The 54,583-nt window shown below is 72.3% G+C and carries 56 protein-coding genes, 4 tRNA genes and 1 pseudogene (2 of these 61 cut by a window edge); 25 read left to right on the top strand and 36 right to left on the bottom strand.

Translation table 11 applies throughout. From position 1 onward, the window contains the following. The 7 genes from AC1DWH_RS02030 to AC1DWH_RS02060 form a co-directional block, all read right to left on the bottom strand. On the bottom strand, positions 1-17 hold the start of the coding sequence (locus tag AC1DWH_RS02030; protein WP_456844987.1) for a hypothetical protein. The gene continues 640 nt to the left of window position 1, outside the view; only the first 17 of its 657 coding nucleotides appear in the window; it begins with the start codon at positions 15-17; its stop codon lies beyond the left edge, outside the window. Then, the gene (locus AC1DWH_RS02035) at positions 14-1,237 is read right to left on the bottom strand and encodes a glycosyltransferase family 4 protein (RefSeq protein WP_477092254.1); all 1,224 of its coding nucleotides are present in this window, start codon (positions 1,235-1,237) and stop codon (positions 14-16) included. Before AC1DWH_RS02035 ends, AC1DWH_RS02030 begins: the two co-directional genes overlap by 4 nt. After that, positions 1,234-2,196, bottom strand: a complete 963-nt coding sequence (locus AC1DWH_RS02040; protein WP_477092255.1) for a phosphatidylinositol mannoside acyltransferase — start codon at positions 2,194-2,196, stop codon at positions 1,234-1,236. Before AC1DWH_RS02040 ends, AC1DWH_RS02035 begins: the two co-directional genes overlap by 4 nt. Continuing rightward, the gene (gene pgsA, locus AC1DWH_RS02045; RefSeq protein WP_477092256.1) at positions 2,193-2,804 is read right to left on the bottom strand and encodes a phosphatidylinositol phosphate synthase; all 612 of its coding nucleotides are present in this window, start codon (positions 2,802-2,804) and stop codon (positions 2,193-2,195) included. The genes AC1DWH_RS02040 and pgsA overlap by 4 nt, the downstream gene beginning before the upstream one ends. A gap of 7 nt (positions 2,805-2,811) precedes the next feature. Further along, a complete protein-coding gene (locus tag AC1DWH_RS02050; RefSeq protein WP_456844991.1) occupies positions 2,812-3,363 on the bottom strand; it encodes an HIT family protein in 552 nt (183 codons plus the stop codon). Positions 3,364-3,366: 3 nt separating this feature from the next. Continuing rightward, positions 3,367-5,379, bottom strand: coding sequence for a threonine--tRNA ligase (gene thrS, locus AC1DWH_RS02055; RefSeq protein ID WP_477092257.1), 2,013 nt, complete (start codon positions 5,377-5,379; stop codon positions 3,367-3,369). Between the two features lie 132 nt (positions 5,380-5,511). After that, a tRNA-Val gene (locus AC1DWH_RS02060) sits at positions 5,512-5,584 on the bottom strand. A gap of 287 nt (positions 5,585-5,871) precedes the next feature. On the opposite strand from AC1DWH_RS02060, the gene AC1DWH_RS02065 reads away from it, so the two are divergent. Then, positions 5,872-6,300 carry an SsgA family sporulation/cell division regulator gene (locus tag AC1DWH_RS02065; RefSeq protein ID WP_456844993.1) on the top strand — a complete coding sequence of 143 codons (429 nt, stop codon included), beginning with the start codon at positions 5,872-5,874 and terminating at the stop codon, positions 6,298-6,300. 61 nt (positions 6,301-6,361) lie between these two features. On the opposite strand, the gene AC1DWH_RS02070 is transcribed toward AC1DWH_RS02065, so the two are convergent. Further along, on the bottom strand, positions 6,362-7,225 hold the full coding sequence (locus tag AC1DWH_RS02070) for an aminotransferase class IV (RefSeq protein ID WP_477092258.1): 864 nt from the start codon (positions 7,223-7,225) through the stop codon (positions 6,362-6,364). Between the two features lie 4 nt (positions 7,226-7,229). Beyond that, positions 7,230-8,294: a chorismate-binding protein gene (locus AC1DWH_RS02075; protein ID WP_477092259.1), complete on the bottom strand. Its 1,065-nt coding sequence runs from the start codon at positions 8,292-8,294 to the stop codon at positions 7,230-7,232. 146 nt (positions 8,295-8,440) lie between these two features. On the opposite strand from AC1DWH_RS02075, the gene AC1DWH_RS02080 reads away from it, so the two are divergent. The 5 genes from AC1DWH_RS02080 to ligD all read left to right on the top strand — a co-directional run bounded on the left by AC1DWH_RS02080 (position 8,441) and on the right by ligD (position 10,220). Beyond that, a tRNA-Gly gene (locus AC1DWH_RS02080) sits at positions 8,441-8,512 on the top strand. Between the two features lie 55 nt (positions 8,513-8,567). Further along, a tRNA-Cys gene (locus AC1DWH_RS02085) sits at positions 8,568-8,638 on the top strand. A 23-nt stretch (positions 8,639-8,661) separates the two neighbouring features. After that, positions 8,662-8,736, top strand: a tRNA-Val gene (locus AC1DWH_RS02090). A gap of 161 nt (positions 8,737-8,897) precedes the next feature. Further along, positions 8,898-9,110 carry a hypothetical protein gene (locus AC1DWH_RS02095; RefSeq protein WP_477092260.1) on the top strand — a complete coding sequence of 71 codons (213 nt, stop codon included), beginning with the start codon at positions 8,898-8,900 and terminating at the stop codon, positions 9,108-9,110. A 132-nt stretch (positions 9,111-9,242) separates the two neighbouring features. Beyond that, complete coding sequence (gene ligD, locus AC1DWH_RS02100; protein ID WP_477092261.1) at positions 9,243-10,220, top strand: non-homologous end-joining DNA ligase; 978 nt, start codon at positions 9,243-9,245, stop codon at positions 10,218-10,220. A gap of 38 nt (positions 10,221-10,258) precedes the next feature. Here ligD and AC1DWH_RS02105 read toward each other — a convergent pair whose 3' ends face one another. From AC1DWH_RS02105 to AC1DWH_RS02115, 3 genes are read right to left on the bottom strand one after another with little or no spacing between them, the layout of a single operon-like run. Continuing rightward, positions 10,259-11,974: a SulP family inorganic anion transporter gene (locus tag AC1DWH_RS02105; RefSeq protein WP_477092262.1), complete on the bottom strand. Its 1,716-nt coding sequence runs from the start codon at positions 11,972-11,974 to the stop codon at positions 10,259-10,261. Between the two features lie 9 nt (positions 11,975-11,983). Next, positions 11,984-12,976, bottom strand: a complete 993-nt coding sequence (locus AC1DWH_RS02110; protein WP_477092263.1) for a universal stress protein — start codon at positions 12,974-12,976, stop codon at positions 11,984-11,986. Continuing rightward, on the bottom strand, positions 12,963-13,247 hold the full coding sequence (locus AC1DWH_RS02115) for a DUF1918 domain-containing protein (protein ID WP_477092264.1): 285 nt from the start codon (positions 13,245-13,247) through the stop codon (positions 12,963-12,965). The genes AC1DWH_RS02110 and AC1DWH_RS02115 overlap by 14 nt, the downstream gene beginning before the upstream one ends. 351 nt (positions 13,248-13,598) lie before the next feature. Between AC1DWH_RS02115 and AC1DWH_RS02120 the strand changes: the two genes are divergently transcribed. The 3 genes from AC1DWH_RS02120 to AC1DWH_RS02130 all read left to right on the top strand — a co-directional run bounded on the left by AC1DWH_RS02120 (position 13,599) and on the right by AC1DWH_RS02130 (position 17,443). Next, positions 13,599-16,280: a winged helix-turn-helix domain-containing protein gene (locus AC1DWH_RS02120; protein WP_477092265.1), complete on the top strand. Its 2,682-nt coding sequence runs from the start codon at positions 13,599-13,601 to the stop codon at positions 16,278-16,280. 124 nt (positions 16,281-16,404) lie between these two features. Further along, entirely contained in the window at positions 16,405-17,097 is a 693-nt protein-coding gene (locus AC1DWH_RS02125; RefSeq protein ID WP_477092266.1) for a hypothetical protein, read from the top strand. Positions 17,098-17,176: 79 nt separating this feature from the next. Further along, positions 17,177-17,443, top strand: coding sequence for a hypothetical protein (locus AC1DWH_RS02130; RefSeq protein WP_477092267.1), 267 nt, complete (start codon positions 17,177-17,179; stop codon positions 17,441-17,443). Here AC1DWH_RS02130 and AC1DWH_RS02135 read toward each other — a convergent pair. From AC1DWH_RS02135 to AC1DWH_RS02155, 5 genes are read right to left on the bottom strand one after another with little or no spacing between them, the layout of a single operon-like run. Then, entirely contained in the window at positions 17,436-18,179 is a 744-nt protein-coding gene (locus AC1DWH_RS02135) for an SDR family NAD(P)-dependent oxidoreductase (RefSeq protein ID WP_477092268.1), read from the bottom strand. The two genes, AC1DWH_RS02130 and AC1DWH_RS02135, sit on opposite strands and share 8 nt — an antisense overlap. A gap of 11 nt (positions 18,180-18,190) precedes the next feature. Then, entirely contained in the window at positions 18,191-19,204 is a 1,014-nt protein-coding gene (locus AC1DWH_RS02140; protein WP_477092269.1) for a zinc-dependent alcohol dehydrogenase, read from the bottom strand. A gap of 2 nt (positions 19,205-19,206) precedes the next feature. After that, positions 19,207-20,067, bottom strand: a complete 861-nt coding sequence (locus tag AC1DWH_RS02145; RefSeq protein ID WP_477092270.1) for a fumarylacetoacetate hydrolase family protein — start codon at positions 20,065-20,067, stop codon at positions 19,207-19,209. A 30-nt stretch (positions 20,068-20,097) separates the two neighbouring features. Beyond that, the gene (locus AC1DWH_RS02150) at positions 20,098-21,000 is read right to left on the bottom strand and encodes an SMP-30/gluconolactonase/LRE family protein (RefSeq protein WP_477092271.1); all 903 of its coding nucleotides are present in this window, start codon (positions 20,998-21,000) and stop codon (positions 20,098-20,100) included. Next, positions 20,997-21,821, bottom strand: coding sequence for an IclR family transcriptional regulator (locus AC1DWH_RS02155; protein WP_477092272.1), 825 nt, complete (start codon positions 21,819-21,821; stop codon positions 20,997-20,999). The genes AC1DWH_RS02150 and AC1DWH_RS02155 overlap by 4 nt, the downstream gene beginning before the upstream one ends. Positions 21,822-21,849: 28 nt before the next feature. Here AC1DWH_RS02155 and AC1DWH_RS02160 point away from each other — a divergent pair, with 28 nt between their 5' ends. The 3 genes from AC1DWH_RS02160 to AC1DWH_RS02170 are packed head-to-tail and all read left to right on the top strand — an operon-like array spanning position 21,850 to position 27,078. After that, positions 21,850-23,565: a dihydroxy-acid dehydratase gene (locus AC1DWH_RS02160; protein WP_477092273.1), complete on the top strand. Its 1,716-nt coding sequence runs from the start codon at positions 21,850-21,852 to the stop codon at positions 23,563-23,565. Continuing rightward, a complete protein-coding gene (locus AC1DWH_RS02165; RefSeq protein ID WP_477092274.1) occupies positions 23,552-26,404 on the top strand; it encodes an FAD-binding and (Fe-S)-binding domain-containing protein in 2,853 nt (950 codons plus the stop codon). The genes AC1DWH_RS02160 and AC1DWH_RS02165 overlap by 14 nt, the downstream gene beginning before the upstream one ends. Continuing rightward, entirely contained in the window at positions 26,401-27,078 is a 678-nt protein-coding gene (locus AC1DWH_RS02170; protein ID WP_477092275.1) for an SDR family NAD(P)-dependent oxidoreductase, read from the top strand. The genes AC1DWH_RS02165 and AC1DWH_RS02170 overlap by 4 nt, the downstream gene beginning before the upstream one ends. Before the next feature lie 8 nt (positions 27,079-27,086). On the opposite strand, the gene AC1DWH_RS02175 is transcribed toward AC1DWH_RS02170, so the two are convergent. Further along, on the bottom strand, positions 27,087-27,998 hold the full coding sequence (locus AC1DWH_RS02175) for a patatin-like phospholipase family protein (RefSeq protein WP_477092276.1): 912 nt from the start codon (positions 27,996-27,998) through the stop codon (positions 27,087-27,089). A gap of 316 nt (positions 27,999-28,314) precedes the next feature. Between AC1DWH_RS02175 and AC1DWH_RS02180 the strand changes: the two genes are divergently transcribed. From AC1DWH_RS02180 to AC1DWH_RS02200, 5 genes are read left to right on the top strand one after another with little or no spacing between them, the layout of a single operon-like run. Then, positions 28,315-28,845: an RNA polymerase sigma factor gene (locus AC1DWH_RS02180; RefSeq protein ID WP_477092277.1), complete on the top strand. Its 531-nt coding sequence runs from the start codon at positions 28,315-28,317 to the stop codon at positions 28,843-28,845. After that, positions 28,842-29,690: a zf-HC2 domain-containing protein gene (locus AC1DWH_RS02185; RefSeq protein ID WP_477092278.1), complete on the top strand. Its 849-nt coding sequence runs from the start codon at positions 28,842-28,844 to the stop codon at positions 29,688-29,690. Before AC1DWH_RS02180 ends, AC1DWH_RS02185 begins: the two co-directional genes overlap by 4 nt. Then, entirely contained in the window at positions 29,687-30,574 is an 888-nt protein-coding gene (locus AC1DWH_RS02190) for an ATP-binding cassette domain-containing protein (protein WP_477092279.1), read from the top strand. The genes AC1DWH_RS02185 and AC1DWH_RS02190 overlap by 4 nt, the downstream gene beginning before the upstream one ends. Next, positions 30,565-31,527, top strand: a complete 963-nt coding sequence (locus AC1DWH_RS02195) for a hypothetical protein (protein WP_477092280.1) — start codon at positions 30,565-30,567, stop codon at positions 31,525-31,527. Before AC1DWH_RS02190 ends, AC1DWH_RS02195 begins: the two co-directional genes overlap by 10 nt. A 1-nt stretch (position 31,528) precedes the next feature. Further along, positions 31,529-32,161, top strand: a complete 633-nt coding sequence (locus AC1DWH_RS02200) for a hypothetical protein (protein WP_477092281.1) — start codon at positions 31,529-31,531, stop codon at positions 32,159-32,161. Positions 32,162-32,235: 74 nt separating this feature from the next. Here the strand turns inward: AC1DWH_RS02200 and AC1DWH_RS02205 are convergent, their stop codons facing one another. From AC1DWH_RS02205 to AC1DWH_RS02215, 3 genes are all read right to left on the bottom strand, one after another. Then, on the bottom strand, positions 32,236-33,771 hold the full coding sequence (locus AC1DWH_RS02205; RefSeq protein WP_477092282.1) for a GMC family oxidoreductase: 1,536 nt from the start codon (positions 33,769-33,771) through the stop codon (positions 32,236-32,238). A 17-nt stretch (positions 33,772-33,788) separates the two neighbouring features. Further along, on the bottom strand, positions 33,789-34,658 hold the full coding sequence (locus tag AC1DWH_RS02210; protein WP_477092283.1) for a Vgb family protein: 870 nt from the start codon (positions 34,656-34,658) through the stop codon (positions 33,789-33,791). Positions 34,659-35,044: 386 nt separating this feature from the next. Then, a complete protein-coding gene (locus AC1DWH_RS02215) occupies positions 35,045-35,629 on the bottom strand; it encodes a methyltransferase family protein (protein WP_477092284.1) in 585 nt (194 codons plus the stop codon). Positions 35,630-35,719: 90 nt separating this feature from the next. Here AC1DWH_RS02215 and AC1DWH_RS02220 point away from each other — a divergent pair, with 90 nt between their 5' ends. From AC1DWH_RS02220 to AC1DWH_RS02235, 4 genes are all read left to right on the top strand, one after another. Beyond that, positions 35,720-36,286 (top strand): TetR family transcriptional regulator, encoded by a 567-nt coding sequence (locus AC1DWH_RS02220; protein WP_477092285.1) that lies wholly within the window; start codon positions 35,720-35,722, stop codon positions 36,284-36,286. 61 nt (positions 36,287-36,347) lie between these two features. Continuing rightward, positions 36,348-38,309: a potassium transporter Kup gene (locus AC1DWH_RS02225; protein ID WP_477092286.1), complete on the top strand. Its 1,962-nt coding sequence runs from the start codon at positions 36,348-36,350 to the stop codon at positions 38,307-38,309. Positions 38,310-38,355: 46 nt separating this feature from the next. Beyond that, complete coding sequence (locus AC1DWH_RS02230; protein WP_456843757.1) at positions 38,356-38,976, top strand: TetR/AcrR family transcriptional regulator; 621 nt, start codon at positions 38,356-38,358, stop codon at positions 38,974-38,976. Next, entirely contained in the window at positions 38,973-40,643 is a 1,671-nt protein-coding gene (locus tag AC1DWH_RS02235; protein WP_477092287.1) for an MDR family MFS transporter, read from the top strand. The genes AC1DWH_RS02230 and AC1DWH_RS02235 overlap by 4 nt, the downstream gene beginning before the upstream one ends. A 75-nt stretch (positions 40,644-40,718) precedes the next feature. Here AC1DWH_RS02235 and AC1DWH_RS02240 read toward each other — a convergent pair whose 3' ends face one another. The 9 genes and pseudogenes from AC1DWH_RS02240 to AC1DWH_RS02280 all read right to left on the bottom strand — a co-directional run bounded on the left by AC1DWH_RS02240 (position 40,719) and on the right by AC1DWH_RS02280 (position 46,197). Further along, positions 40,719-41,687, bottom strand: coding sequence for an aldo/keto reductase (locus AC1DWH_RS02240; RefSeq protein ID WP_477092288.1), 969 nt, complete (start codon positions 41,685-41,687; stop codon positions 40,719-40,721). 24 nt (positions 41,688-41,711) lie between these two features. Further along, positions 41,712-42,122 carry a prolyl oligopeptidase family serine peptidase gene (locus AC1DWH_RS02245; RefSeq protein WP_477092289.1) on the bottom strand — a complete coding sequence of 137 codons (411 nt, stop codon included), beginning with the start codon at positions 42,120-42,122 and terminating at the stop codon, positions 41,712-41,714. An 88-nt stretch (positions 42,123-42,210) separates the two neighbouring features. Next, positions 42,211-42,693: pseudogene (locus AC1DWH_RS02250) on the bottom strand (alpha/beta hydrolase fold domain-containing protein); the annotation flags it as partial. Positions 42,694-42,801: 108 nt separating this feature from the next. Next, positions 42,802-43,107 carry a putative quinol monooxygenase gene (locus AC1DWH_RS02255; protein ID WP_477092290.1) on the bottom strand — a complete coding sequence of 102 codons (306 nt, stop codon included), beginning with the start codon at positions 43,105-43,107 and terminating at the stop codon, positions 42,802-42,804. A 63-nt stretch (positions 43,108-43,170) separates the two neighbouring features. Then, entirely contained in the window at positions 43,171-43,692 is a 522-nt protein-coding gene (locus tag AC1DWH_RS02260; protein WP_477092291.1) for a GNAT family N-acetyltransferase, read from the bottom strand. Next, positions 43,689-44,168: a nitroreductase/quinone reductase family protein gene (locus AC1DWH_RS02265; protein WP_477092292.1), complete on the bottom strand. Its 480-nt coding sequence runs from the start codon at positions 44,166-44,168 to the stop codon at positions 43,689-43,691. The genes AC1DWH_RS02260 and AC1DWH_RS02265 overlap by 4 nt, the downstream gene beginning before the upstream one ends. A 55-nt stretch (positions 44,169-44,223) precedes the next feature. Further along, complete coding sequence (locus AC1DWH_RS02270; RefSeq protein WP_477092293.1) at positions 44,224-44,850, bottom strand: cation efflux transmembrane domain-containing protein; 627 nt, start codon at positions 44,848-44,850, stop codon at positions 44,224-44,226. Positions 44,851-44,858: 8 nt separating this feature from the next. Further along, the gene (locus tag AC1DWH_RS02275; protein ID WP_477092294.1) at positions 44,859-45,392 is read right to left on the bottom strand and encodes a potassium channel family protein; all 534 of its coding nucleotides are present in this window, start codon (positions 45,390-45,392) and stop codon (positions 44,859-44,861) included. 187 nt (positions 45,393-45,579) lie between these two features. After that, positions 45,580-46,197, bottom strand: coding sequence for a TetR/AcrR family transcriptional regulator (locus tag AC1DWH_RS02280; RefSeq protein WP_477092295.1), 618 nt, complete (start codon positions 46,195-46,197; stop codon positions 45,580-45,582). A 125-nt stretch (positions 46,198-46,322) separates the two neighbouring features. Here AC1DWH_RS02280 and AC1DWH_RS02285 point away from each other — a divergent pair, with 125 nt between their 5' ends. From AC1DWH_RS02285 to AC1DWH_RS02295, 3 genes are all read left to right on the top strand, one after another. Continuing rightward, complete coding sequence (locus AC1DWH_RS02285; RefSeq protein ID WP_477092296.1) at positions 46,323-47,873, top strand: MFS transporter; 1,551 nt, start codon at positions 46,323-46,325, stop codon at positions 47,871-47,873. A gap of 77 nt (positions 47,874-47,950) precedes the next feature. Continuing rightward, the gene (locus tag AC1DWH_RS02290; protein ID WP_477092297.1) at positions 47,951-48,397 is read left to right on the top strand and encodes a DUF1579 family protein; all 447 of its coding nucleotides are present in this window, start codon (positions 47,951-47,953) and stop codon (positions 48,395-48,397) included. 23 nt (positions 48,398-48,420) lie between these two features. Then, a complete protein-coding gene (locus AC1DWH_RS02295) occupies positions 48,421-49,137 on the top strand; it encodes a flavodoxin family protein (RefSeq protein WP_477092298.1) in 717 nt (238 codons plus the stop codon). Between the two features lie 78 nt (positions 49,138-49,215). On the opposite strand, the gene phoA is transcribed toward AC1DWH_RS02295, so the two are convergent. Beyond that, positions 49,216-50,928: an alkaline phosphatase gene (gene phoA / locus AC1DWH_RS02300; protein ID WP_477092299.1), complete on the bottom strand. Its 1,713-nt coding sequence runs from the start codon at positions 50,926-50,928 to the stop codon at positions 49,216-49,218. 176 nt (positions 50,929-51,104) lie between these two features. Between phoA and AC1DWH_RS02305 the strand changes: the two genes are divergently transcribed. Further along, the gene (locus AC1DWH_RS02305) at positions 51,105-51,266 is read left to right on the top strand and encodes a zinc finger domain-containing protein (protein WP_456843743.1); all 162 of its coding nucleotides are present in this window, start codon (positions 51,105-51,107) and stop codon (positions 51,264-51,266) included. A gap of 14 nt (positions 51,267-51,280) precedes the next feature. Here AC1DWH_RS02305 and AC1DWH_RS02310 read toward each other — a convergent pair whose 3' ends face one another. The 5 genes from AC1DWH_RS02310 to AC1DWH_RS02330 form a co-directional block, all read right to left on the bottom strand. Next, on the bottom strand, positions 51,281-51,487 hold the full coding sequence (locus tag AC1DWH_RS02310) for a three-helix bundle dimerization domain-containing protein (RefSeq protein WP_456843742.1): 207 nt from the start codon (positions 51,485-51,487) through the stop codon (positions 51,281-51,283). Between the two features lie 143 nt (positions 51,488-51,630). Then, entirely contained in the window at positions 51,631-52,395 is a 765-nt protein-coding gene (locus AC1DWH_RS02315; protein WP_477092300.1) for an ABC transporter permease, read from the bottom strand. Further along, positions 52,392-53,180 carry an ABC transporter ATP-binding protein gene (locus AC1DWH_RS02320; protein ID WP_477092301.1) on the bottom strand — a complete coding sequence of 263 codons (789 nt, stop codon included), beginning with the start codon at positions 53,178-53,180 and terminating at the stop codon, positions 52,392-52,394. The genes AC1DWH_RS02315 and AC1DWH_RS02320 overlap by 4 nt, the downstream gene beginning before the upstream one ends. Positions 53,181-53,210: 30 nt before the next feature. Then, positions 53,211-54,062: a DUF4097 family beta strand repeat-containing protein gene (locus tag AC1DWH_RS02325; protein ID WP_477092302.1), complete on the bottom strand. Its 852-nt coding sequence runs from the start codon at positions 54,060-54,062 to the stop codon at positions 53,211-53,213. Positions 54,063-54,141: 79 nt separating this feature from the next. Next, positions 54,142-54,583 carry the 3' portion of a histidine kinase gene (locus AC1DWH_RS02330; RefSeq protein WP_477092303.1) on the bottom strand. Its footprint extends 47 nt past the window's final position, so only the last 442 of its 489 coding nucleotides appear in the window; the start codon falls outside the window, past its right edge — the gene reads right to left on this strand; the stop codon is at positions 54,142-54,144.

Here is a 54,583-nt window from a genome sequence, read left to right on the forward strand (position 1 = left end):
ATCTCGGACCACCTCATCGGCCGTCACCCCGCCCTCGGCGCAGCTCGAGCAGGCGTGCACCCCGGACCGACGACGGGTCCTCGCCCACGGGCGCGTGCCGGTCGGCGACGACCATCTCGTACACCGCCAGCACCTGGTCCGTGACGGTCGACCAGTCGTACTGGCGGACCACCTCGACGGCGTGCGCGGACACCCTCGCGCGCAGCTCAGGGTCGCGGAGCACCCGCACGAGGGTCTGCGCCAGGTCGGCGCTGTCGCCCGTCCGGAACAGCACGCCGGCGGCGCCGTCGTCGAGCACGCGCGAGAACGCCCCGAGGTCGCTCGCGACGACGGTCGCACCCGCGCTCATCGCCTCGACCAGCACGATCCCGAAGCTCTCGCCGCCGGTCTGCGGCCCGCAGTAGACGTCGACCGACGCCAGCAGGCTGGCCTTCTCGTCGTCGGTGATCCCGCCGAGGAACTCGACGGCCGCCGCCTGCTCGCCCAGCAGCTCGCGGACCTCGTCGGGACCGGTCTCGCCGCGACCGGCGACCAGGAACCGGGCGCCGGGGATCTCGGCCAGCACGCTCGGCACCGCCTCGAGCAGCACCGGCAGCCCCTTGCGCGCCTCGTCGAGGCGGCCGAGGAACGCGATGGTCGGGCGCTCGGGCGTGCCCGTCCACCGGGCGTCCGGCCGGGCCGCGATGAACGAGTCGACGTAGACCCCGTTGGGGATCACGACCGCGTCGCCCCCCATGTGCTCGACCAGCGTGCGGCGGGCGTCCTCCGACACGGCGATCCGGGCGGAGATCTTCTCCAGCGACTGACGCACCAGCGGGTAGGCCATCTGCAGCGGCCGGGACCGGATCAGCGCGGTGTGGAACGTCGCCACGATGGGTCCGTCGGCGATCCACAGGGCGAGCATGCCGAGGCTCGGCGTGACGGGCTCGTGCAGGTGCAGGACGTCGAACTCCCCCGCGGCGAGCCACTTGCGCACGCGGTTGGCGGTGACGGGCCCGAACGTCATGCGGGCGACCGCCCCGTTGTAGCGCACCGGGATCGCCCGGCCGGCCGACGTCATGTACGGCGGGATCGGGGTGTCGTCGTCGGCGGGGACGAGCACGGACACGTCGTGCCCCCGCGCGATGAGCGCCTCGGCGAGGTCCCGGACGTGGAACTGCACCCCGCCGGGCACGTCGTAGGAGTACGGGCAGACGATGCCGACCCGGAGCGCGCGCTCGGCGGCCTGCGAGCTCATCGCACGCTCTCCTCGGCCGCGACGGTCGCCGCGTACCTCGCCGGGTCGAGGTCCTCGACGAACACCTTCTGCAGCATGTGCCAGTCCTGCGGGCGCTGCCGGACGCCGGCGCCGAACTGGTCCACCCAGGCCTGCGTCATGACGCGCACCTGGTCGGCGCGCGGGACGCCCCCCGGGATCTCGATCGCCTTGTTGAACTGGATGACGATGCCCCAGGGCGAGCCGGCGGCTCGCCGCTGCGCGCCGTGCAGCCGCTCGTAGTAGATGACGGTGGTCACCAGCGGGGCACCCGTCGAGATCGCGAGGGCCGCCGGCCCGGCGGCGAACCGGGCGCGGTGGCCGAGGAGGTCCACCTCCAGGCCCTTCGCCGTCAGGTCGCGGTCCGCGAGCAGGGGCAGGAGCCCGGCGCCGGCGCGCGCGGCCCGCACGAGGCCGCGGAACACGTCGCCTGCCCCGGTGAGCGGGAAGATCGTCATGCCGATCCCCTCGCGGAACGCGACGAACTCCTGGAAGAGCTCCTCGGGCTCGAGCCTCTCGGCGACCGTGGTGACCGGCGCGACCGCCCGCGTGGCCCAGGCGCCCGCGAGGTCCCAGTTGCCCGTGTGGCCGAGCGCGAGCACCACGGCCTGGTCGCGGTCGGTGTGCACTCGCAGGTTCTCGACGCCCACGGCGCGGACCCGGGCGTCGACCTGGTCCTGCGACATCGTCGCCAGCGCGAACGCCTCGCCGAAGTACCGCATGTACGAGCGCATCCCGGCGCGGCTCAGCCTGCGCAGGCCCCGGGAGTCCAGCTCGGGCCGGACGCGCGCCAGGTTCTTCTCGAGCTGGCGCACTCCTCCCCCGTGCCGGACCCAGGCGATGTCGGCGGCGGCGGCGCAGAGCGTGCGCAGCACGGGTCCGGGCAACCGTCCTGCCACCCTCCATGCGACGGCGTACGCCCGGGCGACGTCCAGCTTCACTCGGACACCTGCATGGCCTGGCGGTGCACCTTGGTCATCCGCTGCACGATGGTCACGGCCGACGCCAGGGCGAGCAGGGCCAGCACCACCGTGAGCACGACGGTCGGCGCACCGACGCCCACCGCGAACGTGGCGACGAGCACCAGGGCGAGGCGGTCCGCGCGCTCCGCGATCCCCCCGGAGGCGGTCATGCCCAGCCCCTCGGCCCGCGCTCGGGCGTACGGCACGATCGAGCCGAGCACGAGGCACGCGAGGGCGAGCACCGCGGACAGCCGGTCGTCCCCGCCGGCGGTGAACCACAGCACCAGCCCGGCGAAGATCGCGCCGTCGCCGAACCGGTCCAGGGTCGAGTCGAGGAAGGCTCCCCACGGCCCGGACCGCCCGGCCTGCCGAGCCATCACGCCGTCGAGCGAGTCGGTGAGCACGAAGACCGCGATGATCAGCGTGCCCAGCAGCAGGTGACCGGTCGGGAACGCCCAGAGCGCGGTGACGACGACGACGAGCGTGCCGCCCATGGTGACGGCGTCCGGCGAGACGCCCGCGCGCAGGAGGGTCCGCGCGATGGGCGTGAAGAAGCGCGTCATGGCACCGCGCAGTCCGTTCAGCACGTGCCGATCATCCCTTCGACGAGGTCGGCCACGCGGCAGACAGCCGCGCCCGCGTGTCGCCCAGGAGCTCGGGCAGCGCGCGGCTGCGGGCCACGATCGGCAGGAAGTTCGAGTCCCCGCCCCACCGCGGCACCACGTGCTGGTGCAGGTGCGCCGCGATGCCGGCGCCGGCCACGTCGCCCTGGTTCATGCCGAGGTTGAAGCCCTGGGGCGCCGACACCTGGCGCACCACCCGCATGGCCGTGCGCGTCAGCTCGGCGACCTCGGCCACCTCGGGCCCGGTCAGCTCCGTGTAGTCGGCGACGTGCCGGTACGGGCAGACCAGCAGGTGCCCCGAGTTGTACGGGTAGAGGTTGAGCACCACGTACGCGACCTCGCCGCGCGCGACGATCAGACCGTCCTCGTCGGACAGCGTCGGGATGCGGCAGAACGGGCAGCCGTCGCCCGCCTCACGGTCGACCGGCTTGTCCTGCCCCCCGAGGTAGGCCATGCGGTGCGGCGTCCAGAGACGCTCGAATCCGTCCGGCACCCCGGCGAAGTGATCGGCAGGTTCGCTCACTGCTCAGACCTGCACGCGGTCGCGCACCGCCGAGACGATCCGCTCGATCGCCTCCGCGACGGGCACGCCGTTGTCCTGGCGACCGTCGCGGTAGCGGAACGACACGGCACCGGCCTCGGCGTCCTCACCACCGGCGATGAGCACGAACGGGATCTTCTGCGTGCTGGCGTTGCGGATCTTCTTGCCGAACCGGTCGTCGGACCGGTCCACCTCCGCACGGATCCCCTGCGCCCGCAGCTGCGCGACGACGTCGTCGAGGTACCCCTCGAACGGCTCGGCCACCGGCACCGCCAGCACCTGCACGGGCGCGAGCCACGCGGGGAACGCGCCGCCGTAGTGCTCGGTCAGCACGGCGAAGAACCGCTCGACCGAGCCGAACAGGGCACGGTGGATCATCACCGGGCGCTGCCGGCTGCCGTCGGACGCCGTGTACTCGAGCTCGAACCGCTCGGGCAGGTTGAAGTCGAGCTGGATGGTGGACATCTGCCAGGTGCGACCCAGCGCGTCCTTGACCTGCACGGAGATCTTCGGGCCGTAGAACGCGGCGCCGCCCGGGTCGGGGACGAGATCGAGCCCGGACGCCTCGGCGACCTGGCGCAGGGTCTCGGTGGCCTCGTCCCAGACCTCGTCGGAACCCACGAACTTCTCGGGGTTCTTGGTCGAGAGCTCCAGGTAGTAGTCGTCGAGCCCGTAGTCCTTGAGCAGGTCGAGGACGAACTTCAGCGTCGTGGTGAGCTCGTCGGCCATCTGCTCGCGGGTGCAGTAGATGTGCGCGTCGTCCTGGGTGAAGCCGCGGGCGCGGGTCATGCCGTGCACGACGCCCGATTTCTCGTACCGGTAGACGGTCCCGAACTCGAACAACCGCAGCGGCAGCTCCCGGTAGGAGCGACCGCGCGCCGCGAAGATCAGGTTGTGCATCGGGCAGTTCATCGGCTTGAGGTAGTACTGCTGCCCCGCCTTGCGCACGTGCCCCTCGGCGTCGCGCTCCTCGTCGAGGGTCATCGGGGGGTACATGCCCTCCGAGTACCAGTCGAGGTGCCCCGAGATCTCGTACAGCTTGCTCTTGGTGATGTGCGGGGTGTTGACGAACTCGTACCCGCCCTGGACGTGCCGCAGCCGGCTGTAGTGCTCCATCTCCATGCGGATGACGCCGCCCTTGGGGTGGAACACGGCCAGGCCGGAGCCGATCTCGTCCGGGAAGGAGAAGAGGTCGAGCTCGGTCCCGAGCCGCCGGTGGTCGCGGCGCTCGGCCTCGGCGATCCGCTCGAGGTAGGCGCGCAGCTCGTCCTTGGTGGCCCACGCGGTGCCGTAGACGCGCTGCAGCTGCGGGTTCTTCTCGGACCCGCGCCAGTAGGCGGCGGCCGAGCGGGTCAGCTGGAAGCCGTTGCCCAGCAGGCGGGTGCTCGGGATGTGCGGCCCGCGGCAGAGGTCCTGCCAGACGACCTGCTCGCTCTCGCGGCCCGCGCCGCGCACGTTCTGGTAGATGCTCAGCCCGCCGAGGCCGACCTCGACGGACGCGCCGTCGGCCGCGGTCGGGTCGCCCTTGAGGCCGATGAGCTCGAGCTTGTACGGCTCGTCGCGCATCTCCTTGCGGGCCTCGTCCTCGGTGACGTCCCACCGGCGGAAGGTCTGGCCCTCCTTGACGATCCGGCCCATGACCTTCTCGATCGCCTTGAGGTCCTCCGGGGTGAACGGGGTGTCCACGTCGAAGTCGTAGTAGAACCCGTCGGTGATCGGCGGGCCGATGCCCAGCCTCGCGGACGGGTTGACCTCCTGCACCGCCTGCGCCAGCACGTGCGCCGCCGAGTGCCGCAGCACGGCCAGGCCGTCGGGCTCCTCGATGGTCACGGCCTCGACGACCGCGCCGTCGGGCACCGGCAGGTGCAGGTCGCGCAGCTCGCCGTCCACGCGGGCGACGACGACGTCGCGCCGGGAGGAGTACAGGTCCGTACCCGTCGTCCCCGGCTCCACCGTGGTCGCGATCCCGTCGACGGTGAGGGTGATGAGCTCGGGCACCGGTACAGCCTCCTTCGTGGCCGCTCGCCCTGGCGGCGAGCCCCTCGATGCTACCGGCGGGCTCGACGCTCGCCGGACCTCATATACACGTCAGGAGGGGCCGGCCCGCTGGGCCGACCCCTCCTGGTCGAGTGGGCGATACCGGACTCGAACCGATGACCTCCTCGGTGTGAACGAGGCGCTCTACCAACTGAGCCAATCGCCCGTCTTCCGCGGTTTCGCCACTCGCGACACGCCGGGTGCCACGAATGCCTGTCGCCCGCGGGTGACTTCGAGGAGGATGCTACCCGGCCGGGCACGAGTTTCCGAAACGGGCTCCTGCAGGTCATCGCATCGAAGTCAAGGGCAGCGCCGTCACCAGGATGGGTGCTGTCACCTCTCGTCCCCGTTCGGGGGCGCGTCCCTCCGGGTGAACTCCCGGTTCCTACCGGGCCAATCGGGCACCTGGCCTGCCATGATGAGACCTCCAGCCCTTGCGAACAGGAGGACCCGATGACGAGCTCGACTTACGACGTCGTCGAGGTCGTCGCCATGCAGCTCATCGGTTCCGACGCCAGCGTCATCCCGGTGAGCGCCGAGTTCTCCTTCCGGACCACCGATCCCTACACGGTGCGCGCGGTCTTCACCGGCCCGCACACCATGTCGACATGGCTCATCGGCCGCGAGCTCCTCTCCTTGGGGATGCACGCGACAGCCGACGCCCCCGCCGGGACCGGCGACGTGCAGGTGTGGCGTGACGAAGACCCCGACTACACGCTCGTGTCGCTCAGTGGAGTCGAGGGCAGCGCGCTCCTCGCCGCCCCCACCGAGCCCATCGAGAGGTTCCTCGCCGGGACCGAGGCCCTCGTGCCTCTGGGAACCGAGAGCGACCGCATGGAAGGCGAGATCACGGCGCTCATCGCCGCTCTCCTGACCGCCTGACATCCACTTACCGCGACCGGTTCCGCCTGAGGCGGGGCCGGTCGTCGCATGTCCGGACCCGTCAGGGGTCCAGGTCGTCGGCGAGCCTGGCCTGGAACAGGCGCTGCGCCTCCAGCGAGATGGGACCGGCGGCGACGGGTGAGCCGTCGAGGCTGACCACCGGCGAGACGTTGCGGATCGAGCCGCTCATCATCAGGTGCGTCGTGCCGTCCCCGACCCGGTCGAGGACGTCGTAGCGCAGCTCCCCCGGCGCGCCCTCGCGCACGGGCAGGCCGGCCTCGGCCGCCCACTCGAGCAGCAGCTCACGCGTGATGCCGGCCAGGCACCCGCTCGACAGCGGCGGCGTCACCAGCTCACCGTCGAGCTCGACGAACACGTTGGACGCCGTCCCCTCGCACAGGTCCCCGACGGTGTTGGCGAGCACGGCCTCGTCGGCACCCAGCCGGTAGGCCTCGGACACGGCGACGACGTTCTCGGCGTACGACGTGGTCTTCAGCCCGGCCACCGACGAGCGCTCGTTGCGGACCCACGGCACGCGGATCACCCGCGAGACCTCCGACCGCGCGCCTGGTCCCGCGAGCACCAGGACGCTCTGGCGCTGCTCCTCGGGCGCGAACCGGTGGGAGCCCAGCGGGCCGGGACCCCCGGTCAGCGTGATCCGGAGTCGCCCCGTGTCCGGCCCCGCCGCGTCGAGCACCGCGGCGACCCCGGCCCGGACGGCGTCCTCGTCGGGCTCGGCAAGGCCGATGCCCAGGGCCGAGCGCGTCAGCCGGCGCAGGTGACGGGTCAGCGCGAACGCCGTCCCGTCGTAGACCGCGCACGTCTCGAAGACCCCGTCACCGACGGTCAGCCCGTGGTCGATCCCCGACAGGAGCAGGTCCTCGGGACCGTGCAGACGACCGTTCGACCAGATCACGACACCCATCGGGTCAGTCTGTCACCGGGTGCGACGCCAGCCCCACGAGACGCGCGGCCTTGAGCTCGGTCTCCGCCCACTCCGCCTGCGGGTCGCTCCCCCACGTGATCCCGGCGCCGGTGCCGAAGTGCAGCACGTCGTCGGCCCACCAGAAGGTCCGGATGCCGACGGCCAGCTCCGCGCGCACGGACCCGTCGTCGCCGACCTCGATCCACCCGACGGCACCGCAGTAGGGGCCGCGCGGGACCGCCTCGAGCGCCGCGATGATGTCGAGAGCCGACGACTTGGGCGCGCCCGACACCGACCCCGGCGGGTAGGTCGCGTCGAGCAGCCGGGCCCACAGGTCCGGCGCGCGCGCCACGTCGTCGTCGAGACGCCCCTGCACCGTGCTCACCAGGTGAACGAGGCCGGGGTGATGTTCCTCACCCAGCAGCGTCGTGACCTCGACCGTGCCGGGCGCGCAGACCTTCTGCAGGTCGTTGCGGACCAGGTCGGTGATCATCACGTTCTCGGCGCGGTCCTTGTCGGTCAGCCCGTCCGCTGTCGCGGCCGTCCCCTTGATCGGGCCGGACGACACCACGCCGTCCTCGACCCGCAGGAACAGCTCCGGCGACGCTGTGACCACCCACACCTCGCCGGGCACGTGCACTCCGCCCGAGAAGGGCGCGGGATTGCCGGCGTCGAGGACGGCGCCGAGCGCGCGGGCATCGGGCTCTCCCCCGGCCGCGGACAACGACGCGCTCAGCACCCGGCAGAGATTTGCCTGGTAGACGTCACCTTCCTGGATGTGCGCGCGCACCCGGTGCACGGCCGTGACGTACTCGGAACGGTCCAGCGACGACGACCAGGCGTCGGCTCGGGGCCCGGACCACGGCGTCGTCGTCGCCGGGGGGCTCGCCGTCGTGCGCCCGAACCGCCAGGCGCGCACGCGACCCTCGAAGTCCCCGACGACCGCCCACCACCCCGGCTCCGTCAGCCGCTCGGGCCGCGCGCGCACGTCCACGACCTCGACGACGCCGGTCGCCTCGACACCCGCGAACCACGCGACGCCGCGGGAACTCACGATGGGCTCGGGCACCCGCACACGCTACCGATCGGCGCTCGGACACCCGTCGATCCGCACGATCACCCGCCTGCCCGGAGCCAGTTGGACTCTCGCGGAGATCGTCAGTTAGAGTTCGGGACGCACACGGAACACCGGTGAAAACCGGGGGGACGTGCTGTGCGGACGTGGCTCAGTGGTAGAGCATCACCTTGCCAAGGTGAGGGTCGCGGGTTCGAATCCCGTCGTCCGCTCGGAGGCAGACACTCCACATCGGCTGCATGCAGCCGCTGAGGACTGCGGTCTCAGGGTGGAGTGGCCGAGAGGCGAGGCAGCGGCCTGCAAAGCCGTATACGTGGGTTCGAATCCCATCTCCACCTCAAGCAGTACCCGGCTTCACACCGGGCGATTGGCGCAGCGGTAGCGCGCTTCCCTGACACGGAAGAGGTCACTGGTTCGATCCCAGTATCGCCCACCAGCATCACCGCAGGTCAGGCCACCTTTCCGGGTGGCCTTTCTTGTTCCGTAGCCACGAACGTGGCCCCAATCGCTGTCGTCGTGCCGCCGTGCGGTCGGGTCGCCACTCGCAGACGAGCGAAATCCCCCGCAACGATGAGCGCACGATGCGACGATCAGCCCATGGCCGATCCCCAGCGCAACGCCAAGGCGACCGCGCTGCCGCTATGGACCCCGTCGCTCCCGGCACTCTGGGTACTCACCGCAGTTGCGGTAGCCGTCGTCATCGGCGCGATCCTGATGCGGACGGTGGGGGTGTGGCTCACCGCCACGTCGTACGTCATCACGACCACCACCATCTGGATCCGCCGACGCGGTGCGACTCGCGAGTCCTGACAGCTCGACGGCGCGCTGCCACGTGCCAGCCGCCTCGACGACGTGACCGAGCGCGGCGTCGGCAGCGGATCGAGCAGCGCCGCGCCAGGCCGTGTCGACTGACCAGCGGCGCGGGGCACGCTTGAATGAGCCATGGCCCCCGACAGCTCACCCGCCGTCGAGCTCGAGGTCGGGTCGCGCACCGTGCGGCTCTCGAACCCCGAGCGCGTCTACTTCCCCGCCAGCGGCGCGACCAAGCTCGATCTCGCGCAGTACTACCTCGCCGTGGGCGACGGCATCGTGCGCGCGCTGCGGGAGCGCCCGTGCATGCTGCACCGCTACCCCACGGGCGTCGCGGGCGAGAAGGTGCACCAGAAGCGCCTGCCGCGCGGGGCGCCCCCGTGGATGGAGACCGTGGAGCTCTACTTCCCGCGCTACGGCCGCACGGCCGACGAGCTGTGCGTGACCGAGCTGGCCCACGTGATCTGGGCGGTCCAGATGTCGACCGTCGAGTTCCACCCGTGGAACAGCCGCCGGGCCGACACCGAGCGCCCGGACGAGTGGCGCATCGACCTGGACCCGATGCCGGACTGCCCCTTCGACCGCGTGCGGCGGGTGGCACACGTCGCACGAGAGGTCCTGGACGAGCTCGGCGCGGTCGGCTGGCCGAAGACCTCCGGCGGATCAGGGCTCCACGTGTACGTGCGGATCAAGCCCGAGCACGGGTTCGCGGACGTCCGCCGAGCGGCACTGGCGTTCGCGCGCGAGGTGGAGCGCCGAGCGCCCGACGACGTCACCACCACGTGGTGGCGCCGCGACCGTGATCCGTCGCTGGTGTTCGTCGACTACAACCAGAACGCGCGCGACCACACCATCGCCTCGGCCTACTCGGTGCGCGGGACCCCCGACGCCACCGTGTCGACGCCGCTGCGCTGGGACGAGATCGACGACGTCGACCCGCACGACTGCACCCTGCGCACGGTCCCGGCCCGCTTCGCCGAGCTCGGCGACCTGCATGCCGGCATCGACGACGCGGTGTTCGACCTCGCGCCGCTGCTGCAGTGGGCGGAGCGCGACGAGCGGGACGGCGCATCGGTGCCCCCGGACGACGAGACCGTCGAGCCGACCTAGGACCGAGTCCGCCGGCACGTCCGACGACCAAGGCGACGTCAGCCAGCGTCGGGCACGTCGGTGGGTCCTGCCTGCTCGACCCGGTAGGCGCGCACCGCGCTGTGCACGGTGGGATAGAAGTGGTCGGGCCCGAACCGGCTGCCCACCCCGAAGCGCACCAGTCGGTCCTTCACCGGGCCCTTCATCTCCGCGAACACCAGGTCGACGCCGAGCGCCGCGAGGTGGTCGTCCAGCTCGACGAGCTCGTCGAGCGCGGTCGTGTCGAGGCCGGTGATCGGCTCGGCGGCGATGATCACGCGGTGCACGGGGGGCGGGGCATCCGCCACGAGCCCGCGCACCCAGGTGTCGAACACGTCGCCGTTGGCGAAGAACAGGGGCGCGTCGAACCGCGCGATCACGAGTCCCGGGATGCGCTCGCCCTCGGGGTGGCGGCTCAGGTCGTGGAACCCCGGCACGCCCTCGACGCTCACCAGCTCGGCGCGGTACGGCTCCCACGCCCGGCGGACGAACACCGCGAGGGACAGGGCGACGGCGACGAGGATGCCCTGCAGCACGCCGACGAACGCCACGCCGAGGAACGCGGCGACCAGCAGCGCCGCGTCGCTCCGGCTCATCCGCACCAGGCGGACGAACGTGCGGACGTCGACGAACGAGGACGCGGCCGAGATGACGACCGCGGCCAGCGTGGCCGACGGCAGATACGCGGACAGGCCGGGCGCGACCAGCATGAACACGACGATCAGCAGCGCGGCGACGACACCGGTCAGCTGCGTGCGGGCGCCCGCCTGGACCGCGACGGGCGTGCGTGACGCGCTGCCCGAGACGGGGAAGCCGCCGAGCAGCCCGGTCGCGAGGTTCGACGCCCCGAGCGCACCCATCTCCTGGCTGCCGTCGACCGTCTCCCCCCGGCTGCCGCCGAGCGCACGCGACAGCACGGTCGTGTCGGCGAACGTGATGAGCGCGATGCCGGCCGCGGGACCGATCAGCGCCAGAGCGTCTCCGGGTTCGAGGCCGGCCAGGGCCGGAGAGGGCAGACCGGACGGCAGGGCACCGACGACGGGGATCTGGTCGGCGAGCCCGAGCACAGCGGTCAGGACGGTCGCCCCGACGACCGCCAGCACGATGCCCTGGGCGGTGGCGCCGAGGAGGCGCGCACCGACGATGACCGCGAGGGACCCGACCCCGATCGCCGCCGCCGCGCCGTTGACCTGGCCGTCGGCGACCGCCGTGAACGTCTGACCGAGGTGCTCCCACACCGAGCCGGGGGGCACCGAGATGCCGAGCAGCTTGGGCAGCTGGCCGGCGATGACCACCAGCGCGATCCCGTTCATGTACCCGACACGGATCGGCATCGAGAGCAGCCCGGTGAGGAACCCGAGCCGCAGCACGCGGCCGCCGATGAGCATGAGGCCCATCAGGACCGCCAGCATGCCGGCCAGGGCGACGGTCCGGTCGGTGTCGCCGAGCGCGAGCGGCAGCACCGCCGCGCCGATCATCGGCGCCAGCGACGAGTCCGGCCCGAGCACGAGCACCCGCGACGGCCCGACGAGCGCGTAGACGAGCAGCGGGACGATGGTCGCGTACAGGCCCGTGACCGGCGGCAGCCCGGCGGCGGCGGCGTACGCCATGCCCGCGGGGATGGCGACCGCGACGAGCGCGGTCCCTGCGATCAGGTCGGACCGGAGCCATGCCCGCTCGTAGCGCCGGGCGACACCGACGCCAGGGAGCAGCCCTGCGACCCGCCCGCGGTCCATCACTCGAGCCTAGGACCCGGCCCCCGACGGCCGGCCGGGCCGGACGTCCCCGACACCACTGCCGGCGCGGTCGTGGGCCGCCGCTGCGTCGGGGTCGGACGGCCCACGGACGTGGGCACCTGCCGGCCGGTCGAGGCGCAGTCGCAGTCCTTCTGCGCGGTGCGGGACGACGGCCACCGGGCAGGACGAGTGGTGCAGCGTCGCCTGGCTCACGGAACCGAGGAGCAGACCGGCGAAGCCGCCGCGGCCACGAGACCCCACGACGACGAGTCGAGCACGCGAGCTCTCGTCGATCAGCACCCTGCGGGCGTCGCCGTGCAGCACGACCTTCTCGACGGGCACCGTCGCGTAGGCACGTCGTCGGGCGTCGAGGTGTCGGAAGACGTTCTGCACGTCGACCCCGTCGTCACCTGGTCCACCGCTGTGCTCCGGAGCCGCGTGGACCGCCCGGAGCGTCGCCCCGTGGGCAGCGGCGCAGACGAGCGCGAGGTCGATGGCCGTCGTGCAGGCGTCGCTGCCGTCGACCCCCACCACGACAGGCCCCGACGGCTCGGGGCGCCCGCGCACGACGAGGACGGGGCACCTGCCGTAGGTGACGAGCTCGACGGCGACGGAGCCGAGCACCAGGCCCGAGAACCCGCCGAGCCCGCGGTCACCGACCACGAGCAGGGCGGCGTCGATGCTCGCACGCAGGAGCACCGGTTCGGGTGCCCCGCTGACGACGTGTCCGTCGACCGTGACGTCGGGTGCCACGCTGCGGGCGCGGTCGACGCCCTGCTCCACGATGCGCTCCGCATCCCGTCGGAGCCCGCCCACGGGGACCGTGTCGGGCGCGGGGACGACGGGAGCCCGCAGCCCGGGCCAGACGAACGCGTGGACCACGTCGAGCCGACGGCCCAGCTGCCGCGCGATGGAGGCAGCGGTCTCGACCGCGCGGAGGGCCGCATCCGAGCCGTCGACCCCCACCACCACGGCCTCGACGGCCGCCTCAGACGCGCGCATGACTCGTCCCGGCGTCGGGCGACGGGACGGTCGGGACGGGTTCGACGCGCCCGTCCGCCTCCGGCCTCCGCTTCCGCAACCGATCGACCGGGGCGCCGATGACGGCATCCGGACCAGGGAAGAACAGGCCCGTGCGCCCCGAGTCCGACCACCTCACGAGGTACGGCGGTGCGCCCTCGCGACCGCGCACCTCCAGGACCTCGGCGTCCCGGACGGGTTCGCCGAGGTGGCCACCTGTCACGACGAGCCGGTCACCGACGCTGGCCTTCATGTCGTCCTCCGCCCCGTCGCTCGTCCCACCCGTGCCTGGCCTCGAGCCGACGGTGTCACCGGGGGTGGGCCACCGCTCCAGGCTCCGCGGCCGGACGACGACCCCACCAGGGCCGGAGGTCCCGCGGCTCCTCCCGCCCGCGCCGGACCCCACGGCACGGGACCAAAGGCTCTACGGACGCTCCCGGCGCCCTTGGGACCGTGCACCTGAGGGCGGCGCGGGAGCTCGAGGGTGAACGTGCGTGGACACGTGCCGCGGCCCGCAGCACGATCACGAGCGCTCGCACGCCCGGTACCGTGGGTGGAGAGACGCACCTCGGCCGCGGTGGTGCTCCAGGGGAACGGGGATGGCGTGGCGAGCCCCCTGATCGCGACGAAGCTGCACGTCCCGAAGCCGCGACGTGGTCTGGTCGCACGACCGCGGCTCCTGGAGAAGATGCGGCTCGGCGCCGACTCGCGAGTGGTCCTGGTCTCCGCGCCGGCGGGGTTCGGCAAGTCGACGCTCCTCGCCGAGTGGCTCGCTGGCGCCCCCGGCGACGGGCGCTCGGTCGCCTGGCTCTCGCTCGATGCCGCGGACAACGACGCGGCAACGTTCTGGCGGTACGTCGCCGCGGCGCTCCACGGGGCGATCGGCGGGCCGGTCCCGGCTGCGGTGGAGCAGTCGACGGACCTGATGCTCACGACGCTCGTCAACGAGCTCGATGCAGCACCCGGCGACGTGTGGCTGGTCCTGGACGACTACCACCTCGTGGACGACCCGGAGGTGGGCCGGGGCATGACCGTGCTGCTCACGCACCTCCCGCCGCACGTCCACGTGGTGCTGAGCACCCGTGCCGACCCCGACCTCCCGCTCGCTCGGTGGCGGGTGCGCGGGGAGCTGGTCGAGATCCGGGCCGCCGACCTCCGGTTCACGGTCGACGAGGCGGCCGAGTACCTCACCGGGGTCACCGGACTGCAGCTCGCCGCCGGGGACGTCGAGGCGCTGGAGGAACGCACCGAGGGGTGGATCGCCGCGCTGCAGCTGGCCGCGTTGTCGCTCCAGGGTCGCGACGACGTCGGCGGGTTCATCGCCAGGTTCACCGGGACCGACCGGTACCTCGTCGACTACCTCGTGGAGGAGGTGCTCGCGCAGCAACCCGAGGCGGTGCGCGAGTTCCTGCTGCGCTCGGCGGTCCTCGACCGGCTCACCGGGCCGCTCTGCGACGCCGTCGTCGGGGGTGACGACGGACGCGACCTGCTCACGACGCTCGAACGGGCCAACCTGTTCCTCGTCCCCCTGGACGACCAGCGCGAGTGGTTCCGCTACCACCACCTCTTCGCCGACGTCCTCCGTGCGCACCTGCACGCCGAGCGGCCGGACCTGGTCCCTCTCCTGCACCAGAGGGCCAGTCGCTGGTACGAGGATCACGGCTTCGCCGACGACGCGGTCCGGCACGCCCTGGCTGCGGGCGACGTCGACCGGGCCGCCTTCCTCATGGAGCTCGCCGTGCCGGCCATCCGTCGCGACCGGCGCGAGGCGACGCTGCTCACCTGGCTGGAGGAGCTGCCCGATGACGTCGTGCGGAGCAGCCCGGTCCTCAACGTCTTCTTCGGCTACATGCTCATGGCGTCGGGCGACCTCGACGCGTTCGAGCCGCGACTGGACGACGCGGAGCGCCTGCTGGCCGCCGCCCCGGCCGGGTCGGATCCGCGGTGGGCGCAGACCGAGGAGCTCCGCACGTTGCCGGCGACGATCGCCATCTACCGCGCGTCCCTCGCGCAGGCGCGCGGCGACCTGGCGGGTACGGCGGAGCACGCCCGGCGCGCTCTGGTGCTGGCCGGTCCCGACGACCACCTCGCGCGAGGCGGCGCCGCCGGGTTCCTGGCCCTCGTCGCCTGGGCGCAGGGCGACGTCTCGAGCGCGCTGGAGACGTTCACGCAGGCGGTGGCCAGCCTGCACGCGAGCGACAACCTGGTCGACGAGCTGACCAGCACCGTCGTGCTGGCGGACATGTGGCTCGCGGCGGGCAGGCCCAGCGCGGCTCGCCGGCTCTACGTGCGCGCGCGGCAGGTCGGCGAGGCGAGCGGCGGGCGGGCGCTGCGGGCGATGCCCGACCTGCACGTCGGCCTCAGCGAGCTGGACTACGAGAGCGGTGACCTCGCGGCCGCACGAGAGCACCTCGAGAGCGCGAAGGCTCTCGGCGAGGCAGCGGCGATGACCGAGCGCCGGTACCGGTGGTTCGTGGCGATGTCGCGGATCAGCGGCGCCGAGGGCGACCGGGAGGCGGAGATCAGCCTCCTCGACACGGCAGAGCGGCTCTACCTGCCCGGGTTCTTCCCGGACCTACGACCCGTCGCGGCGATCAGGGCCCGCGCCTGGATCGCTCAGGGGCGACTGTCGGAGGCCGCCGACTGGGCATCCGAACGGGGCGTGGCTGCCACGGACGACGCCGCGTACCTGCGCGAGTTCGACCACCTGACCCTCGTGCGGCTGCTCGTCGCGAGGCACCCGGAGCACCCGGACGCCGACGCGCTCGGCGAGGCGCTCGGTCTGCTGGCCCGGCTGCACGAGGCGGCCGCCGCCTCGGGACGGGCCGGGAGCCTCGTCGAGATCCGGATGCTGTCCGCGCTCGCGCACGAGGCGCTGGGTGATCGGGCGCGGGCGCTGGAGGCCCTCGGGCAGTCCTGGGCGGGGGCCCCCGAGCCCACGGCCTACGTCCGACTCTTCCTGGACGAGGGCGAGCCGATGCGTCGGCTGCTGCACGCGGCCGAGCTCCAGGACTCCGCCGGCGAGCACCCGCGTCGCCTGCTCGGCCTCGGCACCGCGTCGGACGACAGGACGTCGCTCGGCCCGTCGTCCGCGGAGCAGCTGAGCGAGCGGGAGCTCCAGGTGCTGAGGCTGCTCGACAGCGAGCTGACCGGTCCGCAGATCGCCCGCGAGCTGTTCGTCACGGTCAACACCCTGCGCAGCCACACCAAGCGCATCTTCACCAAGCTCGGGGTCACCACCCGTCGGGCGGCGGTCCGCCGCGCGCGGGAACGCGGCCTGACGTAGCCGGTCGGGCGGTCGGTCTCACATCGTCGTTCACATGATGTGGTGATGCCCGGCCACCACGTCCGTCCCTAGCGTTCGAGTCACCCCGCGGCGCACCGCCCCGGACCTCGAACAGGAGCCGGACATGACCATCACCACGACCACCCTCACCCGCGCCGCCGGTGCTGCCGCCGTCGTCGGGGGCCTGCTGTACATCGGCGTGCAGATCAACCACCCGCACCTGGACCTCGACTTCATCTCCACGACCGAGTGGAAGCTGCGCCAGTCCATGAAGATCGCGTTCGCCACCTTGTCGCTCGCCGGCATCACCGGCATGTACCTGCGCCAGGTGAAGCGCACCGGGCTGCTCGGCCTGATCGGGTACGTCGTGCTCGCCCTCGGCTTCGTCTTCATGGTGAGCATCGAGGTCACGGGTGCGGTCGTCCTGCCCGCCATCGCTCACACCTCACCGGGCTACGTCTCCGACATCCTCGCCGTGGCGGTTCCCGGCGGGCATGCCGCCGGCGACATCGGCCTGATGGGGCTCCTCATCAACCTCGACGGCGTGCTCTACCTGGCCGGCGGCCTCCTGTTCGGCATCGCCCTGTTCCGCGCCCAGGTCCTCGCCCGGTGGGCCGCCGCGCTCCTCGCCCTCGGCGCCGTCGCCACCCTCGCCATCCCCCTGCTCCCCCAGATCAACTTCCGGCTGTTCGCCATCCCCACCGGGGTCTCGCTGGTCGGCCTGGGCTACTCCCTGTGGCGCGACCAGCGCACCGCGGCTGCTGTCCCCCTGCCGGCCGCGATGAGCCCGCGGCTCGACACGGCCGGCGCCAAGTGACCGATCACGCGGCATGCCGCCCCACCCGGTCGACATCGTCAACGGGGTGGGGCTCTGCCCTGCCGACAGCCGTGGTCGCGTGACTCGCCGATTCGGTCCCGATGCCGCGGCCGTGTACGCGCTGCGGGTAGCCGGACACCTCGACGACCGCTGGTCGCAGCGGTTCGAGGGCCTCACCCTGACCCGCGAGCCGGACGGCACGACGAGCCTCATCGGCACCGTGGCCGACCAGGCGGCACTGCACGGGCTGCTGGCCGGGGTCCGCGACCTTGGTCTCACCCTGATCTCGGTGGCGATCGTCGAGCTCCCCGGAGCCACCGGCCCGAGGCCCACTCCGGTCAGGTGAGGCGGAGGCCCGCCATGCCGCCGTCGACCGCGAGGATCGTCCCCGTCGTCGACGACGAGAGCGGCGACGCCAGGTAGACGCAGGCGTGCGCCACCTCGGCCGCGGACACCAGGCGCCCCATGGGCTGACGCGCCCGGAGCGCGGCCGCCGCGGCCTCGGCGTCGGGGGCGGCCGCGAGGAGTCGCCCGACCCATGGGGTGTCCGCGGTGCCCGGCGTGACGGCGTTGACGCGGATCCCCTCGCGCACGTGGTCGGTGGCCATCGCGAGGGTCACCGCCGCCACCGCACCCTTGCTCGCAGCGTAGAGGGCCCGGTTGGGCACGCCGACGCTGGCGACGACGCTGCACACGTTCACGATCGCCGCGTGCTCCGACGTGCGCAGGTGCGGGAGGGCCGCACGGCTCACCCGGGCGAGGCCGACGACGTTGACGTCCAGGACCCGGTGCCACTCCTCGTCGGAGTTGGCCGCGATGTCGCCGACGGCGCCGATCCCGGCGTTGTTGACCACGATGTCGAGGGCGCCGAAGTGCTCGACGACCTGGGCGACGGCGGCGTCGCACTGCGCGGCGTCGGTGATGTCGCAGACGACACCCAGCACGGAGCCGGGGACGCCGTCGAGCGACCGGTCCAGGACCGCCACCCGCGCACCACGCTCGACCAACAGTGCTGCCGTCGCCGCGCCGATGCCGCTGGCGCCGCCGGTGACGATCGCCACCAACCCGTGGAACTCGCTCATGTCTCTCCCTGTCAGATGCGTGGGTCGACGTGGATCTTCGGGCCGTCACCGGCGCCTGCGGGGCGTTCTCCCGCGAGCACCGCCCCCACCTGCTCCAGGCCGACGGTCGCGGCGACGAGAGGTCGCGGGTCCGCGGCGCCGCCGGCGTAGGCCTCGATGGTTCCGGCGAGGCCCGGGGAGGCGCTGAGGACGCCGACGGCGGTCACGTCCGCCAGCGCCAGGACGCGGGTGTCGATGAGGCTCGGGCTCCCGGCCAGCCCGACGTAGACCACGCGGCCGGCGGGCTCGACGAGCTCGAGCGCCCGCGCCGGCAGCGCCGCCGCGTTCGAGCAGTCGATCACGGCGTCCCACGGCAGCTCGGGCAGCGCGTCCTGCGTCCAGACGTCGTCGAAGCCGAGCGTCCGCGCGAACTGCATCGACCGCGCCGAGCGCCCCAACAGGTGGACCTCGGCGCCGGCGGACCTGGCGAACATGGCGACGAGCAGGCCGATCGTCCCCGCGCCCAGCACGAGGACCCGGTCGCCGTCGGACAGGTCCGCGCCCCACACCGAGCGGAGCGCGTTGCCTCCCGGCTCGACCAGCGCGCCGAGGGTGTCGTCGACCGAGCCGGGCAGCGCGTGCAGCGACGTGGCCGGCACGGCGAGCTGCTCGGCGAGCGCGCCGGCGAAGCCACCCCGGATGCCGACCTCGAAGCGGGCCGCGCAGACGTGCTGGTGCCCGGCGCGGCACCGGCGGCACGTGCCGCAGCCGAGCATCGTGTCGCCGGTGACCCGTCGGCCCAGCCAGCTCCGGTCGACGCCGTCGCCCACGGCCGAGACGGTGCCCATCCACTCGTGCCCGATCCGCAGCGGGAAGGCCGCGTGGCCCTCGTGCAGGTACTGCATCTCGCCGGTGAAGAACTCGACGTCGGTGCCGCACACGCCCACCCGTTGCACGTCGACGACGGCTCCCCCGGGCCCGGCGACGGGCGGCGGGACGTCCTGGACCTCGGACTCGCGCGGTCCGGTCAGCACGAAGGCGCGCACGGTCAGCGGGGTCCGACGACGGTCTGGCGCTGGACGCCGAGCCCGTCGATGCCGAGCTCCATGACGTCGCCGGCCTGGAGCCAGATCGGCGGCTGGAAGCCCATCCCCACCCCCGGAGGAGTGCCGGTGTTGATGAGGTCGCCGGGCTCGAGGACCAGGAACTGGCTGAGGTAGTGGACGATGAAGAACGGGTCGAAGACCATCGTCGACGTCGAGCCGGTCTGCCGCCGGACGCCACTGACGTCGAGCCACATGCCGAGGTCGAGGACGTCCGGGATCTCGTCCGGCGTGACCAGCCAGGGTCCCGCGGGGTTGAAGGTCTCCGCCGACTTGCCCTTCGACCACTGGCCGTTGCGCTCGATCTGGAACGCGCGCTCGCTCACGTCGTTGACCACGACGTACCCGGCGATGGCGTCGCGGGCCTCCTCGACGGAGTCCAGGTAGCTGGTGCGCCTCCCGATGACGATCCCGAGCTCCACCTCCCAGTCGGGCTTGGTGGAGCCGCGAGGGATGCGGACGTCGTCGTACGGACCGATCAGCGTGTTCGGGGACTTGGTGAACAGGATCGGCTCGGCGGGCACGGCCTGCCCGGTCTCGGCGGCGTGGTCGCTGTAGTTGAGGCCGATGCAGAGGATCTGGTGCGGCCTGGCGATCGGCGCGCCGACGCGCTCTCCCGCGAACGCGCTCACCTGACCGGCCGCGACGCGCTCGGCGACGACCGCGGGCAGCTGGGCCAGGTGTCCGCTGCCGAAGTAGCGCTCGTCGAAGTCGTCCACGACGTCCGCGAGGTCGACGTACGTGGCGTCGTCGAGCCGGGCGATCGGCTTCTCGGCGCCGGGGGCGCCGATGCGCATGAGCTGCACGTCTTCTCCAGTGGTGGTGCGGGTGGGAGGTCAGTCGTCGCTTCGGGTCGTCCACGACGCCGACCACGGGTGGGTCGGCGTGCCGGAGACTCCGACGTCGGCGAGGAAGAGCTTCCCGGCGTCGGGGTACTGCAGCAGGGCGTCGGCGTCGAGGTCGCGGGACGCCGTGGTGACCAGCAGCCGGTCGAGCAGCCTGCCGACGAAGGCGACGCTCGAGACGTGCGGTGCGGGCACGCGCACGACGTCGGCCGGCTCGCCCGTCGGCGTGAAGGACCTGACCTCGCCGCCCTCCCAGACGGCCACCCAGAGGTAGCCCCGGGCATCCACGCAGATCCCGTCCGGGTAGCCGTCGGAGATGCGCAGGTGCTCGCGGCGCGGGCCGACCGTGCCGCCGGCCGAGTCGTAGTCCCGTGCCCAGATCACGCCCGCGAACGTGTCGGTGCTGTAGAACACCGAGCCGTCCGGGGACCACGCCAGGCCGTTCGACAGCGTGAGGTCGTCGTCGATCGTGGTGAGCGACCCGTCGTCCTCCACGCGGACCAGACGCTCCGCGCTCGATCCCTCGTCGTCGGCGAACGTGCCGATCACGAGGCGTCCGGCGGCGTCGCAGGCGCCGTCGTTCGCGCGGCTCGCGACGTCGGCGGCGACCAGGCGGGGCCCGCGTGAACGACCGCCGTCCGCCGAGACGACGACGAGCACCTTCTCCTGCGCGACCAGCAGGCTGCCGTCGACGCCGGGGACGGCCACGCCGACCCGGCCGTCGAGGTCGATCCTGCTGTCGATCTCGATCGTGTCGCCCTCGAGGTGTCCGCGGAACACGGAGCCACGCTCGACGTCGATCCAGATCACCTGGCCGGCGGCGGCATCCCAGACCGGGCCCTCGGCGAGGACGTGGCGCTCCGTGGTCGCGACGACCGCCTCGACGGTGCTCACACCTCCGCCTCGTCGACGCGACCGTCGACGATCGTCCGGATGGCCGGCAGGTCGTCCACGAGCGTCCTCAGGGGCGTGCGGTAGGCGAGCGCGCTGATGCTGACCGCTCCGGAGACCTGCGACGGCGAGGCGAGGTAGACCGGGAGGGCCAGGCAGTTGACGCCCTGCTCGTTCTCCTCGTCGTCGACGCTGTAGCCGCGCGCCCGGATCCCCTCGAGCTGCACGTGCAGCTGCTCGGGGGTCCCGGCGGTGCGAGCGGTCCGTTGCTCGAGCGTCCGGTCGCCCACCCATGCGACCACGGAGTCGAGGTCGGGGAGCCTCAGCGCCAGGAGCAGCTTGCCGACCGCGGTGGCGTGGGCCGGGTTCCGTCCGCCGATCGTCGACGTCAGACGCATCGCGCCGACGCGGGGGTCGACCTTGGCCCGGTACACGATGCTCGCGCCGTCCAGCACCGCGTAGTGCGACGTCTCGCCGTAGCGGTCGGTGAGCCTGTCGAGGATGGGCTGCACGCGGAGATGATCCGGGCGAGCCTCGTGGTGGGCGAACGCGAGGCGCAGGAACTCGTCGCCGAGCAGGTAGCGTCCGCGGCCGTCCTTGCCGGCGAGGCCCGCCCGGCACAGCGAGGCGAGCGCCCGGTGCACGGTGGGCTTGGGGCTGGCCACGGCTCGTGCCATCTCGTCCAGACTGGCTCCGTCGGGGAAGCCCGCCAGCTCGACGAGCACGGCGAGCACCCGGTCGGAGCCGACGAGTCGGGCGTCGGAGACCTGTTCCGTGGCCGAGAGCGCGGGTGTAGCGTGCATCGTGTTCCACATGCTAGACATCGATTCCACGTAACGGAAGACGAGGCCGGTGGCAGAGCTGCGCAGCGCCGAGTGGTACGCCGGGACCGACCGCAACGCCTACATCCATCGGGCCTGGATGCGGCGGGGGCTCCCCCAGGACGCCTTCGAGGGCCGCCCGCACATCGCGATCGCGAACACCGCCTCCGACCTGACGCCCTGCAACGCGCACCTCGACGAGGTGATGGAGAGCGTGAAGGCCGGCGTCCACGCGGCCGGCGGGATCCCGCTCGACCTCCCGGTGGTCTCCCTCGGTGAGACCCAGGTGCGCCCCACCGCGATGCTCTGGCGCAACATGGCCGCGATGGCGACGGAGGAGATGCTCCGCGCCAACCCCATCGACGGCGTCGTCCTGCTGGGCGGGTGCGACAAGACCATCCCGTCCCTGCTGATGGCCGCCGCCTCCGTCGACCTGCCGGCGATCGTCGTCCCGGGCGGGCCCATGAAGACCGGGACGTTCCGGGGTGTCCCGCTCGGCTGCGGGACCGACGTCTGGCGCCTGAGCGAGGAGGTCCGCGCCGGCACGCTCAGCCAGAAGGACTTCCTCGACAGCGAGTCCTCCATGATCAGCAGCCGCGGCCACTGCAACACGATGGGGACCGCGTCGACGATGGCGCTGGTCGCCGAGGCGCTCGGCACGGTCATCCCGGGCCTGGCCGGCACGTCCGCCGTCGACAGCCGGCTGCTCGAGAAGTCGCAGCAGACCGGGCGCCTGATCGTCGAGCTCGTCGCGCAGGAGCGTCGCCCGAGCACGTTCTTGACGAAGGGCTCGTTCCAGAACGCGATCGTCGCCCTCGCCGCCATCGGCGGGTCCACCAACGCGGTCGTGCACCTGCTCGCGATCGCCGGCCGCCTCGGGATCGACCTGACGCTCGACGACTTCGACCGGATCGGCTCGGGTGTCCCGCTGCTGGTCAACCTGCAGCCCGCCGGGACGTTCTTGATGGACGACTTCCAGCGCGCGGGGGGTCTGCTCTCGGTGCTGCGCGAGGTCAAGGACCTGCTCGACCCCGAGGCCCTGACCGTGACCGGCAGCCCCCTGGTCGCGTACCTGGACGAGGCGCGGATCTGGGACCCGGAGGTCATCTCCGTGCGGGAGACCCCGCTGATCGCCGACGCCGGCATCGCGGTGCTGCGCGGCAACCTCGCCCCCGGCGGCGCGATCATCAAGCCCGCCGCCGCCTCCCCCCGCCTGCTCACGCACCGCGGCCGGGCCGTCGTGTTCGACACGATCGAGGACCTGCACGCCCGCATCGACGACCCCGACCTGGATGTCGACGCCGACTCCGTGCTCGTCCTGCGCGGCTGCGGCCCCAAGGGCTACCCCGGGATGCCGGAGGTCGCCAACATGCCGCTGCCGAAGAAGCTGCTCGAGCTCGGCGTCCGCGACATGGTCCGCGTCTGCGACGGCCGGATGAGCGGCACCGCCTACGGGACCGTCGTCCTGCACGTGACCCCCGAGGCCGCCGCCGGCGGTCCGCTCGGGATCGTGCAGACCGGCGACTACATCGTCCTGGACGTCCCGAACCGGCTGCTGACCCTCGACGTGCCGCAGGACGAGCTCGACGCCCGGCTGCCCAGCAGCGCGACCCTCGACGGCTACGCCGCTCCCGTCCGCGGCTGGGAGCGGCTGTACGTCGACCACGTCCTGCAGGCCGACACCGGGGCCGACCTCGACTTCCTGCGGGGCTCGAGCGGCGACAAGGTCTCGCGTGAGTCCCACTGACGTCCCGACCCGGGTCCCCCGCGTCGACACGGCGCTGCTGGAGGCCCTCGAGCGCCGGGTGCCGGACGGCGTGCGCTCTCGCGCCTCCGACCGGCTCGCGTACGCCCACGACGCCTCCCACTACCTGCTGACCCCGCAGGCCGTCGTCGCCCCGAGCACCGTCGACCAGCTCGCCGGCCTGCTCCGGGACGCGTCGGCGCGGGGCACCGCCGTGACTTTCCGTTCGGGCGGGACCAGCCTCAGCGGCCAGGCGTCGACGGACGGCGTCCTCATCGACACCCGCCGGCACTTCCGCGACGTGGACGTGCTGGACGGTGGCCTGCGGGTCCGGGTGCAGCCCGGTGCGACCGTGCGCTCGGTGAATGCCCGGCTGGCCCCCTTCCAGCGCAAGCTCGGGCCCGACCCCGCCAGCGAGGGCGCCTGCACCATCGGCGGGGTCGTCGCCAACAACTCGAGCGGCATGTCGTGCGGCACCGAGCTCAACACCTACCGCACGCTCGAGTCGGCCGTCCTGGTGCTGCCGAGCGGCACGGTGATCGACACCGCGGAGGCAGGGGCCGACGACCGGCTGCGCGCGCTCGAACCGGAGCTGCACGCCGGGCTCCTGCGGCTGCGCGACCGGGTCCGTGGCGACGCCGCCTCCGTCGCGACCATCGAGACGCTGTACTCGATCAAGAACACCATGGGCTACGGGGTCAACTCGTTCGTCGACCACGACTCGGCGATCGCCATCCTGCTGCACCTGGTCGTCGGCAGCGAGGGAACCCTCGCGTTCGTGGCCGAGGCGACGTTCCGCACGCTTCCCACCCGGCCCCACTGCGCCACGGGGCTGCTGGTCTTCGACGACCTCGACCACGCGACCGGCGCCCTGCCGGAGCTCGTCGCGTCGGGCTTCGCGACCATCGAGCTGCTGGACGCCACGTCGCTGCGGGTGGCCCAGCGCGACCCGCAGGCGATCGGCACGCTGCTCTCGCTCGACGCGACGACCCAGGCCGCGCTCCTGGTCGAGCACCAGGCCGAGACCGCCGCCGAGCTCGCCGACCGCGTCGGGACGAGCGCCCCGCTGATCGATCGCCTGCCCCTGACCGCCCCGACGCGACTGAGTCCCGACGCGACGACCCGTGCCGCGCTCTGGCACATCCGCAAGGGGCTCTACGCCGCCGTCGCCGGCAACCGCCCCTCGGGCACGACCGCCCTGCTCGAGGACATCGCCGTCCCGGTTCCCGCACTGCTGGACACCTGCACGCGGCTCGTGGCGCTCTTCGACCGGTACGGCTACGAGGACGGCGTGATCTTCGGCCACGCGAAGGACGGCAACATCCACTTCCTGCTCAACGAGCACTTCGGCCGGACCGCGTCGCTCGACCGCTACATCGCGTTCACCGACGACATGGTCGATCTCGTCCTCGGACACGACGGGACGTTGAAGGCGGAGCACGGGACCGGCCGGATCATGGCGCCCTACGTCCGCCGCCAGTACGGCGACGAGCTGTACGAGGTCATGCAGGAGGTCAAGCGGCTCGCGGACCCGCGCAACGTGCTGAACCCCGGCGTCCTGCTCAACGAGGACCCCGTCGCCCACGTCGCGAACCTCAAGGTGGCGCCCACGGTCGAGAAGGAGGTCGACCGCTGCGTCGAGTGCGGCTACTGCGAGCCGGTCTGCCCGAGCAAGGACCTGACGCTCACGCCGCGCCAGCGCATCGTGCTCCGCCGCGAGCTGACGGCGGCCCAGCAGGCCGGGGACCACGAGCTCGCCGCGAGCCTGGCGGCGGACTACGACTACGACGGCATCGACACCTGCGCCGTCGACGGCATGTGCGCCACCGCGTGCCCCGTGCTGATCGACACCGGCGACCTCGTGCGCCGGCTCCGGCACGAGCAGCGCACGCGCGGCAAGCAGGCCCCCTGGAAGGCCGCGTCCCGGCACTGGGACTCGGCGTCCCGCCTGGGCGGAGTCGCGCTGTCCACGGCCACGGCCCTGCCCGCACCGTTCGTCACCGCAGCGACCGACGTCGCGCGGAGGATCGTCGGGACCGACACGGTCCCCCGCTGGACCGCAGACCTCCCGGCCGGCGGGTCTCGACGCGTCGACCTGCACCCGCCGGCGGCGGACGTCGTCTTCTTCGCCGCCTGCATCGGCACGATGTTCGGGCCAGCCGCCGACCGCCCCGGGTCCGCCGGCGCGTTCCTGCGGCTGTGCGAGCGAGTCGGCGTCCGCGTCCGCACACCCGAGGGCGTCGCCGACCTGTGCTGCGGAACGCCGTGGAAGTCGAAGGGCCTGACCGACGGCTACGAGGACATGCGCGACCGGGTCCTGCCGGCGCTGTGGGAAGCCTCCGAGCACGGGCGCCTGCCGGTCGTCGTCGACGCCGCCTCCTGCACCGAGGGGGTGCAGCGCCTGCTCGAGCACGGTCACGACGGCGTCGAGGGCCTGCGGGTCGTCGACGCCGTGCAGTTCGTCGACGAGCAGGTCCTGAGCGACCTGACCGTGACGGCCCCGATCGGGTCGATCGCCCTGCACCCGACATGTTCGTCCACCCACCTCGGCACCGACGAAGCCCTCTCCCGCATCGCCGCCGCGATCGCGTCCGAGGTCGTCGTCCCCGACGGCTGGGGCTGCTGCGCCTTCGCCGGCGACCGCGGCATGCTCCATCCCGAGCTGACGGCCTCCGCGACGGCACGGGAGGCGGCCTCCGTCGCGGCTCGCCACTTCGACGCCTACGCCTCCTCGAACCGGACGTGCGAGCTCGGCCTGACGCGGGCGACGGGCCACGCCTACGAACACCTGCTCGAGACCCTGGAACGCGCGACGCGCACCGACGACCGAGGAGCCCCATGACCAGGACCGCCGTCATCACCGGGGGCATGAGCGGCCTCGGCGCGGCCTGCGCCGAGCGGCTCGCGCGCGACGGTGTCGACGTCGTGCGGCTCGACCTCGCGCCGGGCGCCGACGTGGTCGTCGACGTCGCGGACCACGCCGCCGTCGCGGCCGCCGTCTCCGGCATCGGCACCGTCGACATCCTGGTCAACTCCGCCGGGATCGTCGGCCCGAACCTCCCGCTCTGGGAGATCGACGCGGACGCGTGGGACACGGTCTTCGCCGTCAACGTCCGCGGCTCGTTCAACCTGTGCCGTGCGGTGGTCCCGGGCATGCGCGAGCGCGGCTGGGGCCGGATCGTCAACATCGCGAGCATGGCCGGCAAGGACGGCAACCCGAACCTGTCGGCCTACTCGGCGTCCAAGGCCGCAGTCATCGCGATGACCAAGTCGCTCGGCAAGGAGCTCGCGACCAGCGGCATCCTGGTCAACGCGATCGCGCCCGCCGTGATCGCGACGCCGATGAACGACAGCACGAGCCCCGAGGTCCTCGCCCACATCACGAGCCTGATCCCCATGAAGCGGGTCGGGCGCGCCGACGAGGTCGCCGAGCTCGTCGCCTGGCTCGCCTCGGACAAGGTCAGCTTCTCCACCGGAGCGGTCTACGACATCAGCGGCGGCCGCGCCACGTACTAGCGCGCCCGTCAGCCCCAGAGCTCGGCGAGCGTCCCCGCAAGCGCCACGCCCTGCTCGTGACCGGCCCGAGCGGCGGCCGGACGCATCGCCAGGTCCATCGCGTCGGCGCCGAACATGTGCTCGGCGCCGGCGTCCGGGACGACCGTCTCGACCCGGCTGCCACGCGCGCGGAGCTCGTCGACCTGGGTGGCGAGGTGCGTGCCCCACGCCGGCGGGTGCAGGGACCGGCCGCCGAAGGGCGACAGCACGAGCACCCGCGCGCAGCCGGCGGCCAGATCGGCGTTCTCGGCGTTGGACCGGTAGCCCCCGTCGATGTAGCGGTGCTCCCCGATCCGGTAGGGCAGGCCGCTGGAACAGCTCGCGGCGACGGCGTCGGCCAGGTCGACCCCGGAGTGGCGGTCGAACACGACCGGCTCCCCGGTCTCGGCGTCGACCGCCGTGATGAGCACGGTCCGCTGCGGCCAGCTCTGGCTGGGCAGCCGTGAGGCGACGGTGGCGCGCCACTGCGCCTGCCAGGTGCCGTCCGACGCCGCCTCCCTCTCGAGTGCCGCCGCGCCCATCCTGCGGCGCAGGTCGGACACGTCCTCGGACGCGGCGATGATCCTGGTCAGCCGTTCGAGGTGGTCCGTCACCGGCCTGGCCGGGCCGCGCCCCGGACCGGGGCGTGGCTGGGGAGCCGGGGCGAGGGTGGCGGCGAGCAGCTCGGCGGGGGTCGCGCCGGCCAGCTGGGCCGCGGCCGTCGAGCCGGCCGACGTCCCGACGGTCAGGTCGGCCGTGGTGACGTTCAGCCCGGCCTCGGCCAGGCCGGCGACGACGCCGATCAGCCAGGCGTTGCCTGTCGATCCGCCGCCGCCGAGGACCAGGGCGCGCAAGCCCGGCGTCGACGTGGAGTGCAGGGGTGACGAGGGTGTCGTGGTCATGGGAGTCGCCTTTCGCGAAGTGCCTGGCGGGCGCTCCCCGTGGCGACTAGCGACGTCGCGCGGTCGTGGACTGCGAGGGAGCACCCAGTGCGGATACTGCGGTCATGGGTCTCACCTCCTGACGACGGGTCACGATCACCGGGACGGTACACACGTGCGGCTCGTGGGCGCAATCGAGTTTCCGCGGCCGCCCCTGGGCCGGCGAAGGCCGCGGGTCTAGCGTTGTCGGTGCTGTTCAGCGCACGCCGCCGCGGCGGCTGCCCACTGATCCTGATCCTCGCCGAACAGTCCGGGGGGCCGGCGGATACAAGTGGCTGTGGACGACAACCTCGAGCGCTCCGACCGTGACCTGCTGGTCGCGATCGTCGGGCGCGACCGGGCGGCGCTGCGGGACCTCTACGACCGGCACGCGCCGTGGCTCCGGCTGCGCCTCGGCCGTCGCTGCGCGGACAGCGGGCTCGTCGAGGAGGTCGTGCAGGACGTCTTCGTCGCCGTCTGGCGCAAGCCCGGCGCGTACTCCGGGAGCGGTGTCGTCGAGGCGTGGCTGTGGGGCATCGCCATCCGTCGGCTGCTCGCGTCGCTGCGTCCGCGGCGCCCCTTCCCGACGGCGCGCGTGCCGGAGGTCAGCCAGCCGTCCGCCGAGGACGTCCTGCTGCTCGGGGTGCAGCACGGCGACGTCGGCACCGCCCTGAACAGGCTCTCCCCCGAGCTGCGCGCCGTCATGACCGCCGTCGTCCTGGACGGCTTGTCCAGCAGCGAGGCCGCGCGACTGCTCGGCATCCCGGCGGGGACCGTCCGCACCCGCATGCTCCGCGCCCGCACCCAGCTCCGGGAGGCCCTCTCATGACCTGGCACATCGAGCCCGGCCTGCTCACCGCCTACATCGACGACCGGCTCGACTACGCACGCAGCGCGTCCGTCGAGGCGCACCTGACCGGGTGCGGCTCGTGCCGGTCGGCGCTCCGCGAGGCCGTCTCCGCGGTCCCCGCGCTCGCCGGTCGGCACGCGGACTCGTGGGAGGCGCTGGCGGACCGGGTCGACCAGCCCGGGCTCACGTGGTTCGAGCGGCTCCTCGTGCGCTGCGGCGTCAAGGAGGCCACCGCCCGGGTCATTGCGGCCTCCGAGCTCACGGGACGGGCGTGGGTGGCGGGCTTCGCGGTCCTGGTCGTCGCGACGGTCTTCTCGACGATCGCGTCCGAGGCGATCGGCGTCGCGACGTTCCTGCTGCTCGTCCCCGTGCTGCCCGTCCCCGCGGTCGCGCTCGCCTACGGCTCCCGAGGTGAGCTCGCGTACGAGCTGGCGGTCGTCGCGCCGTACTCGTCGGCCCGGCGCCTCCTGCTGCGCACGCTGACCGCGCTGGCCGTCTCGCTCCCCGTCGCCGCGTTCCTGTCGTTGGCGGTCCCGGAGGTCCAGCCGGTGCTCTGGCTGCTCCCGGCGGTAGCGCTGACCCTGCTCACGCTGGCCGCGATCACCTTCGTCCGTCCGCTCTACGCCGCGGCCGGCGTCGCCACCGCCTGGTTGCTGGTGAACCTGGCCGCCCTGCCGGGAGCGCAAGGAAGCATCGACCGCCTCCTCGACCTGCTCCCCCAGGCCCAGGGCGCGGGCCAGCTCGTCCTGGCCGTCCTGTGCGTCGTCGCCGTCGTCCTGACCGTCGCCCGTCGCGCTCGCTTCGAGAGGATCTCCCCCGCATGACTGCGACCATCGCCGTCACCGGCGTCAGCAAGTCCTTCCGTCGTCTGCCCGTCCTGGACTCCGTCTCGTTCGAGGCCGGCCCCGGGATCACCGGGGTGCTCGGGCCCAACGGCGCCGGCAAGACGACCCTCCTGCGGATCCTGGCCACCGCCCTCGCGCCGGACTCCGGCTCGGTCCGGTTGCTGGGCCACGACGCCGCGACGACGGAGGGCCGACTGGCCATCCGGCGCGGCCTCGGCTACCTGCCGCAGGAGCCCGGCCACTACCGGACGTTCACGGCGTACGACTTCGTCGACTACGTCGCGGTGCTCAAGGAGATCACCTCCACCTCGGAGCGGCGCCGCGAGGTCCGTCGCGTGCTCGCCGCGGTCGGCCTGGAGGACCAGATGCACAAGCGGATGGGCGCCCTCTCCGGCGGGATGCGTCGCCGGGTGGCACTCGCGCAGGCCCTCCTCGGGGACCCCGGTCTGCTGGTCCTCGACGAGCCGACCGTCGGGCTCGACCCCGTCCAGCGGCTCCGGTTCCGCGAGGTGATCAGCGCCGCGGCACGCAACCGGTGCGTCGTCCTGTCCACGCACCTCACCGAGGACATCCAGGCCGTCTGCTCGCGCGTGGTCGTCGTCGACCGGGGTCGGATCCGCTTCGAGGGCGAGCCGTCGGCTCTGGCCGCGCGCGCGGCGGGCCGGGTGTGGGTGTCGGACGCTCCCGAGCCGCGCGCGCTGCTGTCCTGGGTGACCGCGGAGGGGCTGCACCGGCACATCGGCGAACCGCCGGCCGGTGCTCCCTTGAGCGCACCCACCGTCGAGGACGGCTACCTGGTCCTCACGGGCCAGGTGCCGGGCGAGGGACCGATCGAGGAGATCGAGGTGCTGACATGGCGCTGACGACGACCGACGCGCCGGCCGACCAGCTGGTCGGCCGATCCACCCTCACCGCCCTCGCGCGCGTCGAGGCGCGACGGCTGGCCCGGAACCCCGTCCTGATCCTGGGCTTCCTGGTCCTGCTGGTCCAGGAGACCAGCCTGTTGTGGGACATCCCGGCCAACCGCTGGGCGAACGACGCCTACTCCCGCATGGCCAGCTCGAGCTTCCTGATCGCCGCGACGTTCATCGTCGCCGCCCTCGCGGCCATGCGGGACCGTGAGGACACGACGGCGGAGACGTTCCGGGCGGTCGCTCCCACCGAGCGCGACCGGACCGTGGCCCTGCTGCTCGCCGGCCTCGTCCCCGTCGCGCTCGCCGCCGCCGTCTCGCTCTACGTCGCCGTGCTCGTCGTCCGGGCCGGCGGCATCCCGGTCGGCGAGGGTCGCGGGCTGGGCCTCTTCCGCCTGAGCCCCGCCGAGATCGCCCACCCCGTCGTGCAGACTGCAGCGGCCTTCGCCGCCGGCGTCGCGACCGCGAGGATCGTCCGGTCGCGCGCGGTCGGCGTGGTGGTCGGGGTGCTCGGCTCGTTCTTCCTCGTCGAGGGGTTCTGGCTCTGGTCGTGGTTCCCCGCTGCGTTCCTCACGCCCGACGCGCTCGCACCCCGGCTCACCCAGGACCTCGGCGCGTTCCCGTCCCGTGAGGTCCTGCAGCAGACGCCGCTGCTCGACCTGCCCGACTCGTACGACCCCGACTTCTACGCGGTCCAGATGGAGGTCGGACGCGTCGGCTGGCACGCGCTCTTCCTGGTCGGGATGACGATGCTCTTCGCCGGGTTGGCCCTCACGCGCTCGTCCGGCACGCGGTGGCACCCGCTGCGCCTCGTGATCGTGGGTGGCGTCGTCGCTGCCCTCGGCTTCACGATGCAGCTCTGGGCCACTCACCAGTCGTTCGCCTGGTTCGAGTCCGTGGGCTGACGTGCCCGGCGCCCTCTCCGCGGCGGTGCGCGCGCCGGGCTGGGCCTTCGCCCTGGGGCTCGACGCCGTCGCCGCCCTCGGCGGCCACGCGACGCTGCGCTGGGGCCCCACCCACGCGGTCGGGATCGCCGTCACGGCGGCCGCCGTCCTGATCGCCACCGCCACCGCGTCGCTGTCCGACGACGCCATGGTCGACCTCAGCTGCACGTCGCCGCTGACGTTGCGGCGCCGGACCGTGGCGCGACTGGCCCTCGGCCTCCTGGTCGCCGCCACCGCCTGCGCGACGGTCCTCGCGGCCCTCGTCGGCACCCTCCCGCGCGAGGCGCTCGAGGCGCCGGCGGCGTCGATGGTCCTCGTCGTGGCGGTCGGCACCGCGACCGGGGTCGCCGCCGCGAGGATCCGCCCCGACGTGCCGGCCGCGATCCCCGCCGCGATCGTCCTGGTCGCCGGGGAGCTCTGCGCCGCGCAGGTCACGCTCCCCGCAGCCGTGCTGGCGCTCGGGGTCGTCGCCGACGCCTGGACCCGGACGGCCGGCGTGGTCCTCGTCGCCGCCGCGGTGGTGATCCTCATGACTCGGGACCGCGGCGCACGCGCGCGGTCAATGACGGTGATTTCCTCCCGTCTCGCGGATTGATCGACGCGACCAACGGCCCTCTGGTCCGGACGACACGTCGATCCGGACCGGCGCCGGCACTGCTCCGTCGCGTCTCAGTCGTCGAACCGGCTCGCGACGTGCTCGGCGACCATGATCGTGGGCACGTGCGTGTTGGCCGACGGGATGTCGGGCATCACCGAGGCGTCGACCACCGACAGCCCGGTCACGCCGTAGACCCTCCCGGTCGCGTCGACGACGGCGCCCTCGCCGGCATCGCGCCCCATCGCGCAGGTGCCGACCGGGTGGTGGTAGGTCCACACGGCCCGCGGGATCCAGGCCCGCACGGCAGCTCGATCGCCGAGCCGGACATCGTGGTCCGGCCTGAGCTGACGCCCGCCGGAGAGCCGGGCGACGGCGCCCAGCCGACAGGCGTCCCGCGCGCGCTCGAACCCCTCGGCGAGCCGGTCGAGGTCCGTCGCCTCGCGGAAGTACCCGAGGTCGATGCGCGGTGCCGTCGTCGGGTCGTCGCTGACCAGTCGGATGCTGCCTCGCGAGCGCGGCTTGAGCAGCGCGGTCCCGACGAAGAACGCCGCGGCGCCGTCGTCCAGGTACGGCCCCCCGACCATGTGCTGCAGGTCGGGCGGCCCCGACGGTCCCGCGCCGTCGGTCCGGGCCGTGGCCGCGACCTGGAAGACCGGGACCGCGAGGACGGGTCCCGGATGGCGCAGGTCGACCGACACGACCGGGTGGTCCACGAGGTTCGCGCCGACCCCGGGAAGGTCGACCCTCGGCCGGACGCCGGCGGCCCTCAGCTGCTCGGCCGGGCCGATCCCGGACCGCAGGAGCAGCACCGGCGAGCCGTACGCGCCGCCGCAGAGCACGACCCGGTCGGCGTGGACGATCTCGCCCGACAGCAGCCGCACCCCGGTGACCCGGTCGCCCTCGACCAGCAGGTCGCGCACCTCGGCGTCGCACGTGACGGTGAGGTTGGCCCTCTCCGCGTCCCGGGGCAGGTAGGCGATCGCCGTGCTGACCCGGCTCCCGTCGAGACAGTTGGTCGGGATCCTGCCCACGCCGACGGCGCCCGGGGCGTTGAGGTCCGGGACCGGGACACAGCCGAGGTCCCGCAGGGCCTCCTCCCCCGCCCTCGCGACGTCGGTCAGCTCGCGGTCGGAGTACCTGCGGATCGGCAGAGGTCCCCGGTCCCCGTGCCAGGGCTCCGAGCCGTGGTCCGCGTCGTTCTCCAGCCGGACGAAGTCGGGGAGCACGTCGGCGAACGACCATCCCGCGTTGCCCGCCTCCGCCCAGGCGTCGTAGTCGCCGGGATGCCCCCGCAGGGCGAAGGTGGCGTTGGTGGACGAGCACCCTCCCAGCAGCCGCCCGCGCGGGAGGTGTCGGACCGCACCGTCGGGGCCGGGGACCTCGGTGTAGCCCCAGTCGTGCTGCATGGTGGCCCGGCGGCCGTCGCGGACGTCGTCGGGTGGATCGACCCGATGGTCCGGGCCGGCCTCGAGCAGCAGCACCCGCCGCGACGGGTCCTCGCTGAGCCGGGCAGCGAGCACGCACCCGGCGGCGCCGCCACCGACCACGACGACGTCCCACCCCGATGACCGCCCGCGCTCTTGCGCCCCGGTGACGTTGCCGTCCATCGTCTCTCTGCCGCCGCTCAGTCGTCGCAGTGCGTGCGGACCTCGCTGACCGTGTCGGTGAACGGGTCGGTCACCCAGAGAGCCCCTTGGCTCGCAGCAACCTGCAGCGCGCCGGGAACGTCCCAGGTGCGTGCGACCTGCCCGTGGTCATCCAGCTGCGCGAGCTGGGCGGAGAGGAACATCGCGGCGTAGAGGTGACCGTCCGGGGCGAGAGTGATCCCGACGGGCCCACCGGCCACGGGCACCTCGGTGAGCTGGCCCGCGGTCGTGATGCGCCCGATGTTGCCGGCGCGCAGCTCGGTGAACCACAGCGCCCGGTCCGGACCAGTCACGATCCGGTTCGGGAAGGCTCCGGCCGCCAGGTCCCACTCGGTGAACGCGCCGGCCGGCGTCATCCGCCCGACCTTGTCCGCGCCGCGCTCGGTGAACCACAGGTTGCCGTCCGGGCCACGGGTCAGACCGAGGGGGCCACCACCCTCCGTGGGGATGGGGTAGAGCGTGAACGCTCCGGTCCGTCGGTCGAGATCGCCGATCCTGTCGTTGCCCTGGTCGGTGAACCAGACCTGCGACCCCGGGCCGACGACGATGCCCTGCGGCAGGGCCGTGCCGTTGACCCCGTCGGGGATCTGGTACTCGTGGACCCGGCCCACGACGTCGACCGTGCCCAGTCGCCCGGTGCCGCGGTCGGCGAACCAGACCTGGCCCCCGGACGAGTCGCGCGTCAGCCATCCGGCGTCGGCGACGTCCGGATCGGGGATCGGGTACTCGATGGTCGTGCCCGCCACGATCCGGTTGATCGTGGCGCCGTGGGCGTACCACGTCCCGCCCGGGCCCTGGGTGACACCGAACGCCCCGTCCGTGCCTGCCGGGGGGACGTACGACGTCACGGCGCCGGTGGAGCACCCGTTCGAATGGGCATCTGCGGCCGGGGCCAGGGCGACGGTCACCGCCCCGAGCACGAGTGTGGCGAGAGCTGCTGCACCGGACACGATCCTGCTACGAAGACGGAGCATCGCAGGCCTTCCCATCCCCCGGCGATCTCGATGGCCGCCGGGCCGAGACGAGATGGAGGTGGGCACGGTCACCGAGACCGGCCGTGGCCGCAGCAGCGCCCCGTCCTCGGGACGTCGCGGAGTGAATGACCCGCTGCAGGCTGGGGACCGATCACCATCGACCGGTCACAGGTCGAACGACACCTGGAGCCTAGGGCTCCGGCGCCCTTCTCGGAAAGTACTTTTCAGGACATATCGGTCAGGCCGCGAGGGGGTCGCCCTCACCAGACGAAGGGGACCAGACGAGCGCGGCCCCTGGCGAAGTCGACGTACGCGTCGCCGAGGGCATCGATCATCGCGCGCTCCTCTCGTCCGATGCGGTAGACGATCGCCACGAGGGTCAGCAGGACGCAGGCACCCGCCCCCACCCAGTTGCCGAGCATCAGTCCGCAGCCGAGCAGGGCGGCGAGCAGGCCCGTGTAGCTGGGGTGCCTGAGGAATCGGTACGGTCCGCGACTGACGATCACCTGATCGGCGGACGTCAGGACCACCGTCGTGAAGTACTCGCCCAAGGTGACGAACGACCACCATCGCCACAGCAGGCCGGCCCACCCGACGACCGCGCCCAGGACGAACACCCCGACGCCCTCGAGCACGGCATCGGGGACGAGCGCCCGGCCCAGCGGCAGCATCAGGATGCCCGCGAAGAAGAGCGCCCGGAACACGAGCTCGCCTCGCACGTCCGTGCGCGAGGCACCGCGCCGCAGCCTCGCCGCCTGCCGAACCTCGCCCACGGCGAACGCCGCGACGCTGCTGCCGAGCACCAGCCGCGCCCAGGCCTCCTGCTGCAGGTACGCCGTCGCCACACGGCGCAGTCTCCCAGCCCCGCGTGCGGCACGGGCCCACGCCGCGGGCTCGCCGCCATGTCAGCCCCTGTCATCGCCTAGGATGCCTGCATGGCGAGGTGGGAGTCGGGAGCGCGGGAGCGCCTGCAGCGCGCGGCCCTCGAGCTGTACGCCGAGCGCGGGTACGACGGTGTGACCGTCGCCGAGATCGCCGAGGCGGCCGGCCTGACCGAACGCACCTTCTTCCGCTACTTCGCCGACAAGCGCGAGGTGCTGTTCGTCAGCCAGGACGAGTTCGAGCACCTGTTCCTGGACGGCCTCGACGACGCCGACCGGCACGACCCGATGTCGCTGGTCGGGTCCGCGCTGGCGTCAGCGGCCGCGATGTTCTCCGACGACCGACGCGGCTGGTCCCGTGAGCGACGGCAGATCATCGCCGCCCACCCGGCCCTGCAGGAGCGCGAGCTGCTGAAGATGTCGGCGCTCGCCGTCGCCCTGACCCGGGCCCTCACCGACCGCGGCATCGACCCCACCACCGCCGCCCTGGCGGCCGAGAGCGGTGTCACCGTCTTCCGCACCGCATTCGCCGCGTGGCTGGCGGACGGCGAGGACCGGCCGTTCGCCCAGATCCAGGACGGCGTCCTCGCGGACCTCCGCGCCCTCACCGGAGCCGGCTGACCGGACGCACCTGCGCCCGTCGACCCGCTGAACCAGCCCGGCACCGTGCCACGATGCCGGGGTGACCCCCAGCCAGTCGCCGAGCGACCCGCAGGCCGCGACCGGAGTCGACGTCCGAGAGAGCCCACCCGCCAGGCACGGGCCCCGGGCCTGGCTGGCGCTGGGCGCTCTGGGCGTGGTCTTCGGTGACATCGGCACCAGCCCGTTGTACTCGCTGCAGACGGTCTTCAGCATCGACCACAACAACGTCAAGCCCACGTCCGTCGACGTGTACGGCGTGATCTCGATGGTGTTCTGGTCCATCGCGATCGTCGTCTCGGTGAACTACGTGGCGCTGGTGATGCGAGCCGACAACGACGGCGAGGGCGGCATCCTCGCGCTCGTCGCGCTGCTGCGCCAGAAGCTCAGGGACCGGCGTCGGCTCGCGGCGGCGATGATGCTGGGGATGTTCGGTGCAGCGCTCTTCTACGGCGACAGCGTGATCACCCCGGCGATCTCGGTGATGTCGTCGATCGAGGGCGTCGTCGTGGCCGACCCGGCCTTCGAGCGGCTCGTGCTGCCGGCCTCGGTGGCGGTCCTGACGGTCCTGTTCCTCGTCCAGCGACGCGGCACCGAGGTGGTCGGGCGAGCGTTCGGACCCGTGATGGCGCTCTGGTTCGTCGTGCTGGCCGTCCTGGGCGTGCCGCACATCGCCGAGAACCCGGCGATCCTGCGCGCGCTGTCGCCCACGTACGCCGTCGCGTTCGTCGTCGAGCACCCGCTCACCGCGTTCGTCGCCATGGGTGCCGTCGTGCTGACGATCACCGGGGCGGAGGCGCTCTACGCCGACATGGGCCACTTCGGGGCGGCGCCGATCCGGTTGGGCTGGTACGCCGTCGTGTTTCCGGCCCTGACCCTGAACTATCTCGGGCAGGGGGCGATGATCCTGGACGACCCCGGCACGATCGACAACCCCTTCTTCCACCTCGCACCGACCTGGGCGACCCTCCCACTGGTGGCGCTGGCCACCCTGGCGACGGTCATCGCGTCGCAGGCCGTCATCTCCGGGGCGTACTCCGTGTCCCGGCAGGCCGTCCGCCTCGGCCTGTTCCCGAGGCTGTCGGTGCGGCAGACGTCCCGCCACGCCGGCGGCCAGATCTACGTGCCGGCGGTCAACTGGATCCTGTTCGTGGGCGTGCTCGTGCTGATCGCGGTGTTCCGCAGCTCGACCCGGCTGGCCACCGCCTACGGACTCGCGGTCACGGGGACGCTGCTGCTCACCAGCCTGCTGTTCCTGTTGCTCGCGAAGCGGGTGTGGCACTGGGCGACGTGGAAGGTCGTCGTGTACGGCGTCGTCGTCATCGGCCTGGAGCTCGTGTTCTTCGCCGCCAACGTCACCAAGATCGTCAGCGGCGGCTGGCTCCCGCTGGTCATCGCCGCGATCGTGATCACGCTCATGACCACGTGGCGCGCCGGTGCCGAGCGGCTGGCCGCCCGGCGCAACGACCTGGAAGGACCGCTCGACGAGTTCGTCGCGATGGTCCAGGACAGCGGCGTCCCGCGGGTGCCCGGGCTGGCGGTTTTCCCCCACCCCAACAAGCTGACGACGCCGCTGGCGCTGCGCTCGCACGTCGCGTTCAACCACGTGCTGCACGAGCACGTCGTCATCGTCCAGATCGTCAACGAGAACGTCCCCCACATCCGGCACGTCGACCGCGTCGTCGTCGACGACCTCGGCTACGCCGACGACGGCATCGTGCACGTCTGCGTGCGCGTCGGGTTCAACGACAGTCAGGACATCCCGAGGGGCCTCGCGCTCGCGGTCGGTCAGAGTCCCGAGCTCTCGCTGGACGTCGACGACGCGCGCTACTTCCTGTCGGTCCTCACCGTGCACGTGGGCGGAGCTCCCCATCGGCGGGGCTGGCGCGCGCGGCTGTTCGTCTGGATGGCACGCAACGCCGCGAGCCGCGCGGAGGTCTTCCACCTGCCGCCCGAGCGGACCGTGGTCATGGGCGCGAACCTCGACCTGCAGGGCGCCCCGTGACCGACGGCACAGTGACTGAAGTTTGCAGCCGTGCAATAATGCAGTCATGCAATCAAACGAGAGCGGGCTTCGCGAGCGCAAGCGCGTCGAGACCCGGCACCGCATCGCGGACGCCGCTCTCGAGCTGACGCTCGAGCACGGCCTGGAGGGCGCAACCGTCGAGGCGATCAGCGCCGCGGCCGGTGTCTCCCCCCGCACGTTCTTCAACTACTTCGACTCGAAGGACGACGCGCTGCTCAACGCGCCCGACGCGCGGCAGATCGACCAGATGGTCGCCGCCGTCGTGGCGACCGGCGAGAGCCTGAGCCTGCGCGAGGTCGCCGTGCGCTTCTTCGTCGAGCAGATCCGCGCGAGCCTGCAGGTGGGGGCGCGTCGAGACGAGCGCCGTGCGTTGCTGCGTCGCCACCCTCACCTGTTCGCCGCCGCGTTTCGCCAGCTCGGAGACACCCAGGAGGCGTTCGCCGCCGCCCTGGTCCAGATCGCCGCCGCCCGCGCGGTCGGCACGGACCAGGACACGGCATGGGCGGACGTCGCCATCACCGCCGCGGCCGTCGCCGTGCGCGGCGCCATGAAAGAGGCGGCCACAGCGCCTGAGCCCGCCACCGCAGACCAGATCGAGGAGCGCGCGAACGCGCTCCTGACCACAGCATGGGAGAACCTCACGTGACCACGACCACCGCGGCAGCCGGACGGGCGCCGCAGACCCCCTCGCAGCCGGCGAGCGAGACGTCCCACAAGGGCGTCCTGCTGGTGTTCGCCGGCCTGCTCATCGCGATGCTTCTGGCGTCGCTCGACCAGATGATCTTCTCGACCGCACTGCCGACGATCGTCGGTGAGCTGCACGGCGTCGAGCACATGGTGTGGATCACGACGGCCTACATCCTGGCCTCCACCATCGTCATGCCGGTCTACGGCAAGCTCGGCGACCTCGTCGGCCGCAAGTGGCTGTTCGTCAGCGCGATCGCGATCTTCCTCGTCGGCTCCGTCATCGGCGGCCTCTCGCACTCCATGGGCGGCCTCATCGCGGGTCGCGCGGTCCAGGGCCTCGGCGGCGGCGGGCTCATGATCCTGGCGCTGGCGATCATCGCCGACGTGGTGCCCGCCCGTGAGCGCGGTCGGTACAGCGGGATCATGGGCGCGGTGTTCGCCGTGTCCTCGGTCGCCGGTCCCCTGCTCGGCGGGTTCTTCACCGAGGGTCCCGGCTGGCGCTGGGCGTTCTGGATGAACGTGCCGCTCGGCATCCTCGCGATCGCCTCGGCCATCAAGTTCATCCACCTGCCCAAGCGCGTCCAGGCCAAGCCTCGTCTCGACTACGCCGGCATGGTCCTCATCGCCATCGCGAGCACCTGCATCGTGCTGACCACCACCTGGGCCGGCTCCACGTACGCCTGGGCATCGCCGCAGATCATCGGCATGATCGTCGGCGCCGTCGTGGCCGGGGTCGCGTTCGTGTTCGTCGAGAGCCGCGCGGCCGAGCCGATCATGCCGCTCGCCCTGTTCCGCAACCGGAACTTCAACGTCGCCACCCTCGGCGGCCTGCTGACCGGCATCTCGATGTTCGGGGCGATGGCCTTCCTGCCGACGTACCTGCAGATGGTCACCGGCTCGAGCGCCACCGAGGCCGGCCTGCTGATGGTCCCGATGATGCTCGGCATGCTGCTGACGTCCGTGATCACCGGCATCGCGATCTCGCGCACCGGGAAGTACAAGTGGTACCCGGTCGTGGGCATGGCGCTCGTCGCCGTGGGCCTGCTGCTGCTCTCCACGATGACGCCCGGCCTGGCCGTCTGGGTCATCTGCGCGTACACCGCGATCATGGGCGTCGGGCTCGGCATGACCATGCAGAACCTCGTGCTCGTCGTGCAGAACTCGTTCTCGATGAAGGTCGTCGGCACGGCGACGTCGTCGAACAACTACTTCCGCCAGATCGGCGCGTCGGTCGGTTCCGCCGTCGTCGGGTCGCTGTTCGCGACGAACCTCGCCCACCTGCTGACCCAGCGGCTCCCGGCCTCCGGGGCGGGCGACACCGGCAGCTTCACGCCGGACCTCGTGCACAGCCTGCCCGACCAGGTGCGGGAGATCATCGTCGGCGCCTACAACGACGCCCTCACGCCGGTGTTCCTCTACATGGTTCCGCTCGCGATCCTCGCCGCCGTCGTGCTCGTGTTCATCAAGCACAAGCCGCTGGCCACGTCGATCGACCTCGAGGTCGAGCCGGTGGACGTCGACGACGCGACGTCCGGTGTCCTGAGCACCGACGCTGAGCTCGACGACGAGATCGACGCCCTCACCCGGGAGGCGCGGGACGCCGAGCTGGCGACCACCTCGTCCTGAGAACCAGAGAGAACGGCCCCGCACCGCCGGTATCGGCGGAGCGGGGCCGTTCGGCTGTCCCCCGGTCGCGATGACTCAGTGCGCGGCCCGGTAGAAGTTCCGCTCCCACCGGTGGCGCCGGATCACCCCGCGCTGCGTGTCGGTGAGCCGCCGACCGTCGCTCGTGGCGGCGTTGCGCTCGACGTTGCGCACGGTGCGCATGCCGGCGATCACGGTGGACACGGCAGGGTGGTCGAGGACGTAGCGCAGGGCGGCGTCGGGCAGCTCCTCGGCACTGATGCCCAGGTCGTCGACGAGCGCGGTGACGTGCTCCTCGACCTGCGCCGACCGATCCCCGCCGAAGTACGTGGTGCGGAAGTCGCCCTCGGGGAACGTCGACCCCGCCGTGATGCGCCCGGTCAGCCCTCCCTCGTCGAGGGCGACCCGCACGATGACCCCGACGCCGTGCTCGGCACACGCGGGAAGCAGCTGCGCCTCCGGCTGCTGGTGCCAGGCGTTGTAGATGACCTGGACGGTGTCGACCGTGCCGCTGCGGACGAGCTCGAGCGCGTTCTCGGGCTGGTAGTCGTTGACAGAGACCCCGAAGAAGCGGATCTTGCCCTCCTGGCGCAGGTCGGCGATCGTCTCGAGCCAGTCCCCCCGGCCCACCCACTCGTCGCTCCAGACGTGGAGCTGAAGGACGTCGAAGGCCTCGAGGCCGGACGCGGCGAGGCTCGTCTCGAGGCTCCGGCGGATGTGGGCGCCGGGGAACGTCTCGTCCGGGTGCACGCCGTCGGGCGCCGGCCAGATGCCGTTCTTCGGCGGGACCTTGGTGGCGACGAGCACGTCCGGGTGGTCCCGCAGGACGCTGCCGACGATGCGCTCGCTCTCGCCGTAGCCGCGCGCGGTGTCGACGAAGTTGACGCCGAGCTCGATGGCGCGGTGCAGCGCCGCGACGGACTCGTCCTCGCGCGCCCCGATCCACATCGAGGCACCGATCCCCCACGCTCCGTAGCCGATCTCGGACACCGTCAGGCCGGTGCGCCCCAGCTGGCGAAACTCCATGCGAACTCCTCGATCGGGTCGGGTCTAGCTGTCGTCGGACGCGTCTCGGTGGAGGTGGCGTCGCAAGAAGTCGTCCACGAGGTCGAGCACGTCGTCCTGCCAGAACGGCGGACCCCCGTGGTCGGCGCCCTGGAGCTGGTAGAGCTCGACGGGGCCGCCGGCCACGACGAGCGCGTCGTGGAGCAGCACGCTCTGACCGAACGGGACCAACCGGTCCTTGCTGCCGTGCACGATCAGCACCGGAGGCAGGTCCCGCCGCGGCGACAGGTGGTTCATGACCACCGTGGGCTCGACTAGGTCCGGCCGTCGCAGCACGTCGTGGCCGCCGATGAGCAGGCCCTCGGGGCTGGTCGGCGCGATGTGGTCCTGGACCGAGGGCTCCTCGTTCATGCGCGAGATGTCGGTCGGCCCGTAGTAGTCGACGACGCACCGCACTCCCAGAGTGCTCGTCGCCGACCGGCTCGTCGGAGTACTCCTGCTGCCCGTCCGTCAGCGCGGTGAGCGCGGCCGTGTGCGCCCCCGACGAGTCACCCCACAGCGCCACGCGCTCGGGGTCGAGGTGGTACTCGTCCGCGCGACTGCGCAGGAAGCCGATCGCGCTCCGCGCGTCTCGGACCTGGGCCGGAAAGCTCGCCAGCGTCGACGGCCGGTACTCGACGATCGCGACGACGTACCCGCGTCGCGCGAACTCGGCGAGGGCCGGGAGCGACAGACCGAGCGCCTGCTCCTGCCAGGCCGACCCCTGCACGAACACCACCAGCGGGAACCTCGGACCGGCGTCCGCTCCGGGCAGGTCGTCGCGCATCGGCGGCAGCAGCACCTGCAGGTGCAGGGCGCGCCCGGACTTGCGGGCGTACTCGACCCCGAGCACCGCCGAGCCGTACCGCGGCGTCGGGTCGGCGGCCAGCACCGTCATCCCCTCGCTCCGCTGGGTGCTCTCGGGGAAGTCGGTCGCCCAGGACTCACTCGCTGCCATCACGGAGGCAGCATCGGGGGCGTTCGTCATGTCATCTCTTCTCGCGGGGGACCCGAGGCTCGCTCTACCGTGCCAGCCCCGCGCCCCCACGGCACGTCGTCGTGACCTGACCTGGCGACGACGACCTCGAGGGCCCGGTCACTCGTTCCAGGTGAACCGGACGTCGAGGTTCAGGAACGTGGGAGGCCCGTCGCACAGGGCCGCCATCTGCGCCGCGAACGCATCGGTGTCCGGCCGGGCCGAGTTCTCCATCGCCGCCTCGTACGAGTCGAACTCGATGATGTTGAGATAGCGGCCGGGATCGTCCCGGTCGGCGGTGACCACCGCCCGCACCACCGCCGTGCCGCCCTCCGCCGCGCGGGCCGCCCGGTACGCGTCGCCCAACGCCTGGACCTCGTCGATCCGCGAGGTCCGGAAGTCGATGATCTGCACGAACTCTGTCATGGCGCACCTCCGTCCCCGCCCACGGTCCTCCGGCGTGGAACGTGGGACAAGCCCTGGGCATGCTCACAGCTCTCGCACGGTCAGCAGGCTGTCGCCGTGGACGGCGTCGGGCTCGACCCGGCCCGTCTCGTGGAAGCCGAGCTTCTCGAGGACGCGCCGCGAGGCGACGTTCCAGCCCCGGACGGTGGCCCACAGCCGGGGGTGGCCCGCCTGGCCCGCCCACGCGACCACGGCACCGCCCGCCTCGGTCGCGTACCCGTGGCCGTGCACCGCCCGCAGCAGCTCGAAGACGAGCTCGGGCTCGTCGGGCGACCCGTTCCCGTGGAAGACCAGCCCGCAGTACCCGATGACGTCGCCCTCGCCCTTGCGCTCCACCGCCAGGATCCCCGGCCACGGCTCGACGAGCTCGGCGCGGACCTGCGCAGCGATGTCCTCCACGGTCGGACGGCCCGCGGGGTCGATCCGCCGGTGCGACGGCACGCGCGGATCCCGCTCGGTCCACAGCCGCCGATAGACGGCGGCTTCGTCCGGTCGGCGACGCCGAAGGACGAGGCGCGCCGTCACCAGGACATCGGGAGCGATCACGAGCCCGCGGCGGGGCTCTCGCGCCGTTCGAGGAGGATCACCGGCAGCTCCCGGTCGGTCTTCTTCTGGTACGACGCGAAGCGCGGGACCGCGGTCGTGATCCTGGTCCAGGCGGCCTCGCGCTCGTCTCCGTGCAGCTCGCGGCCCGTCACCGGGACGGTCCGCCCGGCGAGGTCGATCGTCACGTGGTCCGGCTCAGCCGCGAGGTTGAAGTACCAGGCGGGGTTGTGGGTCGCGCCGGCCGCGGCGGCGATGACGATCCAGCCGTCCGGCTCGCCCGGGAACCATCCGAGCGGGCTGGCGCGCTTCTTGCCGCTCCTGCGCCCGACCGTGTTCAGCACGAGGGCGTCCATCCCCATGAACGTCGCACCGCCGCTGCGCTTCATGCGGCGCGCCGCCCGGTCGTTCATCCACCGGAAGAACCGGTTGCTGGGCTGGCGTGCGCCGCGCGTTCCGACCGGGTAGCTGAAGCTCATCAGGTCACGCTCCTTCGTGTGCGGGCGGTTCTCGGTGCAGCGGTCTGCGCCGGCCTCAGTCGATGTCCTCCCCCGCCAGCGCCTTGGCGGCCAGCCGTTCCTCCTCGGCCGTCTGCCAGACCACCTTGGCGGCGCTGAGGTTCAGCACGATGATGATCAGCCCCAGCACCAGGTCGGGCCAGCCGGACTCGGTCCACAGGGTCAGGACCCCCATCGCGATGATCGCGAGGTTCACGATCACGTCGTTGCGCGCCGAGAGGAAGGCCGCGCGGGCCATCGAGCTGTCGTGGTGACGGAACCGCGCGAGGACGAGCGCGCAGGCCAGGTTCACCACCGCCGCGCCCCCGGCGGTCAGGATCAGCGCCGCCGGGCTGGGCGGGACGGGATCGCCGAGCTTGCCGAACGCCTCCCACGCCGCCGACAGCGCGGGCACCAGGATGATGACGGCCATGACCTTGCCCGCGATCGCCTGACGGTGGAGCGACCAGCCCAGGGCGATGAAGATCAGCACGTTGATGGCGGTGTCTTCGAGGAAGTCGACGCTGTCGGCGAACAGCGACACCGATCCGATCGACAGCGCGACGGTGAACTCGACGAAGAAGTACGCCAGGTTCAGGCCGGCCACCACCAGCACGGCGCGCCGCAGCCGCGTCCGGAGGTCACCGCCGTCGTCGTCGGTCATCGGGTCGCCTAGGGCCGCGGCGCGGGCGCCTCGTCGGGCTCCCCGGGTGGCGCCGTGGACCCGGGTTGGGTGCGCTCGGCCTCGCGTCGCGCGGATCCGATGTGGACGGCCTGCGTCAGCAGCCGGACCCCGGCACCGACGAGGATCAGGTTGAGGACCATCTGGACCATGACGACGGTCCGCCCGACCTGGCTGGTGGCGTGGATGTCCCCGAAGCCGACCGTGCTGAACACGGTGAGCGTGAAGTACAGGGTGTCCGTGCGGGTGAGGCCCCCGACGTTGAAGTTGGCCGGGTCCGCCTGGGCCATCAGGTAGTAGCCCGAGGCGAACAGGACGAGGAACACCGGGAGGTACCCGGACAGAGCTACGATCGCGCGGATCGTCGGGTTCTGCGCGTTCATGATGGAGCGGATCTGCCAGGCGCCCCACGTTCCGAGCAGGAGCAGCCCGGCGACGAGCGGCACGGCGAGTGGCGTGTCCGCGAGACGGTCCATCGGCAGCGTGTAGTAGAGCACGAGCACCACGGCGGCGGTCGCGAGCACTCGCAACGTGACGAGAAGCAGAAGGCGACGGCGTTGCCGTGCCGTCGAGCTGGGTCCTTGCACCATCGCTGAACCTCCACGATCGGTGGTGTGTCGGGCGCCGGACCTGACCGGCGACGTCGTGTTCACCGGACTCTCCCACTGCCGTGCACGTCAGGTGAAACAACCACGCTGCTCGACGGGCGGCCTACCGAGCGGAGCCTGGATCGAGCAGGGCGTGGATGAGCGCCCGCACGGGATCGACCAGCCGGTCCGGCTCGGCGGACGCCAGCGGCTCCATCACCATCGACGACCGCAGGACGGCGATGCCCAGCGCGGCGCACAGCGCGAGCTGCGCGCGCAGGAGGACGTCCGGACCGGCCGGCGCGCCGCCCGCGACCTCGGCGATCCGTCCCGCATAGGTCTGCAGCGTGTCGAGGCGGATCCGCTCGGCGCGCTCGTCGCCCGAGGTGCGCAGCAGCAGCACGAGCTGGTTCGGGTGCTCGGCGCTGTACGGTCCGGCGATCTGCTCCGCCATGGCGCCGGCCACCTCGTGCAGCGTCGCCCCGGGCGCGACCGCGGTCCCCAGCTCGTCGGAGACACGCATGAGGCAGGCCTCGAACAGCCCTTCCTTGGAGTCGAAGTAGCGGCTGATGAGCGCCACGTTCACGCCGGCGTCGTCGGCGATCTCCCGGACCGTGGTGGCGGCGTACCCCTGACGGGCGAACCGGTCCCGCGCGGCGCCGAGCAGCAGCTGCCGGGTGGCGGCCGCATCCCGGCGCCGCGGTGCGGGCAGGGTGTCGTCGGCGACGTTGCCGATGCTCATGGAGCCCCTCTCGACCCGGCCAGCCTAACGTCCCGGGAGCGGTGGTAAACGAACGTTGACTTGACTGTAGCCCAGTGTGCATACTGCTAGTCAACAAACGTTTACAACTAGTCACCGGGGAACTCGTGTCGCACTCCACCGATCAGGCCGGCCTCGCTGGTGCTGCCGTCAGCGCAGGTCAGCCCGCCGCACCACGCTCCGGCACCAGGTTCCTGGTGCTCTACCTCTCCTTGGGCGGTCTCGCGTTCGCCGTCCTGCAGTCCCTCGTGGCGCCGGCGCTGCCCGTCCTCGCAGGCGACCTGAACGTCTCGACCGCGGACGCCTCCTGGATCCTCACGGCCTACCTGCTCTCGGCCTCGGTGCTGACCCCGATCCTGGGCCGCCTCGGCGACATGGTCGGCAAGCGCAAGGTCCTCATCGGCGTCCTGGCGGCCCTCGCCGCCGGCACCCTGGTCGCGGCGCTCGCCCCGACCCTCGGCGTCCTGATCATCGCCCGCGTGCTGCAGGGCTCGGCGGGCGCGATCCTGCCGCTGTCCATCGGCATGGTCCGCGACGAGCTGCCGCGCGAGAAGGTCAGCGTCACCGTCGGCCTGCTCTCGGCGATCTTCGGCGTCGGCGCCGGCGTCGGCATCGTGGCGGCCGGTCCGATCGTCGACCACCTGTCGTGGCACTGGCTGTTCTGGCTGCCCCTCGTGCTCGTCGTCATCGCGCTGGTCGGTGCGATCTTCGGCATGAAGGAGTCGCCGGTCCGCACCCCGGGTCGGCTCGACGTCCTCGGCGCCGGCGTCCTGACCGTCGGGCTCGTCTCGTTGCTGCTCGCGATCAGCAAGGGTCAGTCGTGGGGCTGGTTCGAGACCAAGACCGTCTCCCTCTTCGTGCTCGGCCTGGTCGCGCTGGTCGCCTTCGTGCTGATCGAGCTGCGGGTGAGCCAGCCGCTGATCGACATCCGACTGATGGCCAACCGCGGCGTGTGGGCGACCGACCTGGTCGCGCTGGCCCTCGGCTTCGCGATGTTCGGCACGTTCCTCCTGGTCCCGACCCTGCTCGAGCTGCCGCCCGTGACCGGGATCGGCTTCGGCAAGTCCGTCTCCGAGGCCGGGCTGTTCCTGCTGCCGACGGTCCTGATGATGATCGTGTTCGGTCCCATCTCGGGGCTGCTGGACCGGAAGTTCGGACCCAAGCTGCCCATGTTCCTCGGCACGTTCCTGGTCGTCCTCGCCTTCGCGCTGCCCGCCCTCGTGCACGACGACCTCTGGCAGGTGCTGGCCTCCGGGCTGCTCACCGGCGCCGGCATCGGCCTGGCCTTCGCGGCGATGTCCAACGCGATCATCGAGAGCGTCCCGGCGGCACAGACGGGCGAGGCCAGCAGCGTCAACGTGATCTCGCGGACCATCGGCAGCAGCATCGGCACGGCCGTCGTCGCCGCCGTCATCACGTCGCACAGCACCCCGCAGGGGATGCCGACCGACGACGCGTTCACCTACGGGTTCCTGGTGTGCGCGGCCGTGGCGGTCCTCGCCGTCCTCGCCTCCGCCGCCATGCCCTCGGCCCGCCACCGCCGCGAGAGGGCGCTCGCGGACGGCATCGACGACCTCCCGTCGGAGCCGGCCGAGATCCACGTGCCCCACCCGCACCTGCCGGGCCACGGCAAGGACGACACGCACGCCCGCGCCTGACCCCAGCGCGACCGCATCGACCGACGGCCCCCTCCGAGCCCCCCGCTCTGAGGGGGCCGTCGTCGATACAGTCAGGTATGAGCGTCGTCGAGCACCTCGCCCCCCTGGTGGGCAGCTGGCACGGCACGAACCTGCTGCGTCTGATGGCCACGGACGACTACCAGTCGTCCGCGGCGACCGCCACGGTCAGCGTCACGGCCCACCGGTTCGTCTCGATCGCCTACACGTGGTCGGACGGCGACGCAGCGCAGGACGGGCTCATCCTGCTGGGCGGGTCCCCCGACGCCGCCACGGCGGTGTGGGTGGACTCCTGGCACACCGGGCCGACGTGGATGAGCTTCTCGGGCGCCGTCGGCGACGGCGACGAGCTGCGGCTCCTCGGCTCGTACCCCGCGGAGTCCGGCCCGGACTGGGGCTGGCAGATCCACGTCCGACCCCGGGACGCCGTCCTGACGATGCACAACGTCGTGCCCGGGTCGGACCCGTACCAGGTCGTCGAGCTCGCCCTGGGTCGAGACGGCTGAGCACAGCAACCGCGGAGGAACCCATGTCCAGCGTGGCGCCCGACTTCACCGGCCTGCGGGCCACCTTCGTCAACTGCACCCTCAAGCGCAGCCCCGAGCTCAGCCACACCCAGGGGCTGGTCGACGCCAGCGCAGGCATCATGCGCAAGCACGGCGTCGAGGTCAGCGAGCTCAGGCTGATCGACCACGACGTCGCCACGGGCGTCTACCCCGACATGCGCGAGCACGGCTGGGCTACCGACGCCTGGCCCGACCTCTACCCCGGGATCCTCGCCAGCGACATCCTCGTGGTGGCCGGCCCGATCTGGCTGGGCGACAACTCCAGCGTGACCAAGCGCCTGATCGAGCGGATCTACTCGCTCTCCGGCGAGCTCAACGACAAGGGCCAGTACCTGTTCTACGGGCGGGTCGCCGGGTGCCTGATCACCGGCAACGAGGACGGCATCAAGCACTGCGCGCAGAACATCCTGTACTCGCTCCAGCACGTCGGGTACACGATCCCCCCGAACGCCGACGCGGGCTGGATCGGCGAGGCCGGGCCCGGCCCGTCTTACCTCGATCCCGGCAGCGGTGGACCCGAGAACGACTTCACCAACCGCAACACGACCTTCATGACCTGGAACCTCATGCACCTGGCCGCGATGCTCCGCGACGCCGGCGGCGTGCCCGGCTACGGCAACCAGCGTGCGGAGTGGAACGCCGGGAACCGCTTCGACTTCGAGAACCCGGAGTACCGCTGAGCCTCCTGACGGGCGCAGACGCGCCGACGCACCCGGGGACGAGCACCCCAGGTGCGTCGGCGTACCGTCCGGTCGACGTCAGTGGTTCGCGATCGTGATCCCGACCAGCTTCTCCGTCGTCTGGCCGTCGATGCCGACGGCGTCGATCTTCAGCGTGTAGGACCCGTCGGGGTAGTCACGGGTGTCCAGCACGAGCGTCGGCCGCTTGCCGGACTGCGTGCTGCCCGGCGCCTTCGTGTTGTCCGTGATCCAGGTGCCGCCCTGGTTGAGCTCGAGGTACGTGTAGCGCGGCTCCGTGTCGAGCGTGACCCGGACGGTCTGGCGACCGTGCAGCACGGCGCCCTCGGTGACGTTGACGTTCTGGACCACTGGCGCGGCGGGCGACGGCGCCGCCGGGTCGAGCCGCAGGGCGTCCCGGATGGTGAAGAACAGGTCCGTCTGGTCGGTGAGCCCGACGACGTTGCCGGCGCGGGGTCCGTAGGCGGCGACCCGCACCTGGGTGCCGGTGTGGTCCTGCGACCCACCGACGTCGGCGGTGCCGTAGGCGACCGTCATCGGCTTGCCGTCGGCCGTCAGCAGCGTGCGGGTGAGGCCCGGCGTCAGGGTGTTCGGGTACACGATCTGGCTCGAGTGCCCGTGGTCGGCGGTGACGACGACGAGCGTGTTGCCGTCCTTCTTGGCGAAGGCGAGCGCGGCCTGCACGGCCTCGTCGAGGTCGACGGTCTCGCCGATCTGACCGCACGGGTTGGCGGCGTGGTCCTGCTTGTCGATGCTGGCGCCCTCGACCTGCAGGAAGAAGCCCTTCTTGCCGCCCTGGAGCAGGTCGATCGCCTTCGAGGTCATCACCGCGAGCGTCGGCGACGTCGCGACGTACGCCGGGTTGGGGGTGCAGGTGACGGCCGGCTCGGTGCCGCCCGTGTGCGTGGCCAGCGGGCCGACCCAGCGGGTCGCCATGTTGCCGGGCGCGAACAGACCGAGGACCGGCGAGGACTGGTTCGCCTGCGTGACCCCGGCCAGTCCGGCGGCGTCGGTGACCACCTGGTAGCCGCGGTCCTTCGCCTGCTGGAGGAGGGTCTTGCCCAACCACGGTCCGGCGACGGCGGTCTCGTTGAACGAGGTGGCACCGCCACCCAGCGTGACGTCGGGGCGGTTGCCGATCAGCTGCTCCGTGATCGAGCCGAGGCCGCCGTTCTGCAGCGCGTTGGTGGGGCACTTGGCCGTCGTGGCCGTCGGCCCGTAGCAGCCGCGGTCGGTCACGTGCGAGACCAGGACCGCAGGGGTCGCGTCCTGGATCTCCGCCGTGCTGACGTCACCCGTGCGCAGGCCGTTGGCGCGGGCGATCTCCAGCAGCGTGCGCTGCGGGGTGCCGGCGACGTCCACCGAGATGGCGCCGTTGTACGTCTTGGTGCCGGTCGCCCACCCCGAGCCCGAGGCGGCGGAGTCGGTCACGTAGTCCGGCTTCCCGTCGGTCCTGTCGAGCGCGTAGGTGGTGTACTGCCCGGTCAGCGGCAGGGCGTCGATGCCCGCGAACCGGCCGGCCGCGCCGAGCGCGTAGTTGCGCGCGACCGTGATCTCCGAGTCGCCCATCCCGTCGCCGATGAGCAGGATGACGTTCTTGGCGGAGCCCCCGCGGAGCTGGTCCCGCACGGCCGCCGTCTGGTCGCCCGCGAGCCGGCGGGCGTCGCCGTTGCCCGTCAGGCTGCCCGTGGCCGCCCAGCCGCTCGCGGCGCCCAGCAGCAGCGCTCCGCTGACCACTGCCACGCCGAGCGGGCGCAGTGCTCGTGTCCTCATGGTTGTTCCCTTCAGCCTCATCCTGTGGCGACGACGTCGCGCACAGAGTCGACCGGGTGAAGGTGGCCGCCAGGTGAGGACCGGATGAGCGCGGGAGGAACAGGACGAGTCAGGCATGGCCACCAGGACGGTCGGCGACCCTGGCCCGGCGTCGAGAGATTGGGCACCATAGGCGCATGAGCACCGAGCCCGACGACGACGACGTCGCCCTGACGGTCACCTGTCCCCGCTGCGCAGCCGCCCCGGGAGAGCCGTGCCGCACGGCCGACCGCCTCCGGCGCCCCCCGCACTCGCGGCGCACCGCTGCCTACCTCGACAAGCTGGCCGCCGACCACTGAGGGCCGGCTTGACCTCACTCGGGCCCGCCGAACTCGGCGAGGAGCTCGATCGTGGCGTGCTCGACGAGGATCGGGACGAAGTCGCGGACGGTCGAGCCCGCGAAGGCGGCGAGCTGCGCGTCGACCTGCTCCCGGATGATGCTCCGGGGCAGGTTCGGGTACTTCGCGGCGATCCGGTCGACGACCTCGTCGATCGCGCGTCCTTCGTCCTCGATGGGCATGGGCGCAAGGCTGCGGCGGGCCGGGCCGCCGGTCAACGGACGCCGTCCGAACAGTGGCCGAACAGCGGGCGCCCCGCACGGAAACGGCGGAGGCCGGCCGTGCGGAGAATGTCCGCACGGCCGGCCTCGACAAGGTCCCGCGGTCAGCTGATCTTGCGCCGGTAGACCGACATCGCGAAGTAGTACGCGAGGACGAGGATGCCGACGCACCAGGCCAGCGCGACCCAGATGTCGCTGCCCACCGGCTGCCCGGAGAACAGGTTCTGGATCGTGTCGACGATCGACGTCACCGGCTGGTTCTCCGCGAAGGCGCGCACGGGGGCCGGCATCGTGTCGGTCGGGACGAACGCCGAGCTGATGAACGGCAGGAAGATCAGCGGGTAGGAGAACCCCGCGGCCCCGTCCACCGACTTCGCCGACAGGCCGGCGATGACGGCGACCCAGGTCAGCGCCAGCGTGAACAGCGCCAGGATTCCGGCCACGGCGAGCCACGCCAGCACGCCGGCGGAGGTGCGGAACCCCATGAGCAGGCCCACCAGCACGATGATCACGACCGTGATCGCGTTGGAGGCCAGCGAGGTCAGCACGTGCGCCCACAGCACGGACGGCCGCGAGATCGGCATGGAGTGGAACCGCTCGAAGATGCCGCTCTGCAGGTCCGTGAACAACCGGACGGCGGTGTAGGCGATGCCGGACGCGATCGCGATGAGCAGGATGCCCGGCAGGAGGTAGTCGACGTAGTTCTCGGTGCCGGTGTCGATCGCCCCGCCGAACACGTAGACGAACAGCACCATGATCGCGATCGGGGTGACCGCGGTCGTGATGATCGTGTCCACGCTCCGCGTGATGTGGCGCATCGAGCGGCCGGTCAGGTCGACCGTGTCGCTGACGAAGTGGGTGGCACTCATGACAGCTCCTCGCTGGTCTCGTGGGTGGCGTCGCTGCCGACGAGCGCGAGGAAGATCTCCTCGAGGGTCGGCTGCTTCTCGACGTACTCGACGGTCGCCGGCGGCAGGAGCTGCTTGAGCTCGGCCAGCGTGCCGTTCGCGATGATGCGGCCCTGGTGCAGGATCGCGATCCGGTCGGCCAGCTGCTCAGCCTCGTCGAGGTACTGCGTGGTGAGCAGGACGGTGGTGCCCTGCGTGGCCAGCTCCTTGATCACGTGCCAGACCTCGATGCGCGCCTCGGGGTCCAGACCCGTCGTCGGCTCGTCGAGGAACAGCACGGTCGGCTGCCCGATCAGGCTCATCGCGATGTCCAGCCGGCGGCGCATGCCCCCGGAGTACGTCGCGACCCGGCGGGCCCCCGCCTCGGTCAGGTTGAACCGGGCGAGCAGGTCGTCCGCCACCTGGCCCGGACCCGGCAGGTGCCGCAGCCTGGCGACGAGGACGAGGTTCTCCCGCCCCGAGAGGATCTCGTCGACCGCGGCGAACTGCCCGGTCAGGCTGATGGACTCCCGGACGCGGAGCGGGTCGGCCACGACCTCGAACCCGTTGACGGTGGCCGTCCCGGCGTCCGGCTTCAGCAGCGTCGACAGGATGCGCACCATCGTCGTCTTGCCCGCGCCGTTCGAGCCGAGGAGGGCGAAGATGCTGCCCGCCCCCACCTCGAAGTCCACGCCGCGCAGCACGTGCAGCTCCTTGTACGACTTCTCGATGCCCTGCACGCGGATCGCAGGTTGAGGGTCGGTCATGTCTCTCTCCCCTTCTGGTGGTTGCCCGGCTCAGTGGGCGCGCTGGATGGTGATGTTTCCGGCCTGGGTGCGGGCCCGGACGGCGACAGCCGATTCCGAGTCCGCAGGCGCGCGGTCGCCGTCGAGGTGGTTGCGGACGGCCCCGCTCTTCGACGACAGGTCGAGCCAGGCCGGGGTGCCGGCGCGGACGCCGATCACGATCTGGCCGAAGCCGCTCTCGACCTGGACGGACCCGCTCGACACCTCGCGCAGCGCGATGGTGCCGTAGGCGGTCTTCGCCGCGACCGAGGCCAGGGCCTGGGTGATCTCGAGGTCGCCGTAGGACAGCTTCGCCTCGAGGTCGCCCCCGGACTGCCCGACCTGGATGTTGCCGTGCGACGCCTTGAGGACGGCGTCGCCGGTGACCGTGCCGAGCCGGATCTGACCGTGGTCGGCGGTGATCTCGGCACCGCCGTCGGCGGTCCCGACGGTCGCGCTGCCGTGCCCGGCACGCAGCCAGAGGTCGCCGGTGGTGTCGACGTCGACGGCGCCGGTGGAGGCCTTGATGCGGGTGGCGCCGAGGCGTCCGGCGGTCCGGACGTCGCCGACGGCCAGCTCGGCGGTGAACCGCGAGCCCGTGGGCAGCTCGATCACCATGTCGACCGAGTCGAAGGGCCCGGCCCCGATCCAGCTCAGCCGCGGCCGTGGGCCGGTGATGGTGAGCCGCCGGCCGTCGAAGTCGACCTTGGTGTTCTGCACGCCCCGGTGGTCGACGGACTTCGTCGGGTTGGTGGGCGACAGCGTCACGACCGTGTCGGTCCGGTCGCTGGCGACCACCTCGATCTGGCCGACCTGCAGGTTGACGGCGAGGTCGATGGGGTCGGGGGTGGGGTACGTGGGCATGCTGACGCCTCCCGGGCTCGGGGTGTGTTCGTCCGGCCCCGCAGGTCTGCGTGGCTGGTGGGCTGGTGGGCTGGGCGGGTTAGCGCGCCCAGCCGGCGAAGCTGTCGCCGGTGCGCAGCGCTCGCTGCGCGGATCGTCGTTGCTTGGGCTGCAGCGCGGCCGCGACCGCACGGACCAGCCAGGTGTTGACGGACAGGCCGTCGGCTGCCGCCGCCTCGTCCACCCGCACCTTGAGGGCGTCGGGCAGGCGGAGCGTCGTGCGCGAGGTGCTCACGTCGTCGAGGTCGACCGGCACCGCCGGCGCCTCGTCGGCGTCCGGGTCGCTGTTCGGCTGGACGACGACGAACTCGACCTCACGGCCGCGCAGCCGCAGGTCGACGGAGCCGGGAGCGAGGTCGCGCGTGATCTCGCCGACCGCCGACGACAGGACGTCGAGCAGCACGAGCCGTGCGGCGGCGTCCAGTCCCGACACCAGCCGCTCGGCGACGGCGCGGGTCTCGTCCGTGCCGTAGTCCGCGGCC

The organism is Cellulomonas sp. P2_F12 (assembly GCF_056403775.1).

Coding starts and splice junctions, on each gene's coding strand:
- AC1DWH_RS02315 (WP_477092300.1), bottom strand. CDS start 52,395: ATGAGTGCCACCCACTTCGTCAGCGACACGGTCGACCTGACCGGCCGC.
- AC1DWH_RS02125 (WP_477092266.1), top strand. CDS start 16,405: ATGACCATCACCACGACCACCCTCACCCGCGCCGCCGGTGCTGCCGCC.
- AC1DWH_RS02170 (WP_477092275.1), top strand. CDS start 26,401: ATGACCAGGACCGCCGTCATCACCGGGGGCATGAGCGGCCTCGGCGCG.
- AC1DWH_RS02295 (WP_477092298.1), top strand. CDS start 48,421: ATGTCCAGCGTGGCGCCCGACTTCACCGGCCTGCGGGCCACCTTCGTC.
- AC1DWH_RS02310 (WP_456843742.1), bottom strand. CDS start 51,487: ATGCCCATCGAGGACGAAGGACGCGCGATCGACGAGGTCGTCGACCGG.
- AC1DWH_RS02035 (WP_477092254.1), bottom strand. CDS start 1,237: ATGAGCTCGCAGGCCGCCGAGCGCGCGCTCCGGGTCGGCATCGTCTGC.
- AC1DWH_RS02070 (WP_477092258.1), bottom strand. CDS start 7,225: ATGGGTGTCGTGATCTGGTCGAACGGTCGTCTGCACGGTCCCGAGGAC.
- phoA (WP_477092299.1), bottom strand. CDS start 50,928: ATGAGGACACGAGCACTGCGCCCGCTCGGCGTGGCAGTGGTCAGCGGA.
- AC1DWH_RS02240 (WP_477092288.1), bottom strand. CDS start 41,687: ATGGAGTTTCGCCAGCTGGGGCGCACCGGCCTGACGGTGTCCGAGATC.
- AC1DWH_RS02325 (WP_477092302.1), bottom strand. CDS start 54,062: ATGCCCACGTACCCCACCCCCGACCCCATCGACCTCGCCGTCAACCTG.
- AC1DWH_RS02220 (WP_477092285.1), top strand. CDS start 35,720: ATGGCGAGGTGGGAGTCGGGAGCGCGGGAGCGCCTGCAGCGCGCGGCC.
- AC1DWH_RS02155 (WP_477092272.1), bottom strand. CDS start 21,821: ATGTCTAGCATGTGGAACACGATGCACGCTACACCCGCGCTCTCGGCC.
- AC1DWH_RS02065 (WP_456844993.1), top strand. CDS start 5,872: ATGACGAGCTCGACTTACGACGTCGTCGAGGTCGTCGCCATGCAGCTC.
- AC1DWH_RS02255 (WP_477092290.1), bottom strand. CDS start 43,107: ATGACAGAGTTCGTGCAGATCATCGACTTCCGGACCTCGCGGATCGAC.
- AC1DWH_RS02205 (WP_477092282.1), bottom strand. CDS start 33,771: ATGGACGGCAACGTCACCGGGGCGCAAGAGCGCGGGCGGTCATCGGGG.
- AC1DWH_RS02320 (WP_477092301.1), bottom strand. CDS start 53,180: ATGACCGACCCTCAACCTGCGATCCGCGTGCAGGGCATCGAGAAGTCG.
- AC1DWH_RS02290 (WP_477092297.1), top strand. CDS start 47,951: ATGAGCGTCGTCGAGCACCTCGCCCCCCTGGTGGGCAGCTGGCACGGC.
- AC1DWH_RS02305 (WP_456843743.1), top strand. CDS start 51,105: ATGAGCACCGAGCCCGACGACGACGACGTCGCCCTGACGGTCACCTGT.
- AC1DWH_RS02095 (WP_477092260.1), top strand. CDS start 8,898: ATGGCCGATCCCCAGCGCAACGCCAAGGCGACCGCGCTGCCGCTATGG.
- AC1DWH_RS02265 (WP_477092292.1), bottom strand. CDS start 44,168: ATGAGCTTCAGCTACCCGGTCGGAACGCGCGGCGCACGCCAGCCCAGC.
- AC1DWH_RS02270 (WP_477092293.1), bottom strand. CDS start 44,850: ATGACCGACGACGACGGCGGTGACCTCCGGACGCGGCTGCGGCGCGCC.
- AC1DWH_RS02230 (WP_456843757.1), top strand. CDS start 38,356: ATGCAATCAAACGAGAGCGGGCTTCGCGAGCGCAAGCGCGTCGAGACC.
- AC1DWH_RS02135 (WP_477092268.1), bottom strand. CDS start 18,179: ATGAGCGAGTTCCACGGGTTGGTGGCGATCGTCACCGGCGGCGCCAGC.
- AC1DWH_RS02110 (WP_477092263.1), bottom strand. CDS start 12,976: ATGCGCGCGTCTGAGGCGGCCGTCGAGGCCGTGGTGGTGGGGGTCGAC.
- AC1DWH_RS02185 (WP_477092278.1), top strand. CDS start 28,842: ATGACCTGGCACATCGAGCCCGGCCTGCTCACCGCCTACATCGACGAC.
- AC1DWH_RS02175 (WP_477092276.1), bottom strand. CDS start 27,998: ATGACCACGACACCCTCGTCACCCCTGCACTCCACGTCGACGCCGGGC.
- AC1DWH_RS02195 (WP_477092280.1), top strand. CDS start 30,565: ATGGCGCTGACGACGACCGACGCGCCGGCCGACCAGCTGGTCGGCCGA.
- AC1DWH_RS02190 (WP_477092279.1), top strand. CDS start 29,687: ATGACTGCGACCATCGCCGTCACCGGCGTCAGCAAGTCCTTCCGTCGT.
- ligD (WP_477092261.1), top strand. CDS start 9,243: ATGGCCCCCGACAGCTCACCCGCCGTCGAGCTCGAGGTCGGGTCGCGC.
- AC1DWH_RS02280 (WP_477092295.1), bottom strand. CDS start 46,197: ATGAGCATCGGCAACGTCGCCGACGACACCCTGCCCGCACCGCGGCGC.
- AC1DWH_RS02115 (WP_477092264.1), bottom strand. CDS start 13,247: ATGAAGGCCAGCGTCGGTGACCGGCTCGTCGTGACAGGTGGCCACCTC.
- AC1DWH_RS02105 (WP_477092262.1), bottom strand. CDS start 11,974: ATGGACCGCGGGCGGGTCGCAGGGCTGCTCCCTGGCGTCGGTGTCGCC.